Here is a 57,671-nt window from a genome sequence, read left to right as displayed (position 1 = left end):
GCACTAGTTTTTAGTGTGCTATTATCGGTAAGTCAATATATTTTAAATAAAATTTTCACAGAAAAAAAACAATAGTTTATTTGTAAAATTCTGTAAATTAAAAACTTGTATGGGTTGCAAAAATTATATAATTTTGCAACCCATATTTATACTTCAAAAAATCAATAAAAATGAATATTAGAAAAGAACACCTTGACGCACTAAATGCCGTTGTAAAAATTACAATTGGTAAATATGAATATACTGAAAAAATTGAAAACTTTTTAGAATTAAAAAGAAAAACAGCTACTTTACCAGGTTTTAGAAAAGGTAAAACACCAATGGATGTAGTTAGAAAACAGTTTGAAAAACCAGCAATTATTGAAGAAGTTACTGCTTTGGTTAATAAAGGTTTAAAAGATTATATCGCAAAAGAAAAATTAGATTTGTTAGGTAATGCGTTACCTCGTACCAACGAAAACTTCGATTGGAATGCAGACGAATTGGTTTTTGAATACGAATTAGGAATAGCACCAGAATTCTCTGTAGATTTAGCAAGAGCTTCAGGCGTAACGAAATATAAAATTATTGCAGACGAAACCTTATTAAACGAGCAAGTTGAAAGAATTCAAAAGCAATACGGTAAAATTTTAACGGAAACGGAAGTTAAAAAAGGTTTTGAAATAAACGGTACGTTTTCAAACGAAGAAAAAAATATCAGCAACCAAGCTTTAATTAGTTTAGATGTTTTTGCAGATGCTAAAACGGGTAAACAATTTATTGGAAAAAAAGTGGGCGATGTTGTAACGTTAAAAACAAAAGGTTTGTTTAATGACGACCATAAATTAATGGATTATTTAAAAGTGGCTCACGATGACGTTCACGGTTTAGATATCGAAGTTAATTTTACTATTGACGCCATTCAATCTATTGAAAAAGCGGAAATTAATGACGAATTATTTGCGAAATTATTTCCAAACGAAGAAGTAACTACTTTAGAGGGATTAAAAGCAAGAATTAAAGAAGATGCAGAACAACAATTCGTGCAACAAGCGGATCAACAGTTTTTAAATGATGTAACAGAAGCGTTATTAGAAACTACTCAATTTGATTTACCAGAAACTTTCTTAAAAAAATGGATTCAAACTATTGGCGAAACACCTTTAACTCCTGAACAAGCCGAAGCTGAATTTATAAAATCAGAAAGAGGATTGCGTTACCAATTAATTGAATCTAAAATCTTTATTGATAACAATTTACAAGTAAGATTTGATGAATTAAAAGATTTTACTTCAGGATTAATCAGACAACAAATGGCGCAATTTGGTCAAGCCAATGCAACAGATGCAGAAGTAGACGGAATTGTTTCAAGAGTCATGTCAAATCAAGAAGAAATCAAACGTATTTCTGACCAAGTTTTGAGTTTAAAAATGATCGACTTATACAAAACAAGTGTAAAAGCTACTGAAAAAGAAGTAAACTACCAAGATTTTGTTAAAGCTTCGTATGGTGAAATATAATATTCACAAAAATTAGTATATTTGAACGTCAAATCATTTTGGTTTGACGTTTTTTATTAGATAAATAATTTTTTTAAAACATATAGACACATAGAAAATAATATTTAATTAAGTCGCTGGCTTCAAATAGAAATCATTAACAATTAATTTTCTAAATTATTATTTACAGAATTTTAAAAACTATGTTTCTATGTGTTTACAATTTACATAACCTTTTAAATACAATTTAAAATGAACTACGGAAAAGAATTTAAAAAATTTGCCACAAAAAAACACGGTGTAAACAGCTTATATTACGATAAATTAGTAGGCAGTTTAACACCATATATTATTGAAGAACGTCAATTAAACATTTCACAATTAGACGTGTTTTCTCGTTTAATGATGGATAGAATCATCTTTATGGGAACCGGTGTTGACGATTATATGGCAAATATTATACAAGCACAATTATTGTTTTTAGAAAGCGTAGATGCTTCTAAAGACATTCAAATTTATATCAATTCACCAGGTGGAAGTGTCTATGCAGGATTAGGTATTTATGATACTATGCAATACATTAAACCAGATGTAGCGACTATTTGTACAGGAATGGCGGCTTCTATGGGAGCGGTTTTATTGTGTGCAGGTGCAGAAGGAAAACGTTCGGCATTACCACATTCACGTGTGATGATTCACCAACCTTCTGGAGGTGCGTCGGGAGTAGCTACCGATATGGAAATTAACTTAAGAGAAATGTTGAAATTGAAAGACGAGCTATATCAAATTATCTCATCACATTCAAAACAACCTATTGAAAAAGTATTTTTAGATAGCGAACGCGACTATTGGATGATTGCCGATGAAGCAAAAGAATACGGAATGATTGATGAAGTATTGAGAAGATAAATTTGGTCGAAAGTCAAAGGTCATAATGTCAAAAGCACTGCTACGACTTTACGACTTTAGACTTTACGACTTTAGACTAAAAAAAATGGCAAAAGAAGTATTAGAATGTTCGTTTTGTGGTAGAAAAAAGCCAGAAACAAGTTTATTAATTGCAGGTATTGATTCGCATATTTGCGAAAAGTGTATTGAGCAAGCACACGGAATAGTAGTAGAAGAGCTGAAAGGAACATTAGACTCAGAAGCTATTGGCGATTTAGTATTGCGTAAACCAAAAGAAATAAATGCCTTTTTAAACGACTATGTAATTGGTCAAGATCAAACCAAAAAAGTATTAAGCGTAGCCGTTTATAATCACTACAAAAGATTGTCACAAAAAATTTCAGACGACGATATTGAAATTGAAAAGAGTAATATTTTAATTGTAGGGCAAACCGGAACAGGAAAAACATTGGTAGCAAAAACCATTGCAAAAATGTTGAATGTACCTTTAGCGATAGTAGATGCCACTATTTTAACCGAAGCAGGATATGTAGGTGAAGACGTAGAAAGTATTTTAACACGTTTGCTTCAAGCTGCTGATTACGATGTGGCTAAAGCCGAAAGAGGTATTGTTTTTATTGATGAAATTGATAAAATTGCTCGTAAAAGCGATAATCCTTCAATCACTCGTGATGTTTCTGGAGAAGGTGTGCAACAAGCTTTATTAAAATTACTGGAAGGTTCTATAGTAAATGTGCCACCAAAAGGTGGAAGAAAACATCCCGATCAAAAGTTTGTTGAGGTAAATACGCAAAACATATTATTTATTGCTGGTGGTGCTTTTGATGGTATCGAACGTATCATTTCAAAACGTTTGAACCGACAAGCGATGGGATTTAGTGCGTCTAAAGATTTAGATAAAGTAGATGGCGACAATTTAATGCAATATATTATTCCACGTGATGTAAAAGAATTTGGTTTAATACCAGAAATTATTGGTCGTATGCCTGTTTTATCACACATGGATCCGTTGGATGCAAAAACATTACGTGCGATTTTAACAGAACCTAAAAATGCCTTAGTAAAACAATACCAAAAATTATTTGAAATGGATGAAGTTGCCTTTACCATTGATGATGATGCTTTAGATTTTATTGTGGAAAAAGCGTTGGAATATAAATTAGGTGCTCGTGGATTACGTAGTTTATGTGAAGCCATTTTAACCGATGCGATGTACGAATTACCAAGCTCGGAAGACAAACAATTACAAGTTACTAAAACGTATGCTGAAAATACATTAAGCAAAAATTTATTACAACGATTGGAAATTGCTTCGTAAAATAAAGCTAAGTAAAAATAAAGTGCGTGTCCTATAAGTCTACTACTTGTCAAGCTGAATTTATTTCAGCTTCTACAATTTGTTGATGAACCACACATTTTAGATTCCGAAACGAGTTCGGAACGACATAACTTCTATTTTTCGCACTCACTCTTTTCCTTCTGCAAGGTTTCCAAAACCTTGTAGGTCTATTTTACTATCTTTCAAGGTCAGAAAAAGACCTTGCAGGATAGTAAAAATAAATACCTCTTTTATGTTTTTGGGATAGTGTATTTTGTTATGAAAAACAATTACATCTCTTTTAATTCTTCTAAATAATCTCTTAAATTAGATAGTCTTGGAATTTTGTGTTGTCCGCCAAGTTTGTCTTTCTTTTTCAGCCAATCGTAAAATAAATTTTCTCTAGCCACGTTTAATACAAGTGGGTTTAACGTCATGTTGTTAAATCGTTTGGCTTCGTAGTCGGAATTTACTTGTTGCAAATTTTTATCTAAAAGTTCCGAAAATGCAGCGGTACTTGTAGGATGTTTTTTAAATTCAATTAGCCATTCATGCCCCCCTTTTTCTTTTCCTTTCATAAAAATAGGTGCCACGGTATAGTCAACAATTTCGCACTGTAAGGTTTTACATGTTTTTGCTAAAGCCGTATCGGTGTTTTCTACCATTAATTCTTCGCCAAACACGTTAATATGATGCTTGGTTCTGCCTGTAACTTTTATTCTGAACGGATTTATAGAAGTAAATCGTATCGTATCGCCAATTAAATAACGCCACAAACCAGAATTGGATGTAATAACTAATGCGTAATTTTTATTTATTTGAACGTCACTCAATGGAATTACTTTTTGGTTGTCTTTTCCAAACGTATCCATCGGAATAAATTCGTAAAAAATCCCATAATCTAACATTAAAAGTAATTCGTTAGAATTATTTCGGTCTTGCAAAGCAAAAAACCCCTCGGAAGCATTATATATTTCGTAATATTTAAAATCGTCTTTCGGAAACAAGTTTTTATATTGTTCTTTATAAGGTTCAAAACTTACCCCACCATGAAAATAGACTTCCACATTGGGCCAAATTTCTAAAATATTGGTTTTTTTGTTTTCTTCAAGTGTTTTGTTTAATAACACCATCATCCAGCTGGGTACTCCAGCTAAACTGGTTACGTTTTCCAAACTACTTTCCTTAATAATGGCTGGTAATTTCGTTTCCCAATTACTCATTAACGAAGTTTTATTGCTGGGTGTGGAGCTAAATTCCGCCCACATGGGCATATTGTCAATTAAAATTGCAGATAAATCGCCAAAAAAAGTATTGTTGTTTTCATACAATTCTTTACTACCTCCTAAACGTAAACTTTTCCCTGTAAATAATTGCGAATTTTCGTTGTTATTTAAATACATACAAAGCAAATCTTTACTGGCTTTGTAATGATTGTTTTCTAAAGCTTCTGCACTAACGGGTATAAATTTACTCTTTGCATTAGTAGTGCCACTAGATTTTGCAAAATATTTAATTGTAGAATTCCAAAATATATTTTGTGCGCCTTGGCGGGTTTGCTCAATATAAGGTTCTAATTCTTCGTAAGTTGAAACGGGAATTCTTTTATTAAAAGTTTGATAATTTTTGATGGTGCTGTAGTCGTATTTTTTTCCAAGAACGGTATTTTCTGCTGATTTTAATAAACCAAACAACAATTCTTCTTGCACTTCCATAGGATATTTAATAAACAATTCAATTTGATGAATACGTTGTTTTAAAATCCAAGAGGCAATAGAATTTATTATAGTTAATGGCATTTGCGTATCAGTATTTTTATAACTTTACCAAAATTAATAATTTTTACATCAATTGCAATTTTTATGTCAATATTTGAAGGAACATTAACAAAAATGGAAACCGAAATAGGTGCACCAATTCAGTATTATTTAATTTTTGATTCCAATTTCATCAATATGAATCAGTTAATTAATAAAGATATTGAAATTTCGCATATAGGGTATCAATGTTTAAATTGTAAAAAAGCGAAGAAAATTTGGCGTCAAGGTTTTTGTTATGATTGTTTTTCTACAATACCCGCTGCTGCAGATTGGATTATGAAACCGGAACTCAGCACGGCGCATTTAGATATTGAAGATAGAGATTTAGCCTATGAAAAACGGGTGCAATTGCAACCTCATATTGTATATCTAGCATTATCGAGTGAAGTAAAAGTAGGGGTAACCCGAAACACGCAAGTGCCTACTCGATGGATAGACCAAGGCGCGGTTCAGGCGATTCCTGTTTTAGAAACGCCTAACAGATATTTAGCAGGAATTGCTGAAGTGGCATTAAAAAATCATTTTGCAGACAAAACCAATTGGCAAAAAATGTTAAAAAATGAAGTGCCAATTACCAATTTATTTGAAGAAAAAAGCAAGTTAAAACAATGGTTACCAGAGGAAACGAAGCCCTATTTTATTGAAGAAGATAATTTATATCAAATGGATTTTCCAGTAAAAACCTATCCGTTAAAAGTAACCAGTTTGAATTTGGATAAAACCCCAAATTTTTCTGGAAAAGTAGTAGGTATTAAAGGGCAATATCTAATTTTTGAAGACGGGACGGTTTTTAATGTCCGCACTTATGAAGGGTTTGTGGTGAGTTTGAAGTTTTAGATTTCGTCAGTTCGAGTGATTTTTGATTCTCTTATTATTAAAAAATAAGAGAATCAAAAATTGTATCGAGAATCATACATTTTCTTTAAAAACTGTATTCAACGCCAACACTAAGAATTTGTTTTAGTTGCACTCTTGGCCCTTCCGTGATTTGAACACCATTTACTTCTCTTTTGTTTTTTATGTCATTATCATAAATAAGATGACTTCCAACATTGACTTTCACATATTTATTTACAATCATTTCAATGCTAATTTGCCAGTCAATATCAATATTACCAAAATCTTTTAAATAATCGGAATATAAAGTAGCTCTAGTGTCTAAATTAATATTTGTCATAATTTTTCTCTTGTACTGACTAGATAGTAAAGCACCTAATTCCGTTCTGTAACGTTTTCCGTTTTTAAGAATTTGAGTACCTGTTTCATCATAAATGGCTTTTTCTACCCCAAATGCGCCTTCGTTTGCTAATCGGTTATCTAAAACTAAAGTTGTTTTGTTGGTTATTGGAGATAAATATACTGTTAAACCTAAATCTTTTCGGGTGTATTCCGCACCAATTCCTAAGAAAATATAAGCTGGAGCAAAAGGTTTTGAGATGGCTTTGCTTACATTTGGATAACTATATCCGTTAGCAAACTGGGTTAGAAAACTAAATTTTGCACCATAAAACCAGTTGTTAATGGTGTCTTTTCTGTATCCAATTGTGGAGTTTAAATTAATTTGATCGTCTGTTTTCCTAAGATCCTGCGCTTCTTGTTTGTTAATTCCATAACGCACCACAAGTTCATTATTCCATTTCATGTTATCAAGTGTATAATTTCTTATAAAATTTCCTTTTGCCAAACCAGAAATAGAATTATTTCCACCTGCGGACCAATTTACAAAGCTAATTTGTGTAAAATCTAATCCTACTTTATTTTCCTTTTTCCAATTTGAAGTAGAATCTATTTTTTCTGTTCGAACAATTTGTGAAAAAGATTCGGTTGCGAAAAAAAGAAGTGCGATAAAAATTAAGAGTTTTCTAGTCATGATTAATTTCATTAAATAATTGGGTTAAACTTTTTGTATCTAATTTAGTTTGTTCTAATAATTGTTTTACGGTGCCATGTTCAATAAATGCATCAGCTACACCGCAATTTATAATTTTATTTTTAAAATTGTTTTTGGCTGCAAAAGTATTGATGCTACTTCCCAAACCACCATTAATCACACCTTCTTCTACAGTAATAATAATGGTATGTTCTTTAAAAATGCTAAGTAATTTTTCTTCGTCTAAAGGCTTCACCCAACCTACATGAAAATGCGAAAAACCTTCAGAATTTTCAATTACGGCAAGTGCTTTTGAAACGTTATTTCCTATTGTTCCTGTTGATAAAACAGCAATTTTAGTTCCTTTTTTTAAGGTTTCAATTTTTCCTATTTCAATTTTAGAAAAAGGTTGTTTCCAAGCTACAATTTCGCCTTTTCCTCTTGGATATCGAATCGCAATCGGATGATTTAATCCTAACGATGAAGTGTATAAAATATTGCGTAAGTCGATTTCATTCAACGGTGCGTAAATCATTATATTTGGAATGCAATTTAGATATGCTATATCAAATAATCCATGATGTGTTGCGCCATCTTCACCTACAAATCCAGCTCGGTCTAAACAAAAAATTACAGGTAAATTTTGTATCGCTACATCATGAATTACCTGGTCATAAGCCCGTTGTAAAAAAGTAGAATAAATATTGCAAAATACCGTTAAACCTTGTGTTGCCATTCCAGCAGCTAAGGTTACGGCATGTTGTTCGGCAATTCCTACATCAAACGCACGTTCTGGAAACGCATCCATCATATATTTTAAGGAACTTCCAGAAGGCATAGCTGGAGTAATTCCTACAATTTTTTTATTTTCTGTAGCTAATTCCACTAAAGTTAGTCCAAAAACATCTTGAAATTTTGGCGCTAAATTTTCATTTTCAGATTTTATGATTTTACCAGTTAATTTATCAAATTTTCCAGGTGCATGAAATTGCAATTGGTTTTCTTCGGCGTACGATAATCCTTTTCCTTTTGTGGTAATAATATGTAAAAATTTTGGACCTTTAACTTTTTGTAATCGTTTTAATTCTGACAATAATTTTGGTATATCATGACCATCAATAGGTCCTGAATAGTCAAAATTTAACGATTTTATAATGTTGTTATCTTTTGGGTTTTTACCTTCTTTAACAGCGGTTAAGTAATCTTTCAAAGCACCAACGCTTGGGTCAATTCCCATGGCATTGTCATTTAAAATGACTAATAAATTCGCATCGCTAACTCCAGCATGATTTAATCCTTCAAATGCCATTCCGCTGGCTATGGAAGCATCGCCAATAACTGCAATATGTTGTTTTTCGGTATCACCATTAATTTTGGAACCAATAGCCATACCCAAAGCGGCAGAAATAGAAGTAGAGGAGTGTCCTACTCCAAACGTGTCATAATTACTTTCACTTCTTTTTGGAAAACCAGAAATACCATCAATTTCTCTATATTTATGAAAAATTTCGCGTCTTTCCGTTAAAATTTTATGTCCGTACGCTTGATGTCCAACATCCCAAACTAATAAATCGTTAGGTGTGTTAAAAACATAATGTAAGGCTACGGTTAATTCTATGACGCCTAAACTCGCGCCTAAATGACCTTCTTTCTGGGAGACTATATCAATTATAAACTCTCTAAGCTCTGTGGCTACTTGTGGTAATTGATTTTCAGAAAGTTTCCTCAAATCGTTTGGTGTCGTAATATGTGAAAGTAAATTTTTCATTTGTACTGCAAAAATACAATAATGTTTGTAAATTTGATTAATATATAATTGTAAGAAACTTGGAAACTATTTTTACCGACGAATATTTTATGAAAAAAGCGCTTCAGGAAGCTGAAATTGCTTTTGAAAAAGACGAAATTCCTGTGGGCGCTGTTATTGTGGTTAACAATACAATAATTGCCAGAACACATAATTTAACAGAACTTTTACACGACGTAACGGCTCATGCCGAAATGCAAGCCATTACGAGTGCGGCAAATTTTTTAGGTGGAAAATATTTAAAAGGATGCACGCTATATGTTACTTTAGAACCTTGTCAGATGTGTGCCGGTGCCTTATATTGGAGTCAGATTTCTAAAATTGTATTCGGTGCTACAGATGTAAAAAGAGGTTATCAAACATTAGGCACACAAATTCATCCAAAAACAGAAGTGATTTCTGGAATTTTAGAAAAGGAATGTGCAGCATTAATGACTAGTTTTTTCCAGAAAAAGAGATAAATCTTGGCATATTGTTTGATATATGTTTTAAAATAAAATAACCAAATCAACCTTAAAAAAAATACTATGGAAATTACAGACAAAATGAAATCTTCGGCAATTATTGGAATTGCTATTGTTGCAACAGCATTTATATTAGGCACCGCTTTTAAAAAACGAAACGAAAATTTAGATTCGATTTCCGTTATTGGTTTGGGTACGAAAGATTTTGTGTCTGATGAAATTTTGTGGAGTGGAAGTTTTACTACAAGAAGTTATGATATTAAAGAAGCCTACAATAAAATGATTGCAGACCAGAAAATTGTGTCTAATTTCTTTTTAGGGAAAGGTTTTAAATCCGCTGAATTTATTTTTGGTGCGGTTCAATTCAATAAAAAATTTAGAGAAGTACGTATAGAAAATGCCGAAAACCAATACAATACCAAATACGAACAAGTTTTTGACGGCTATGAAGCTTCACAGACGATTACATTTTCGGCAAAGAAAAACCTTGATTTAATGACACGAATTGAAGCTGTTTCTAGTAAAACATCGGAATTAATTAATTCTGGAATTGAGTTGTCTTCAAATTCCATTCAATATACGTACTCAGATTTACCAAGTTTAAAACATCAACTTATCGAAAAAGCCTCAAAAGATGCTTACGAACGTGCAGAAAAAATTGTAAAAACCGCTGATGGCGATTTAGGAAAACTAAAAACCGCAAGTATGGGAGTTTTCCAAATTACAGGACAAGGTTCTACTGAAGAAGATAGTTATGGTGGAAACAATGACACATTTAGCAAAAACAAAACCGCAAGAATTACGGTTAGGTTGGAATATGAGTTGGAATAGGTATAGTAATCAGTGTTCAGTGTTCAGTGTTCAGTTTTAGTAATCAGTTTTAAAATAAATGAAAAAAATAGTTATTTTTATTTTAGTTTTATCAAGTTTGTTTTTTTATGCTTGTTCACCAAAAATAATTCAAAATAAAGATGATAATCCAAATGAACCTATTGAAAATTCAGATTTGGTTCAATTTATTGAAAATACTAGGTTCCATCAGAAGATAAATATTGATAGTTTGTTGAATTCATACAAACCAAAAATTTCAAATTTAGGCAAAGATGAACTTATTTTCCTTTAGATTCTGTTATTGATTCAGATTCTAGTAGAGTTATAGTAATTGGAGAGTTTATTAATAAAAACAATATTTTTGCTTTAAATATATATGGTACTTGTGATAAACAGCATATTTATTTTTATAAATATGAAAATGAAAAATGGCAGAAACTAAAATCGGATGCTTTTGATAGCGATATTTTATATTTTGGTTTTAAAAATTTTAATACTGATGAAGATGCTGAAATTTTATTTCTTGGACATCCTAATATGAATGGGAACAGACAACATACCATTTATAAATATGATTCGAAAGAGAATTATTTTGAAAAATCTGGTGAATTTTTCTGTGATGAATTAAGTTACGACACAAGCAAAAGTATATTATACTTTGAGTATGGAGGATCTTGGTATACTCCAAATGAGAAATTTACATATAAGTGGTTAGGTAATAAAATTATTCCAATAAAGAAAGTAAGCCTTGAATTAAAGAAATATAATTATATGAGTTTTAAACAATGGATTAGTTATTACGAAAATCCAACTCAGGACAAAAACACTTTAGTTTTAAAGTATAAGAAAACATACAACGAGAAAAATCAAAAACTCTATGATTTATGGAAGAATTTTTTCGATAAAAAATAAAAAAACCGCTATTCTTAAGATTAGCGGTTTAGTTTGTTAACTTATTTTAGTTAAAATAAGTTTTTTAGTGTTTTTGTTAAGTTCAATTTCGTTGGCAAGCTTGTCAAAATTCGAAATACTTTCTCGTACTTCATTAAAAATAGCATCATAATTATTTACACTAAAATGAGTAGCTAATTCTTGTAAATTTTTATAGCCTGGGTTTTGATATTCATTTGCAATTGAAGTGCTATGCATTCCATTTGAAGAATTAGAAAATGTTAAATCATAAGCTGGTGAAAACTTCCATTTGCCAGAATCGTCCATTAAAAAAGAAAAATTTTTGCTGTGATCATCACGGTTATGAGCTAAAACGTTAAAAGTAGCTAATCGTAAAATTTTTTCATAAGCCGAAAAATCTTTTTCTAGTTGATACGTGCAATCCATTATATGTCCGTAATCTAAAACACTAAATCTAAAATTATCGTGTAATAATCCAGCAACACTGTGCAAATGTGTTTTTTTATTTTCTTCTCTATCAAATCTTTTTGCACCAAAAAAATATTGATTTTTAGAATTTTTAAACAATTTAAATTCATTAACTTCAATACCTGCATTTTTTGCCATTTGATTATAAGTAAATTCAATTTTTGCAATATCTAATAAATCATTGCTGTTTGGAAATTTTAGTATCCAATGTTCAAAACCCTCAGGTAATATTTCACTACCATATATAATTTCATCTGTATTTTTGTTATACCCAATGTAAACTTTTGGTCTAGCGCCTCCAGAAGAACCCCCATAAGTAAGTAATTCATCTATAATATTTTCTGAATTGCCTTTTGTTATAGTTTCAATTTCTGTGGCAAGTTTGTCTAAATTAAAAATAAACTTATTTTCTTGAAAATCTGTTGTTGGCATATATGATAATGAACCTGCATTGTTTTTATGTAATAAAGTTAATCGGTCCAAAGCATAAACTTCACTTGGATTGATGCCTTGCTTAATTAAATGTCTGTCTTGAAGAAGTTTCCCCCAACCATCTGGTAAAGAATCTGAAAAAACACCAAATAAACCTTCAAAATAATTAACATTACAAGTTTGAATTTCATTATTAAAATCTAGTTTTAAAGGCGAAATATTAATATTCAGTTCTAAAAAATCTGTATTGTATTTAAAATAAATTTGATTGTTTGAATGGATTAATTGGCCTACTTGTACTTTATCGGCTAAATCAATAAAAACATTTAATTTTTCTGTTTTTTTCATATGTCAAATAGTTTTTCAATACTTTTTATATCTGTTTTTGTTTCCAAAATAGCGTCTAAATCCGAAATTCTACCCAAAGAAAAAAGTACCATTAAAAAAGCCTCAAAAGCAATTTGACCAGTTTGCTCAAATCTTTTGATGCTTCCATATGAAACACCAGACATTTTTGCTAATTGTTGTTGTGATATTTTTTTTTGTTTTCTGATTTTTATTACTTTTTCAGAAATTTCAAAAAGATAATCTTTTGGTAGTTTATTTATGGAAAATTTTTTCATATAGATAAAATAATATCCAAATATACAAAAATAAAATAAAATAGATAATATTTTATCTATTTTAATCGTGAAAAACAAATAAAAAAACCGCTATTCTTTCGAGTAGCGGTTTAGTTTTTTATAAAATTTCTTTTCCTTGGTTATCAAAGAAATGATATTCTAAGTACGTGTAAGCGTCACGAGGTATTATTTTCACCCATTTCTTATGTTCAAAAAACCATTTTGAACGTAAGGATGGAAAACCTTTTGTAAGGTATGCGGCCACAAAGGGGTGCACATTAAGTACTACTTTTTTATGGTCTTTAATAATGCTTTCAAGGTTATCTTCTATTTTGTCAATAATTAAAATGGCTGCTTCAACCTGTCCGTTTTCGTTCGGGTTTTCTTCATTCGTTTCAATATTTACTTCAGGTCTAACTCTTTGTCTAGTAATTTGAACCAATCCAAATTTACTAGGAGGCAAGATTTTATGCTTCGCCTTATCGTCATTCATTTCTTCTCGTAAGAAATCGAATAATACTTTTCTATTGTCTGGATTTTGCATATCTATAAAATCGACAACAATAATTCCTCCCATATCTCTTAGTCGTAATTGACGTGCAATTTCAGCTGCAGCAATCATATTTACTTCCATGGCAGTATCTTCTTGGTTGGTGGCTTTATTTGATCTATTGCCAGAATTTACATCAATAACGTGTAACGCTTCTGTATGTTCAATAATTAAATATGCCCCTTTACTCATAGAAACTGATTTTCCAAAAGAGGTTTTTATTTGTCTTTCTATATTATACTTCTCAAATAGAGGTAAATCTTTCGACTGATAGTGTTTTACGATAGACGCTTTATCCGGAGCTATTTCTTGCAAATACTCCTTCGTTTTTAAATACAAATCTTCATCATCAACTTGAATACTTGTAAAAGTATCGTTAAAAATATCTCTAAGCATAGAAGAAGATTTTGTTAATTCTCCTAATACTTTTGAGGGATGATGGGCGGTTTGTAGTTTTTTACACATTGTAGTCCAACGGTCTAGCAATGTTTCTACATCTTTTTCAATCTCAGTTGTTTTTCTGCCTTCGGCTACTGTTCTCACAATAACACCAAATCCCTTTGGTTTTATAGATTGTAGTAATTTTTTTAAACGATCTTTTTCTGATCGGTCTCCAATTTTTTGCGAAATGGATACACGGTCTGAAAAAGGAACTAAAACTACATATCTTCCTGCTAAAGAAATCTCAGAACTAATTCTAGGTCCTTTTGTTGAGATAGGTTCTTTAACTACTTGAACTAAAATCGATTGATTGGCGCTTAATGTGTTCATTATAGTGCCATCTTTGCTAATTTCTGGTTCGAAAGGGAAATTTTTGAGTGAATAATCTTTTATTTTACCTGCGCTTACAAGTTTAATAAATTTCATCAAAGAACCTAAGTTTGGACCTAAATCATGATAATGCAAAAACGCATCTTTTTCATGACCTAAATGCACAAATGCGGCGTTTAGTCCAGCAACAGGTTTTCTTATTTTTGCAATAAAAATATCGCCAACCTGAAACTGATTGCTTTCGCCAGCCTCTTTTTCTTTGTGTAATTCAATTAGTTTTCCATCTTTTAATAAGGCAAAATCTACTGCGTCTGAACCAGATCTAATGATTAATTCTTTGTTCATGCTGTATCTTTTTTATCCGAACATTTTGTTGTCGGTTGTTGATTGTTTATACCAAAGGTACGAAACAACTAGCAACTAGCAACTTATTGCTAGGATGGATTAAACAATTTAGGTAAAATACCCAATAAAACTATGATATAATTGAAAACTTCAATATATATAATAATTTAAAATTCAATGAACGTAACTTGTTTTTTAAAACAAAGAAAAGTAGTTATTAGACTACTTTTTCTTTTTGTGACGGTTAGCTCTCGCTCTTTTTTTACGCTTGTGAGTAGCTACTTTATGTCTTTTTCTTTTTTTACCACTTGGCATAATGTGTAGTTTTTATGATTAATAAATAATATTATACAGTTACTTCTGTCTTTTCTTTAACGCTTTCAACAAAAATTTTAGCCGGCTTAAAAGCTGGAATGTTGTGAGCTGGTATTTTAATTGTGGTATTCTTAGAAATGTTTCTTCCTGTTTTTTCAGCTCTTGTTTTAACAATAAAACTACCGAATCCTCTTAAGTAAACATTATCACCAGTTTCTAATGAATTTTTTACTTCTTCCATGAATGATTCTACAGTAGCTTGAACGTCACCTTTTTCAAGACCTAATCTTTCTGAAATTTTTGCTACGATATCTGCTTTCGTCATTTTCTTGCGTGTTAAATTTTATGTGTATTTTTTTGAGTGTGCAAATATACGAATTAAAAAAATACAAATTCAAACATAATGAATTAAAATTTAACCAGATAAATGATTTATTTTTACAACTTTAATTATTACTATGAATTTTTCAACTAAAATTATCAGTTGGTACCAACAAAATAAAAGAGATTTACCATGGCGTACTACCAATGATGCCTACAAAATATGGCTTTCGGAAATTATTTTACAGCAAACAAGAGTAAGTCAAGGATTACCATATTATATAAATTTTGTTACAGCTTTTCCTACCGTACATGATTTAGCAAATGCCGATGAACAACAAGTTTTGAAGCTTTGGCAAGGACTTGGATATTATTCTCGTGCCAGAAATTTACATTTTACTGCTAAATTTGTAGTAGAAAACCATCAAGGAGTTTTTCCATCATCTTACAATGAATTATTAAAGTTAAAAGGAATTGGCACTTATACCGCTGCTGCAATAGCATCTTTCTCTATAAACGAAGCGGTTGCGGTTGTAGATGGGAATGTTTTTAGAGTATTGTCAAGGGTTTTTAATGTTAATTATGACATTTCTTTAAATACAACTAAAAAATATTTTATTGAATTGGCTCAAAAATTACTTTCTACAACACAACCAAATTTTCATAATCAGGCCATAATGGAATTTGGAGCGTTACAATGTGTGCCAAAAAACCCAAATTGTTTAGATTGTGTTTTTAATGATAGTTGTGAAGCTTACAAACTTAAAATTGTTTCGGAATTACCTGTAAAACTCAAAAAAAATAAAATTACAAAGCGATTTTTGAATTACGTTTTAATTCACGATACCTTTGGTAATTATATAATGAATAAGCGAACTGAAAAAGGAATTTGGAAAAATTTATACGAATTTCCGTGTGTGGAATCAGAAAATGAATTGGATGAACAGAATTTGTTTCTTCAATTAAAAGAATCATATAACATAAAAAAATTTCAGTATTATGATACTTTTGATGTGTTGCATAAATTATCGCATCAGCATTTAAACATTAAATTTTACAGGATAGAAACCGAAGAAACATTGAAAAACAGCTATACTTTTTCAGAAGTAAAACAATTACCTGTTCCGATTGTATTGCATAATTTTATTGAAAAAATTGGTATATAAATAATATTTAGTATTTTTGGTAAAAACATATAAGCCATGAACGGTACTTTAAACAAGGTTATTCTAATCGGGCACTTAGGTGACGAGGTAAAAATGCATTATTTTGATGCGCAAAGTTGTATTGGAAGATTTCCTTTGGCAACAAATGAAGTGTATATTAACAAATCTACAGGAGAAAAAATCACTTCTACAGAATGGCATAATATAGTAGTGCGAAATAAAGCCGCTGAATTATGTGAAAAATATCTTTCAAAAGGAGATAAAATTTATATCGAAGGTAGAATAAAATCACGTCAATGGACTGCTGAAGATGGTACAACTAAATATACTACCGAAATTCAAGTTACAGAATTCACCTTCTTAAACACGAAAAAAGATTCAGATTTATCTAAAGCACCAACTTCAAATCCGCCAAGTTCAAAAGATGTCGATTTTGATTCGTTAGATTAATTTTTGATTTAGATTACAGAGAATAGAAAATAGATTGTACTTTTCTTAAACACACAAAAATGAAAACCCGCCTTATTTTTAGCCTATTTTGCCTTTCTTTACTTTCCTGTGGAGATGATAAAATGCCAAAGCCTACAGGGCAATTAAGTTTAGAATATCCACCAGCAAAATATATGAAATTTTCCAATTCTTGTGGTTTTGATTTCGATAAAAACGAATTGGCAGAAGTAAAAGCTTCCTCAAATTGCGGATTGGAAATTCATTACCCAAAAATGAAAGCCACGGTGTATTTAACATACAAACCTGTTCAAAATAATTTAGAAAAATTACTAACTGATGCTCAAAAATTAACGTACGAACACGCCATAAAAGCAAACGATATTGCAGAGCAACCCTACATAAACCAAGATAGTAAAGTGTACGGAATGTTTTATCAAGTTGGTGGGAATGCGGCTACAAATGCTCAATTTTACGCCACAGATAGCACTAAAAACTTCGTTACCGCTAGTATGTATTTTTACTCCAAGCCAAATTTTGATTCTATACTTCCAGCAGCGGATTATATTAAAAATGACATGAAAAAAATTATAGAATCTATTAAATGGAAATAGATTTTATTTTTTGTAAAAATTCATATCAAAAATCTTTTCAATTTATTATATTTGGGACAACTTAACTTAATAATTATCCCTTTGAAAAAGATTTTATTTTTACTTACATTTTTATCCCTTTCTACATTTGCACAAGAAAAAAAATACCAAAGTTTATTTTGGGAAATTTCGGGTAAAGGATTAACCAAAAAATCCTATATGTACGGAACCATGCATGTTTCCGACAAGGTTTCTTTTCATTTGTCTGATTCGTTTTTTGAAAAATTAATGGCTTCAGATTTTATTGCTAACGAAAGCGAACCAAATACTTGGACAGAATTGTACGATTTGTATGGATTTTATCAATCTACTCAAACAAGAAGAAATTTCTACACTAATTTCTATACTTCACCAATAGAAAAAGACTATTTATATTCTCTTTTTAGAGGTTCAAATTACAATTTAATTGGATTGTTATCTCGAACCAATCAAGCCAATCAAGAATTTCAGGAGGAAACCTATTTAGATATGTTCATTTATAGGACGGGAAGAAAATATGGTAAAAAGACATTGGGGTTAGAAAACGTTAAATCTACTACATTAAATATCGAAAAAGCCGAGGCGGAAATGGATAGAAGCGAAGTGGATGAAAATAAACAAGCTATTTTAAAACTATTAAAAAAACGTTCCTATGTAGAAGTTTTAAGAGACGCATATCGTGAAAAAGATTTAGATTTATTGGATACGCTAAACATGCTTTCATCCCCAAAATTATACAATAAAGCCATGCTTTTTGATAGAAATGAAATTATGTCTAAAAGCATGGATTCTATTATGAAAACAGGAAGTTTATTTGCAGCAGTTGGTGCCGCACATTTACCAGGAAAAAATGGAATGATTGAGATTTTACGAAGAAAAGGATATACCGTAACACCCATATTTTCTGATTATACTGAAAAAGGAAAAAAAATAAAGAAACAAATTGAAGAGTATTTTGTAAAGCCGGTTTTTGAAATAAACACAACAGCGGATGAAATGATTTCTTTGCCTTTGTTTCCTTTGGTTTTGAAAAATGGCGAAAATTTAGAGTCTCCAGATTTAGGAAATGGGGGCTATATTAATGTAAAACGAATGTTGCTGAAGGATTTTATCAGTAAAAAAGACGAAAAATTCAATCATAAAACACTTGATAGTTTGTTTTTCGAAAACATCCCAGGTGAAATTTTAGAAAAAAAATCTTACCAAGAAAAAAATAATTTTGTTTATGATATCAAAAGCAAAACTAAAACAGGGAAAAACGAACGATATAGATATTATACAACACCACTTGAAATAATTGCTGTAATTATGAGTGGAGAAGGAGATTATGTTAGAAAATATGAAGATGAGGTGTATAATAATATTAAAATTAAATCGTACAAACAAGAATCGATAACAGTGGTTCCAAACAAGCAAAATTTCAAAGTTACAGTACCGGCTTACTACTCATTTGTTGGTAATAAAAAAGACAATAAAAGACTAGAAGATACAGAAATTTACGCGTTTGACGAACAAGAAAACGCACATTATTTTGTTATAGAAAGTACCATAATGGATTATGAAAATTTAGAGGATTCTGAATATGAATTAAAAAGAATGCATTACGAATTTTATGCGGCTCACGAATTGGAATCTATGCAAACTAGCTTTGATAAAAATAAATTTGAATGTAGATCGCAATCTAAATTGAAAGAAAAAAACATTTACTTGAAATCCGCATTAAAAGGAAATAAATATTATTTATTAGGAACTGTAAATGCTTCTAAAAATAAGGTTGATGCTTTTTTTAATTCATTCGAAATTACAAAAGCAAAAGAAGATATTGTTTATAAAACGTTTAAAGATTCTGCAGCCCATTTTTCTGTAGAAATTCCGAAACAAGAAAACGAATATTTAGACTTTAAATTTGAAAGAAAAGACAGTTATAAAGAAGATGATAAAACCAACCATTTTGAAGTAAAATTTAAATCTTTTGATATTTTTTCACCAAACAAAAGCAATATTCAAATTACCTATTCGCAACCACATAGGTACGAAAGTTACGCGGTTTTAGACACACTTTTTAATCAAATTAAGAAAAACATTTCAGTAGATTTTGAATTTAAAAATTATACTGACAATAATGAATTTAATTATTCTGACAGTGTAGTTGTAGTCGATTCTGTAGCAACAGAAGCTGTTAATTTTAATTCCGTAGCAAACAGTATTGACACAAATGAAAAGGATAAATTTAATCCGTTAGATTATAAATCAACCACTTGGGATAAAACATTGGCTTTAACATCAAACCAAAAGTTAGATTTAGTTAATGAAAAATTTAATAAAGATCCAGTTAATGATTTTTATGTGTACGAAGTTTTGGCTACAAAACCTAAAAGCACACAAGGTATTAAGTATAAAATTGTGCTCAAAAAAGGCGAATATTATACCCTCACAACTTTAGTTGATAAAAATTACAATAACGACAATCCTTTTATTGAAAAGGTTTTTAATTCATTTAAAGTAGATGATGCTTCTATAACTTCAAGAACTTTTTTTGAAAATAAATTCAGCATTTTTGAAGAAGATTTAAATAGCGAACACGACAGTATACGCTATTCGGCAATAAAATCATTTAATAATTTAACTATTGAAGAATCGGATTTTTCAAAAATTAAAAACCTGTTGGAAAATTTCGAATTTAGAAAAGAAGAAATGGACTTTAAAGGTGAATTATTTGAAAGCATTGGATCTTTAAAATCTCCAGAAGTTCTTCCGTTTTTAGAACAAGCGTATAAAAAACAAGACGTTTCAACACAAACTCAGTTTTCAATTTTACGTGCTTTGGCTTTACAAAAAAGCAAAGTGGCTTATAAAAAAATTGCCGAATTATTAGATTATGATTTACCAATTTCGGAAAATTATGTAATTTCTGGTTTGTTTAATTTATTTATGGCAGACCTTGAAAATGCTCAAGTTTTATACCCAAATATTTTAGAATATTATAGTATTAATGAGTTTCACGAGCCAATAGTTGAGTTTGTTCAAGTACTATTAAATTCTGAAAAAGTATCATCAAAAAAACTGAAATCATACAAAAAAATGTTGCTTACCAATGCGAAATTAGAATACAAACGATTGGTAAGTTGGAAATTTGAAGATGAAGCCAGCGATGATGATGAATATAATTATGATGACGAAAATGTCGCACCTGTGGAAGCTTTAAATAGTTATTTATCTATTTTATATTCATACAAAAACGAAAAAGATATGCGTCAATTGTATGAGAAAGCAGAAAAATTAAATATTGACGATTTAAATGTAGCTATTGCTAATCGTGAATTGGCAAGAAATAAAAAATTAGATAAACGTGTATTAGATAAATTAACTAGCAACCCAAAAACAAAATACACGGCGTTGCAAATGTTGTATCACAACAAACAAACCGAAGAATTAGCTGCATTTAGTAAAGATAGTATTGTGATGAATGCCATACATTATTATGAAGATTTTGATAAAAAAAATGATTCAATTGTGTTGTTGGATGAAAAAATAGTTACACATAATGATAAAAAAATAGCTTATTTCTTTTATAAGAAAATTAATATAGAAGCTGATTCGTATGGTAAAAACACTGAAAAGTTAACCGCTATTGCTTTTGTTTATGATGAAAAAAATCAACTAAACCTGAAAGCTTTTAGAAGGTTTGACGCTGAAAAAATTATTGATGATAAAGAAATTGATCAGAAAATAAAAACTATGATTAATGAATCGCTAAATGACAATCATTTGCGAGTAAATTTTTCTAGTAAAACAGTCGAAGAAAATTATGAAGAAGAATATTACGAAGAATAAATGTTAAAAACCAAAAAGGAAATAGTTTATGTTGTGTTGGCTGGTATTTTTATTACCAATGCCATTACCGCCGAACTTATTGGAGGAAAATTAATTCAAATTGGTCCTTTTGTTTTAAGTATGGGTATTCTGCCTTGGCCAATTGTGTTTATTACTACCGATTTAATTAATGAATATTTCGGAAAACAAGGTGTAAAAAGACTGAGTTATATTACCGCAGGTTTAATAGCCTACTGTTTTGTAATTTTGTTTTTTTCGATGAAAATTCCCGAAGCCAAAGGAATTAGTCCAGTTAGTAACGAACAATTTATTGCTGTTTTCGGACAAAGTAATTTAATTATTGTAGGTTCGATTCTGGCATTTTTAGTGGCACAGTTTTTAGATGTTACGCTTTTTAGTTATTTTAAAAAGAAAACAGGAGAAAAAATGATTTGGTTACGAAGCACAGGTTCTACTGTGATTTCTCAATTAATTGATTCTTTTATTGTAGGAGGAATTGCCTTTTATTTACCCGGAATTTGGAATACCAAACAATATGTAGAATATTCTTTAACTGGATATTCTTTTAAATTAATCATTGCAATTTGCTTAACACCGCTAATTTATCTGGGTCATTTTTTAATTGAAACTTACATTCATAACAACGAAAAACCAATAGTAAATGACTAAGAAACGTTGTGCTTGGTGCGAAAAAACCGATTTATACAAAGAATATCACGATAACGAATGGGGAAAACCTGTTTATGATGATGCCACTTTATTTGAATTTCTAATTTTAGAAACGTTTCAGGCGGGTTTAAGTTGGTATACCGTTTTAGTAAAACGAGATAATTTTAGAAAAGCATTTGCAGGTTTTGATGTGCAAAAAGTAGCTAAATTTACCGATGCAAAATTACAAGTCTTAGTGGACGATGTAGGAATAATAAGAAACAAATTAAAAATAAAAGCGACAGTAACAAATGCACAAGCTTTCATAAAAGTACAAGAAGAATTTGGAAGTTTTTCTAAATATATTTGGGCTTTTGTAGATGGAAAACCAATTGACAACAAACCAAAAACATTAAGTGAAGTAACAGCAACATCAGAAATTTCGGATAAGTTAAGCAAAAACTTAAAAAAACGCGGTTTCAAATTTGTAGGTTCAACAGTAGTATATGCACACATGCAAGCCACAGGAATGGTTAATGATCATGTGGAAGATTGTTGGTTGAGAAATCAGTCTATTTCAGTCTAAAAATCTAATATTCTAAAAATCTAAATATAAAATGGATCCACTTCACGGCATAACCTTAAAAGCCATACTCGAAAAATTAGTTGAGTTTTATGGTTTTGATACGCTTGGCGAATTGATAAAAATCAAATGTTTTAATGAAAATCCTTCTATAAAGTCGAGTTTAACTTTTTTACGAAAGACAGAATGGGCACGTAAAAAAGTAGAAGAATTATATGTAAGAAGTTTAAAAAAATTTGACGCAAGATAAATCTGTGAGAATCTGTGTTCAAAACAAATAAACTTTTGCGATTCTTTGTGTTTCTTAGCGCATCTCTGTGTAACAACTAACTTTTCAAAATCGCTAAAAATTCTTCTCTTTCAATTTCAACACAACCTAAACTTTCTAAATGATTATTATGTACTTGGCAATCTAAAAGTTTATAGTTAGCCAATTCTAATTGTTTTGCTAAATGAATAAACGCAACTTTACTGGCATTTGGCACTTTTGAAAACATACTTTCACCACAAAACACATCGCCTAAATCTATTCCGTATAAGCCGCCTACTAATTCGTTATTCTGCCAAACTTCAACACTTTTGGCATAACCTAATTCATTTAGTTTGCAATATGCTTCTACAATTTCATTAGAAATCCAAGTGCCGTCTTGGTTCTTTCTTGGAGATTTTTGACAGTTAGAAATCACTGTTCTAAAATTTGTATTAAAAGTGATTTGAAATTCGTTTCTAAGAAGTACTTTTTTCATACTTTTCGTAATTCGTAAATTTTCGAAAAACAACACCATTCTTTCGTTTGGGCACCACCAAAGTTTTGGTTCGTCAGCATCATACCAGGGAAAAATTCCATTTTGATAGGCTAAAAGTAATCTTTCTGGAGATAAATCACCGCCAACAGCGATAATCCCTTCAGGAGATATTTCTGAATAAGGCGGAAAATAAAGTTCAGATGTTAAAAAATACATAATAAGAAATTCCAATTTTTTAAATTTCAAAATCCAATAAAAATTCCAAATTCCAAAATGAAAACAATTGGAATTTGGAATTTAAATATTTGGAATTTACCTTTGGTTTAAAAAGGTAAATCGTCGTGTTCTTGTTCTTTAAAGTCGGTTGCTGGTGCAAAAGCTTCTGCAGCTGGAACTGGAGGCATTTCTGGTGAGCTTGTTGGAGCAGCATTTGCTAATCTTTCAATTCTCCAACCTGTGATGGTGTTAAAATGTTTTACTTCTCCTTGTGGAGACGTCCATTCTCTACCTCTTAAATTGATAGATACTTTTACTTGTTCACCCGCTTGGTAGGAATTTAAATCATCTACTTTTGCTTGTTGAAATTCAATTGAAATATGTTGTGGATACTGCTCTTCAGTGGTAACAACTATTTCTCTCTTTTTAAATGAAGCACTAACGTCTTGTGTAGCTCCAATAATTTTAATTCTTCCAATAACTTCCATAACTCTTTTAATTTATTTTTGTGCTAATAACAATTTCCAAGCGTTTAAAACTTGATTATCATCTATATATTCTTTTGCTTTTTTAAATTTCGTGTCAAAATCGTCTGAACTTAAAACGGCTTTTACCTCAAAATTTTCTTTTACAAATATAGTAATTTCTTCTTCATTTGGAATAGTTTCTATATTTCCTAATTTTCCTAAATCATTTCCATTAAAATAACCACTTTCTTTTATAAAATTTGGAATCATATCTACACCAATTCCTAATGTAGTTAATGGTTTTTCCACTTCAAACAAACCTTCATTTGCACGGCTATACCAATTGCTTCCTAAACGAGAAACCACATCAATTTTATGTTGATCAATCATTTGGTTTTCGTCTAAAATACTTTCGTGAATGTGAATTTTTACTACTTCACAAATGACTAAATTTCCTGCGCCACCTTCAGTCCCTAATGCGATAATATCGTTAATTTTACATTCAAATTGCACTGGACTTTCTGCCACTCTAAATGGTGCTACAATATCTGATGGTAGCATAGTAAATCCAGCTTTTTCAAATTCGTTAATACCATCTGGATATTCGGTACTCGACAAACTCATTTGTTGCACCATATCGTAATTTACAATATTAATCACAACTTCACGAGTGTCATGTGCGTTAATCAAAGTATGTTTTATAGTATTGTTTCGAACCCGTCTTGCAGGAGAAAAAATTAAGATTGGAGGATTGCTACTAAACACATTAAAAAAACTAAAAGGCGATAAATTAGGATTTCCATCAACGTCAATTGTACTTGCGAAAGCAATCGGTCTGGGTGACACAGCTGTTTGCAAATAGCTTTGTAATTTTACTGGCGATATTTCTTTTGGATTAATGCTTAACATAAATTGTATTTTTTACAAATATACTAGAATTTCCTTTTAATTTTTTACTTTTTACTTTGTTCTTAATTCTAAAAATTCCCTATTTTTACTCAAAATACATTTTATGCTGTTTTCTGAAAAAAGAAATCTTACACGTTGGATCATTATTATTTCATCGTTTTTAATTGCTTCCTTAATTTTATGGAATACCTATGTTTTTTTTCAAACCTTTAAAGAAGAAGAACGCAATAAAATGGAACTTTGGGCAACAGCTCAAAAGACTTTAATGAATTCAGATGTTGATACTGAAATTGAATTACCTACTTTTATTATTGAAAACAATAAAAATATTCCACTAATACTTACTGATAAGAAAGGAAAATTTTTAAGTAATTTAAACCTTGGAGAAATAGAAAATGATAGTGTTAAAGTCAAAGAATTTTTAAATAAAATAAAAAGTCAAAATGCACCAATAAAAGTCCAATTCGCAGCAAATGACTATCATTTGGTATATTATGGTGATTCTCCAATTTTAAATAAGCTAAAATATTATCCAATTGCCTTGTTATTAGTGGCGTTCTTGTTTGGCGGCGTGGTGTATAATTTTTATCGAGCAACAAAAATGGCAACTCAAAATAAGCTTTGGGCAGGAATGGCTAAAGAAACCGCACATCAAATAGGCACGCCATTATCCTCATTAATAGGTTGGTTGGAGTTATTGAAATTAGAAAATGTTGATGGAACTACAATAGAAGAAATCCAAAAAGATATAAATAGGTTACAAACAATAACAGATAGATTTTCAAAAATTGGTAGTGAACCTGTTTTAGAAAAAAGAGATATAATCGAGGAAACCAAATCATCATTTGAATATTTGCAATCTCGCGTTTCCAAACAAGTTATTTTTGATTTCCGAGCACCAGAAAAACCGCTTTTTGTCTCATTAAATCCGATTTTACACAGCTGGACAATTGAAAATTTAGTAAAAAACGCCATTGATGCGATGAAAGGTAAAGGAAACTTATCCATCGAAATTGTAGAAGGTGACACCTTTGTTTACATAACGGTTACTGATACAGGAAATGGTATTGCTAAAAATAAATTCAAAACTATTTTTGAACCCGGTTATACGTCTAAAAAAAGAGGGTGGGGATTGGGATTGTCTTTAACCAAACGTATTGTTCAAGAATATCACAAAGGAAAAATTAGAGTGGTGCAATCTGAAATTGGCAAAGGCACTACGATGCAAATGAGTTTTAGAAAAGAGGGTTAAAAAAAATCCACAAACTCAATTAAAAAATTTGTGGAAATAGTTTTTATAAATTTTCAGCAATTTCTTGTGCTAATTTTGAAAATTCTTCGGGATTTAATGTTGTTTTTCTTTGAAAACGCATATCGTCCATATCTTGTAACGGGATCAAATGAACGTGTGTGTGCGGTACTTCTAAACCTACAACAGCCATTCCAATTCGCTTACAAGGCACTGTTTTTTCTAAAGCAATAGCTACTTTTCTTGAAAACGCCATTAATCTTAGATATAAATCTTCATTCATATCGAAAATTTTATTTATTTCTTGTTTCGGCACACATAACGTATGTCCTTTAGCATTCGGATTTACATCTAAAAAAGCAATAAAATCTTCGTTTTCTGTAATTTTATAACAAGGAATTTCTCCGTTTATTATTTTGGTAAAAATAGAACTCATAATTTTAATTAGATAATTAGATAATTAGTCAATTTTTTGGCACATTGACCAATTGACTAATCGACACATTAAATTAGTCACGTGTAATTTCTAAAACTTCAAATTTTAAAATCCCATTTGGCACATTAATTTCTGCAATTTCACCTACTTTTTTTCCTAATAATCCTTTTCCAATAGGAGAAGTTACTGATATTTTTCCTGTTTTTAAATCCGCTTCACTTTCTGCAACTAATTTATATTGCAGTTCCATTCCGTTAGATTGATTTTTGATTTTTACATTAGATAATACCAAAGCTTTCGACACATCTAAAGTAGATTCGTCAATAATTCTCGCGTTTGACACGACTTCTTCCATTTTAGAAATACGCATTTCTAACAAACCTTGTGCTTCTTTAGCCGCATCATATTCTGCGTTTTCAGACAAATCTCCTTTGTCTCTTGCTTCTGCGATGGCTTGTGACGCTTTTGGGCGCTCTATAGATTTAAGTTGGTCTAACTCGTCTTTTAAATGTTTTAATCCTTCTGCTGTGTAATAAGATACTGTGCTCATAACTTCATTAATTTATAAAATAGAAAAAATCCCACAACTATGGGATTCCCTTTTTGCAAAGATATAATTTATTTAACTATTTTTTGTTTACTATATTAGTTTGTCAAATATAAATAAATTAATTTTGATAAATCAAATAAATATAAAAAATGAAAAGAATTTTTTACTTCCTTATTTTGTTTACGGTCTTTTTTTCCTGTGATAGAGATACACAGATCAATAATAACAATCCGTATTTGCCAAATTATTCATTTGAAGTGATACTAAATACGAGTTTTCCACAATATTCAAGTTTAGCATTTCCGTCTAATGCGGTTTATGTAAATTCTGCTGGTGCAGGGATAAGAGGTTTGATTGTTTTTAATGCAGGGAGCGGCAATTTCTTGGCTTATGACGCGGCTTGCCCAAATCAAGCTTTAGCAGATTGCTCTACGATGACAATTAATTCAATTAATGCTAAATGTCCATGTGACGATGCCGAATATAGTTTGTTTACTGGATTGGCAGCCGGAAAACAATACCCAATGAAAGCGTATCGAGTACAAATGATAGATGCCACAACCATAAAAGTGTATAATTAATGTTACAATCCATATTTTCTTTTTTTAAAAAAGATACAAAAACCTATCCAAAAGGCTCTATTCACTCATTTATAGTAACTGATTTAAGAGGGAATCCATTTGATTTTTCCTCCTTAAAAGGAAAAAAAATAATGGTTGTGAATACCGCATCAAAATGTGGCTTAACGCCTCAGTACGAAAAATTACAGAAGATTTACGAAAAATATAAAAATCAAAACTTTGAAATTATCGGTTTTCCAGCCAATAATTTTTTATGGCAAGAACCTGGAAATGCTTCTGATATTGAAAATTTTTGCACTGTAAATTATGGTGTAACGTTTCCAATGATGGAGAAAATTTCTGTAAAAGGAAGTTCTATGCATCCTATTTATGAATTCTTAACTAAGAAATCGAAAAATGGTGTAAAAGATTCATCTGTCAAATGGAATTTTCAAAAGTATTTACTAAATGAAAATGGCGAATTAGAAAAAGTCATTTCACCAAATACCCAACCAGACGACAGAAGTATTACGGCTTGGATAGAAAAATAGGTACACAGATTAAACGGATTTTTTAAATTTTTTTAATCTGTAAAAATCTGTAAAATCTGTGTTCCCAAAAAATTAAAACTTCAAATTCATTCCAATTAAGAAATTAATTCCCGCTTGTGGGTAAAATCCAACGCCTTCAATCGTATCAATAGCTGGAGGATTACTAAAATCATCATTATACGTGTAAAAATAGCCGTTTGATTCATACGTTCTATCAAAAATATTATTAATTAAACCTGAAAACACAATCGATTTGATGCCGTTGTTGATTTTCCATTCGTAGTTAATATTCAAATCAGATATGGTATAATCGGGTAAAATAGATTTTTCAGCATCAATATTTCCCATATATTGTTTACCAACATATTTGGTTAAAAAAGAAATTTGTAACGCGTTTATGGGCGAAAATGTTACTGCATTTCCTATTACCATATTTGGTGAATAGGCAATATTGGTATTTCCTAAATTGGTTAAAATGCCGTTTCTTTCAAAATAAAAATCTTCATTTTTATTGGTACTTAATGTAATATTTGGTTGTAACGTTACTTTCTGGATTATTTTAATAGCTCCTTCAATTTCTAAACCTGCTCGATAACTTTTTCCACTATTTTCAAAAATTGGACTTCCCACATCATTTAAAGCGCCAGTAGCAACTAATTGATTTTGATATTTCATATAGAAAGCATTAATATTTAGAGCTGCTTTGTTGTTTTTGAATTTATAACCTAATTCAAAATCTTGTAAACGTTCTGGTTTGGCACTTCCACTTTCGTAATCATCACGTCTTGGTTCTTTATTTGCAATTCCGAAATAACCATAAATAGAACTTGCTGTATTTAATGTGTATGTAATTCCCGCTTTTGGATTGAAGAAACGAAACGTATCATTCACATCATTAAATTTGATGCTATTTGCTTGATAGAAGACCATTCGGTATTGTAAATCTGCAAAAACATTGAATTTTCCTATTTGTTGCGATGCTTTCGAGTAGAAATTCACATCGTTTTTATTCCCGAAATTATCATAATATTTGTTGGTGTTTGGCATGTAAAATTGCGTCCAAACTACTTCTCCAAAATGTTTTCCTTCATATTTGTTTGCCGCACCACCAATAATAACATCTGTTTTTTCGGTTTTATAGTTTAAAGAGAAAGTAGTTCCGAAAAAATCATTATCCAACCAACGTTTTCTAACTAAATCTGTAACGCTATTTCCATTAAAGTCAGCTAACAGATAATCTGAAAACAATTCATCTTCTCTATATTGTTCAAAATAGCCTTTTCCTGTAGTATAATGAAAAGCAAGGTTCGATTGCCATTTTGAAGTTAGGTTTTCATTCCAATGCAATTGAAAATGATTTTGTAGATAATTATCTGTTTCATTATCATAAAATTGGGTATTCCCAAATTCATCTGTGTACTGTCCAGCCGAATTATATGTTCTATCATTTTTTAGTTTTTCTTCATCTTCCAAACCATTCCAAGCTTGATACGTTTTTTCTTTTCCGCCAAAAGCAATTGCTTTAATAATCGTGTTTTTTGTAATATAATTTGCATCGAAATAATATCCAAATAAATCAGATGAAGCTCGATCTATAAAACCATCCGATTTTATTTTAGAAATTCGAGCGTTCATTTCGAAATTATTATGTAATCCTGTTCCGAAAGCTAATGTGTGTTTACGGGTTCCGAAACTTCCAATAGAATTGGCTATTTCTGCATAACTTTTTTGTTGTGCAGCTTTGGTTTGTAAATTTAAACTTGCGCCGAATGCACCAGCACCACTTGTTGAGGTTCCAACACCACGTTGTAATTGAATGCTTTCCAATGAAGAAGCAAAATCAGGTAAGTTAACAAAATACGTACCTTGACTTTCACTATCGTTAAAAGGCACCCCATTTAAAGTCACGTTAATACGAGAACCATCGGATCCACGAACACGCATATAGGTATAGCCAATTCCTGCTCCGGCATCTGTTGTAGTAACGACAGATGGCAAATAATTTAATAAAATTGGAATGTCTTGCCCTAAATTTCTGGGCGCAATTTGTGCTTTAGAAACATTTGTAAATGTAATTGGGTTTTTGTCTTTTGCTCGAACTCCAGAAATTAAGACTTCTTCAATTGATTTTACAGAATCTTTTGGTTGTTCTTGAGCGTTTAAGGCAAAAGGTAAAAGGAACAAGGAAAAAGCAAATAATTTTTTTCGACTTTCGACTTTCGACTTTCGACTTTTTAATAATAAATTCATACTTCGTAAATTAATACGAATAAAAGGGGTAATTACTCTTTGTTAAAAATAATTAATAAATAATTTTGAGAATTTCGAATCTGAAACTAATTCAGAAACACAGATAGTTCTCGTTTTTCCTTGGCAGCATTACCCGCCCAGGTTCTATGGGTATAATCTCAGCCTGAAAAACAAGCACCCCTTTGAGATGTTGCAAATATAGTAATACAATTTTGATTTGGAACACAGATTAGAGAAATTATTAAAATTTCATTAATCTGTGTTGTTTGAATCTGTTAAATCCATTTAAATCTGCGTCCCCATCTAAATTAGAAATCTAATTTTTTTCTTCCCGCTTTAATTTCACCTGCTTTTTTCTTTTCTTGAATACGCTTTTCATTGGCGCCTTTTGAAATTTTAGTTGCTTTTCGTATTTTAGGTTTTACTAAAGCTTTTTCTAACATTTCAAAAAAACGTTTGATGATGATTTTTTTGTTTTTGAATTGACTTCGATCTTCATCGCACGTTAAAATCAGTAAATTTTCTTGTGAAATTTTTGTTTTTAATTTTGTTTGAAGTAGTAATTTTTCTTCCTCATCTATGGCTTGTGAAGTTGCCACATCAAAAATCAATACTATTTTAGAAGACACTTTATTTACATTTTGTCCGCCAGCACCACTGCTTCTTACGGCTTTAAAATTTAGTTCAGATGTAATAATTTCTACGTTCATTACAAAACAGAATTGCTATCTAAATTATTTGGTTGATGTGCGGGTTTTAATAAATCGGTTACTTTTTTAACAGGATTAAATGTTTCAATTGGAACTTCTACAAAAATAGTGCTCCATTCTGCCATAGCACCATTCCATAAACCGGGCAATTCAAATGCTTTTATTTTTTTTTCGTTTTTCGTTTTTTCAGTAATGAATGCTGATTTAGAATCAATAAATTGATTTAAGTCAAATTTGTTTCCTTCAAAATCTTTTATGCTGCAAACTATATCAACAGGATTAAAATGTGTAGAATTTTTAAAAATAGCGTGTTGATTTTCGCTGTTTAGATCAATTTGCGACAACTCTACTATTTGTAAATTATGACGTCCTTTTTCATCTTGAACCCAAAATGGGCCGCCGCCCGGTTCTCCCTCGTTTTTTACCATCCCACAAACACGAATAGGTCTGTTTAAAATTTTAATTAAATACTGTTTTTGATAGTCAAATTGAAACATTTTAAATTCTTCAGGCAATGGAATTGACATTTTTGTTTCAATAAAATGAATAATTTCTTTAATATTATTTTCGTTGATTTCGTTTTTTTGAAACTTTTTTAATGCAGCATCTACTTCTTGTTTTGTAAATAATAGAAGACCGCCTAATAATTTTTTATAAGTTAAAATAACTTCTCGATTATTTTGAGAAACATTATCTATATTTTTTATAAAAACAATATCGGATTGCAATTGGTTTAAATTTTCAATTAATGCACCGTGTCCACCAGGTCTAAAAAATAATTCGTTTTCCGGAGTTCTAAATGGTTTATTATTTTCATTGACGGCAATAGTATCCGATGTTTCGCTTTGATAAGAAAATGTGATTTCTAAATCAGTATATTTAGTTGTAATTTTTAAAAAATCGGTTTGAAATTCTTTTGAAATCGTAAAATGAATTTTTGCTTTTTGGTTCGGCTTTCTATAAAAATCGGTTTCAAAAGCGTGTTCGTCAATTGGTGTTAAAATTGTATCGTTTTCAATATGAAACGGTAAAATTCCTTTTGGTTTATTGGCAAAATTTAATCCTTTTTCAGTTAATAAAGTTTTTACAATTGCATATACTTTTTGATCCGTATTGTAATTAGGATAATCTGTATAAATTGTTTTGGTTTTTTCTTTTAATTCGTTATAAAACGGAAAGCTTCTTAATCCCACAATAAATAAGGATACATCTCTTTCTTTATTTAAGTTTACATAGGAATTTACGGTGTCTTTTTCAGGATTAAATTTTGTTAAAAATTCATTTAACGATTTAAACATTCTTGTAGCGGCACCACTTGCGGGTACAAATTTTTCAATTGAATAATTATCTTTTTGTGCCTCAAAATAATGACAAAAATCAGCTACTTCTTCTTTTGAAAATTGAAAAATTCCATCATTAATAGATGCTATTTTTAGTAAGTTAATAGTTGGAATACCATTTTTAAAATAATGCAATTGCTGCATAATTTTTTCTAAAGAATTTCCTCTTTTAACTATTTGTTGTAAATCTATTTCGCTAAATATTTTTTCCATTCTATATACGCTGAGATGGCTAAAATAGTAAAAATTATGTATTGTATGGCTATAATATAAAGTTGTCTGTCAAAAAATATATAAACGGCAATTGTATTGCCAACAATCCAAAGTGTCCAATTTTCAATTTTTTTCTTAGCCATATACCACATGGCTGTGAAAAATAATGAAGTTGTAAAAACATCTAAATAATTGTTTAACTGCAACTTATAACTAAAAAGTGTGTAAATAAAAATACAAATTATAGCTGTAAGTGTAAAAAGAATTATTCCAATAATTTTTTCTTTCATACTAGTTCTAGAGATAGAAAGTACTTCGCCGTTTGTGATTTTTTTCCACTGAAACCAACCATAAATGCTCATAATGGAGTAGTAGATGTTAATGCTCATATCTGCATAATAATTTGCATGAAACATTATGTATACTGTTAAAATTGTGCAAATCATTCCAGTAGGGTACACTAAAATATTTTCTTTTTTGGCTAAATATACACTTAAAACACCGAAAATAAAAGTGATTATTTCAATACCAATTTGCCAATTTGGAATACTTTTATACTGATTTATGATAGTTTCGAACATTTTTTAATTCTTTAAAGCACAAACAAATGCATACTCTTCAATTATATTAAACTGAAATTGAAATTCTTCGGTATTGTTGTTAAAGATTAATTGTGCGGTTCCTTTTTTGTCTTCTAATTGAAAAGGTGTTTCGAAAATATGGTTTGGAAAACTAATGCCTTTTTCATTTTTTAATTTAAAAATACTTTCTTTAATACCCCATATTACGGTTGCTTTTGTGATTTTATCGTGTACGGACAAGTTTTCAATATGTGAAACATCCATATATTTTGATGTAATTTTTAATGTTTTTTCTTTACACTTTTCAATATCAATTCCTACAGGAGTATTGCTAATACAAATACACGAAAATACATGCGAGTGCGAAATTGAAATGTGTTTTTGTTTAAAATTTATATTATTAATTTCTTGACTTTTAACATTTGACATTAGACTTTCGACTTTCAGGTATGGTTTCCCGAATGCATCATAAAACAAATCAAAATCGGTTAAATCAATATATTGAAGCAACATTCTAACTGCCAAAAAACCTTTTTGATGCGAAACAGACTGCATGGTTTGTAGTCTTAATTTTGAATTATCATTCAACACTGCCTTTTCATTGAACCATGAAATATCCTCGGTAATTTTCCAAAAATAGGCAACAGTGTGTTCGTTTATTTTGATTTCTTTATAAAAAGGCATGCTTTATTTTAAATTAAAAGGTTTTATTTTATTGTTATTCAGTTGTTTAAAGGTTTCAACAAAACTTAAATAGTTAAAATTAATTTCTAATTTAAAACTAATATTGTACCTTTGCACTCGTAAATAAAAAATAAATATACAAATATAATGAGTACAAAAACAATTCCTTACGTACCATACAAAGTTAAAGATATTTCTTTAGCAGCATGGGGAAGAAAAGAAATTTTATTAGCAGAAGCTGAAATGCCAGGTTTAATGGCGCTTAGAGAAGAGTTTGGTGCAAGTCAACCTTTAAAAGGGGCTCGTATTGCAGGATGTCTACATATGACTATCCAAACAGCTGTTTTAATTGAAACCTTAGTGGCTTTAGGAGCAGATGTAACTTGGTCTTCTTGTAATATTTTCTCTACTCAAGATCATGCTGCTGCTGCAATTGCTGCCGCTGGAATTCAGGTTTACGCTTGGAAAGGTATGAATGAAGAAGAATTTGATTGGTGTATTGAGCAAACGTTATTCTTTGGTGAAGAACGTGCACCTTTAAATATGATTTTAGATGATGGTGGAGATTTAACAAATTTAGTATTTGACAAATTCACCGAATTAGTTAGAGGAATTAAAGGTTTATCTGAAGAAACTACAACTGGCGTTCACCGTTTATACGAAAGAATGAAAGCAGGAACTTTATATATGCCAGCTATCAACGTAAACGATTCAGTTACTAAATCTAAATTTGATAACAAATATGGTTGTAAAGAATCTGCAGTAGATGCAGTTCGTAGAGCAACAGATACTATGTTAGCAGGTAAAAGAGTAGTAGTTTGTGGTTATGGAGATGTTGGTAAAGGTACTGCAGCTTCTTTCCGTGGCGCGGGTTCTATTGTAACGGTTACTGAAATTGATCCAATTTGTGCTTTACAAGCTGCAATGGACGGTTTTGAAGTTAAAAAATTAGATACAGTGGTTGCTACTGCAGATATTGTAATTACTACAACCGGAAATAAAGACATTGTTCAAAGTCGTCATTTTGAAGCTATGAAAGATAAAGCTATCGTTTGTAACATTGGACATTTCGATAATGAAATTGATATGGCTTGGTTAAACGGAAATTTTGGTCACACTAAAAACGAAGTAAAACCACAAGTTGATATTTATACCGTTAATGGTAAAGAAATTATCATTTTAGCAGAAGGACGTTTAGTAAACTTAGGTTGCGCTACAGGTCACCCAAGTTTTGTAATGAGTAACTCATTTACTAACCAAACGTTAGCACAATTAGAGTTATGGGAAAATAGCGCTAACTACAAAAATGAAGTGTATATGTTGCCAAAACATTTAGATGAAAAAGTAGCGGCTTTACACCTTTCAAGATTAGGAGTAGAATTAGAAACGTTACGTCAAGATCAGGCAGAATATATTGGTGTTGGGGTTCAAGGACCATTTAAACCAGAATATTACAGATACTAATCTAGACTTCTTAGAAAGTTAGATTTTTAGATAATTAGAAAAACCCTTGCTGAAAAGTGAGGGTTTTTTTTGTTAATTTTTTGTTAATTTTTAGCTCTACATTTGTAGAGTTGTAAAATTGCTCTATGTTTGTAGAGTTAATTCTAAATTTGTAGAAAAATGACGTTATCAAACACAGAAGAACAATTAATGGAGCATCTATGGAAGCTTGAAAAAGCTTTTATGAAAGACTTATTAGAAGTTTATCCAGAACCAAAACCTGCAACTACAACCGTTGCTACTCTTTTAAAACGAATGATTGATAAAAAATTCGTGGCGTATAAAGAGTATGGAAATTCAAGAGAATATTATCCATTGGTAAAAAAAACAGATTATTTTTCGAAACATGTCAATGGACTAATTAAAAATTTTTTCAATGATTCTTCTTCACAATTTGCTTCTTTTTTTACAAGGGAAACCAATTTAACAGCTTCTGAATTGGAAGAATTGAAAAAAATAATAGATGTTGAACTACAAAAAAAGAAAAAATGATAGACTTCTTATTAAAATCTGCTATTAGTTTAATTGTATTTCTTGGGTTTTATTATTTGATATTAGAACGAGAAAAAATCCATAAGTTTAATAGATTTTATCTTTTAATATCTATTTTAATTTCTTTGATAATTCCATTTGTCACTTTTGAATTCATCGAATTTGTTGAAACTGCTCCAGTCATTCAATATGATGAACCAATAAATATTGAGAAAGCAAAGGTAGTTTTAAATCAAAACCCGACAATCGAGAAAGTAATTATTGTTCAGGAATCTATAAATTATTTACCCTATGTGTTTTGGAGTATTTATGTATTAATAAGCTTCATTTTTTTATTTCGATTTGGTAAAAATTATTTCAAACTAATTGTAAAATCAAAAATTAATCCAAGTGTAAAATATAAAAATGCGAATTTGATTTTGTTACACGAAAAAATACTTCCTCACACATTTTTGAATTTTATATTTGTCAATTCCGAAGATTTTAAAAATAAAAATATTGAAGATGAATTATTTGCTCACGAAATGGTTCATGTAAACCAAAAACATACTTTAGATATTTTATTTATTGAGTTTTTGAAAGCCCTATTTTGGTTTCATCCACTTTTCTATTTATATAAAAAAGCCATTCAACTCAACCATGAATTTCTTGCCGATGAAGAAATCGTGAACACTTATAATAATGTGCCCTATTATCAGAATTTATTATTACATAAAAGCAACGGCAATACAACAATTTACTTAGCAAGCAATTTAAATTACTTAATCACTAAAAAACGGTTACTTATGATGACAAAAAACACTTCAAAAAAAATAGCGCTACTTAAAAAAGTAGCAGCTATTCCAATCTTAGCAGGCTTAATTTATTTTTTCTGTATAGAAATTATAGCGCAAGAGAAGCCTAAAGTATTAAATTTAGATACAGAAAAAACAATTCCAACGGATAAAGATAAGATTAGAGACGCCTATTATAGTGGAGTTTATGTAAAAATATGTGATGAAAAAACGAATAGAAAAAGTGTAACCTTATACGAAAAGCTATCTTTAGAAGATAAAAGAAAATATTTGGATTATATTCCAGAAATTATGATTGAGAAAGAAATTCCAGCTCCTTTATTTGAAAAAATGAAAACTAAAGATTTAGCAGTTTGGATTAATGGTAACGTAAAAACTAAAGAGGAAATTAAGAAATATAAACGAACTGATTTTAGTTATTATTCTTGTAGTTTTATTCACAAAAACGCACGCTCAAAGCGCTTTCCACAATCTTATCAGTATACACTTTTTACCAAAGAGTATTTTAATGAGAATTTAAAAAAGAGCCATACTCATTTTAGTGGCGATACAATTAAAATAGTTTTAGCTTCGTATAAAACTGCAATGAAAGATGAAACAGCAAAATATATAAAAGCAGACACATTAGTTTGGTTTACTGAAGGCAAGGAGGATTATAATTTGTTTATTAATGATATAAAAAACAAAAAAATTGATAATGTCACAGGAAATTTTCAAGCAAAAAAACCAGGGCAAAAGGTAATCGTTATTGACGCGGGTCATGGAGGAAAAGATCTGGGTGCGAAAATTGATGAAGAACTTGAAAGTAAAATTGTAGAAAGTATTGCAAAAAAAATTAAAGCATTAAATGGTAGCGAAGATTTAAAAATTATTTTGCTTCGTGAAGATGATAATTTTGTCAGTTTAAGCGATAGAGTAAATAAAATAAATCAAATTAAACCGGACATACTAATTTCATTACATTTAAACGCTTCAAAAAACCCTAATGAGAAAGGGGTAAATGCCTTTATTTCTAGTCAAAATGGGTTTTATGATAAATCATTAGAAAAAGCAAATCAATTAATTGAAAATCTTTCAAATAATAATTTAGCCAAAGGCGGAGTTAAAGATGCTAATCTTTATATCATTAAAAATTCAAAATGTCCAGCTGTTTTGTTAGAAGTCGGCTATTTATCAAATGAAAATGATAAGGCTTACATTACAAGTGAAAGCGGAAAAGATGAAATCGCAAAAAACATTTTAGCATTATTTAGAGAATAGTCCTTTGTAAAATGAAAAATTTAAATTAGTTATATCTAACAAAAATCCCCAATCATTCGGTTGGGGATTTTTTATAGATATTACATTTCACAAAAAAATCCCAAAAACCATATTGGAATTTGGGATTTTATATTTGTGTTTGGTTTATTATGCTTCGAATGGAAGTATAGAAACCCAAGATTTGTTCTCACCTTTTTTCTGGAATTTTACAACTCCATCTACTTTAGCATGTAAAGTATGGTCTTTCCCCATGTAAACATTTTCACCTGGGTTGTGTTTTGAACCTCTTTGTCTAACAATGATATTTCCTGCAATAGCAGCTTGACCACCATAAATCTTAACGCCTAAACGTTTTGATTCTGATTCTCTACCATTCTTCGAACTACCGACACCTTTTTTATGAGCCATGACGTTATATTTTAAATGTTATTCTTCAGTTTTTGGTTTTTTTGCTCTTGTAGCTTTTGGCTTTACTTCTTCAGTAGCCGTTTCTACTTCAACATCAGCTTTCTTTGTTGCTTTAGGAGCTGCTTCTTTTTTACTAGTTCCAGATGCAACTATGTTCTCAATTATAATTTGAGTAAATGATTGTCTGTGACCGTTTTTCTTTTTGTAACCTTTTCTTCTTTTCTTTTTGAAGACAATTACTTTATCACCTTTAAGGTGTTTTAATACTTTGGCTTCAACAGAAGCTCCTTCTATAGCTGGGGCGCCTAATGTTAATGCTCCGCCGTTGTCAATTAATAAGACTTTGTCAAAAGAAACTTTTGCGTCTACATCATTTGCTAAACGGTGAACAAATAACCTTTGGTCTTTGCTTACTTTAAATTGTTGCCCTGCTATCTCTACGATTGCGTACATAACAATGTGTTTAAATTATTATTTTTTCAGTTTGCAAATATATAACTATTTATTAAACCTGCAACATTACTTTTTCTTTTTTATTCGAAAAAATAAAATTTGTAATATTTTTTATTTTCTGTGTAACAATTCATATCTTTCGCCTACCAATACTTATCATTTATTATTAAAGATTAATTATGAAAAAAACATTAATGGCTTTAGGAACAATAGCAATGTTAGGAAGCACAGCAAATGCTCAGAAGGTAGCATTTGAAGAATTTGATTTAGATAACGGTTTGCACGTGGTTCTTCATCAAGATAATTCGGCACCAGTTATTATTACATCGGTAATGTATCATGTAGGTGCAAAAGATGAACAACCTAATCGTACTGGCTTTGCTCACTTTTTTGAACATTTGTTGTTTGAAGGTACTAAAAACATCGAAAGAGGGGAATGGTTTAAAATTGTTACCGCTAATGGTGGACAAAATAATGCCAATACATCGGACGATAGAACGTATTATTATGAAGTGTTTCCGTCTAATAATTTAGAGTTAGCCATTTGGATGGAATCGGAAAGATTGATGCATCCTGTAATTAATCAAATTGGTGTGGATACCCAAAATGAAGTAGTTAAAGAAGAAAAACGTTTACGAATTGACAACCAACCTTACGGAAATATTTTTAAAGCGATTAAACAAAATCTATTTAAAAACCACCCTTACAGATGGACTACAATTGGTGAAATGGAACATTTGGATTCGGCTACTTTAGAAGAATTTCAAGCGTTTAACAAAAAGTTTTATGTGCCAAATAACGCCGTTTTAGTTGTTGCAGGTCAGTTTGATGCTACACAAGCGAAAGAATGGATTAAAAAATATTTCGGAGCTATTCCAAAAGGTGCACCTGTTGCAAGACAAAAATTTGAAGAAACTCCAATTACTACAACTATTAACGCTACTTGGGAAGATCCAAATGTTCAATTACCAATGACTTTAGCAGCGTATAGAACACCTTCAATGAAAACGAAAGATGCGCGTGTTTTAGATATGATTTCTACTTATTTATCGGATGGTAAAAGTTCTAAATTATACAAAAAAATGGTAGATGAGAAGAAAGTCGCACTTCAAGTTGGAGCGTTTAGTAATTCGCAAGAAGATTACGGACAATACATTATTTACAGTTTACCGTTAGGTGATGTTTCTTCAGAAAGTTTATTAAAAGAAATTGATGAAGAAATTGTAAACATGCAAACTAATTTAATTTCTGAAAACGATTTTCAAAAGCTTCAAAATAAATTTGAAAACAATTATGTAAGTTCAAATGCAACTGTAGAAGGTATTGCAGAAAATTTAGCTTCATACTATTTATTATATGGTGATATTAATTTGGTAAACACTGAAATTGAAATTTACCGTTCTATCACAAGAGAAGATATTAAAGAAGTTGCAAAAAAATATTTAAATCCAAACCAACGTTTGGTTTTAAACTATGGTCCTGCAAAAGAAAAAACAGCTAAATAATTTTACCATGAAAAAGTATTTATACATCGCAGCCAGTTTATTAGGAACAATAACTATGCAAGCACAAGACAGACCAATGCCTAAGCAAGGGCCAGCACCGTCAATTAATATTAAAAAACCAGTAACATTTGTGTTAGAAAATGGTTTGAAAGTATTAGTTGTTGAAAATAATAAATTACCAAGAGTTTCTTATAATTTAACTTTAGACAATACTCCTTTTGCGGAAGGAAGCAAAAAAGGAGTTACAGATTTAGTAAGTTCGATGATTGGAAATGCTACAGAATCTATTTCTAAAGACAAATTTAATGAAGAAATTGACTTCTTAGGGGCTAGTATTAATTTTTACGAATCAGGTGCATCTGCTAATGGTTTGTCAAGATATTCGGCTAGAATTTTAGAATTATTAGCAGATGGTGCTTTAAATCCGTTATTTACTCAAGAAGATTTTGATGCCGAAAGAGCTAAATTAATTGAAGGTTTAAAAGCAGATGAAAAAAGCGCTTCTGCAATTGCAGGTCGTGTTCAAAATGTTTTAACGTACGGAAAAGAACATTATAATGGTGAATTTACTTCGGAAGAAACATTAAAAAATGTAACGTTACAAGATGTAATCAATCATTATAACACGTATTTCGTTCCAGCAAATGCGTATTTAGTAGTAATTGGTGACGTAAAAACTAAAGACGTTAAGAAAAAAGTACAACAATTATTTGGAGCAGATGTTTGGAAAACAGCTTCAGCACCAAATTTAACGTACAACGACCCAACGGATTTACAATATTCTCAAATTAATTTTGTAGATGTGCCAAATGCAGTTCAATCTGAAATTGCAATGATCAACTTATCAAAATTAAAAATGACAGATAAAGATTATTTCGCTGCTATTTTAGCCAACCAAATTCTTGGTGGTGGTGGAGAAGGTCGTTTGTTCTTAAACTTAAGAGAAAAACACGGTTGGACGTATGGTTCGTATTCTAATTTAGGAGCGAGTAAATATATTTCTAAATTTTCTTCTACTGCTTCAGTTAGAAATGCTGTAACAGATAGTGCAGTTGTAGAAATTTTTAATGAATTGAGAAAAATTAGAACCGACTTAGTATCTGAAGAAGATTTGAAAAATGCTAAAGCAAAATACATTGGAAACTTTGTAATGCAAATTGAAAAACCAGCTACAATCGCTCGTTATGCTTTAAACATTAGAACATTAGGTTTACCAGAAGATTTTTACGAAAATTATGTAAAAAATATCAATGCTGTAACTCCAGTAGATGTTAGAAACGCAGCTAAAAAATATTTCTTAGAAGATAACACAAGAGTAGTAATTGTAGGAAAAGCGGCAGATGTATTACCAGGTTTAGACGCTATGAGTGCCAAAGAAAAAATGCCAATTTTCTATTTTGATAAATACGGAAGTAAAGTAGACAAACCAGTGGTGAAGAAAGATATTCCTGCGGGCGTTACGGCTCAATCAGTTGTTAAAAACTATATTGATGCTGTTGGTGGTGAAAAAGCTTTAAAAGCTGTTAAAACGATTTTAGTTACATCTAAAGGAACCATTCAAGGACAATCTTTAGATATGGTTTCCAAAATCTCTAACAAAGGAATGTTAACTTCTAATATTACCATGGGTGGAATGTCTATGATGAAACAAGTTATTGGAGACAAATCAGGATATCAAACTGTACAAGGTCAGAAAAAAGCTATTGAAGGTGAAGAATTAGTAAAAGAGAAAAAAGACGCGGTTCCTTTTGTGGAATTAAGCTTTTTATCAGATAAAACAATTGTTTTAAGCGGAATAGAATCTCTTAATGGTCAAGATGCTTATGCGGTTCAAGTGGGTACAGCCAAATATTTTTACGATGTAAAAACAGGATTAAGAGTAGCTTCTGAAAACGAAACCGGTGAAGGTGCTCAAAAACGTAAGACAATGACTTATTATGCTGATTATGTTGAGGTTAAAGGAGTGAAATTCCCATACAAAACTACTATGGACGTTGGAATCCCTTTAGAATTCATTACACAAGATGTAAAAATTAATGAAGGTGTTACAGATAAAGATTTCGAATAAATTTTTATTTTGAAAATGAAAAAGGATTGCGAAAGCAATCCTTTTTTTATGCGTTAAATTTTATTTTCTATTCGTTATATAAACCCCAAATAAAATAATAATAGTCCCTAAAACTTGTAATAAAGTTACCCCTTCGTTAAAAATGATACTCCAAACAGTGGCTACAACAGGTATTAAATACGTTACATTAGAAGCAAAAATAGGTGACGCCATTTGTATAAGTTTGTAAAAATAAATATTTGCTAACCCAGTACCAATAATTCCTAAAATCGCTACATAAATTAAAGGATGAATAGTATCAGTCATACCAATACCTTCTGCGGTGTTTTGAATAGTATGAAAATCAGAACCCGTAAAAGATAAAATTAACAAAGCAGGAATAAGTAGAAAAGCAAAATTTCCAACAGTAATGCCAATTGGCGATACGTCAAATAAATATTTTTTCACCATATTAATGTTAGCAGCATAACACCAAGAAGCAATAATTACCAATAATGCAAACCAATAATTTTTTGAAGGATTTCCTGAAGCTCCTGCGTAAACTAATATCAAACAACCAATAATTCCTATAAGTAACCCGTAAATTTGTTTTCTTTTAAATGTGAGTCCGAAAAATACACTTCCAATAATTAATGTATTTAATGGTGTAAACGAGTTTAAAGTCGAACTAATAGAACTACTTATTTGCGTTTGTGCTAAGGAAAAAAGAAAAATAGGGAAGAAGTTGCCTAATAGTCCGGCTATAATAATGTACTTCATTTTCTTTTTTTCTATTTTAAATAGTTCTTTTCCTGCTATAATTAGTAAAAATACGGAAGTAAACAAAATTCGATACGCTCCTAATTGATACGGATTCATTCCGCCATCTAATCCTTTTTTCATTAGAATAAATGAACTTCCCCAAACTAATGCTAATAGTAAAAAAATAATCCATTTTGAATTTTTATTTTCCATAAATAGGTGTAAAAAAAATAAGGCTGCCAAATTTGACAGCCTTAAAGGTATGCGTTTTTTTATTATAAAGTCAATGATAATAATTTAATAAACAAACACTCAGTTTGTAAGTCTTTCATCTATTATCTATATTCTTTTGTCTTTTTTTAATATTATCCTAAAGCAGCTCTTTTGAAACCAGTTACTTTTAAATCTGCGTTTACAGATTTAATATAAGCAGCAACACTCATTGAACTATCTTTGATATAATCTTGATTTACTAAAGTATTATCTTTAAAGAAACGTCCTAATTTTCCTTTAGCGATGTTTTCAATCATTGCTTCTGGTTTACCTTCTTGACGTAACATATCTTTAGCAATTTCTATTTCTTTAGCAATTGTATCCGCATCAACACCTGCTTCGTCTAAAGCGATTGGTGCCATTGCAGCAGCTTGCATAGCAATGTTTCTTGCAGCTTCAGCACCACCATCAACATTTGCAGATAAAGCTACTAAAGTAGCAATTCCGTTTCCAGCGTGAATGTATGAATTGATAAATGCACCTTCTAATCTTTCGAAAGCACCAATTTCAATTTTTTCACCAATTACACCTGTTTGCTCAATTAATTTTTCAGCAACAGTAATTCCACCAAAATCAGAAGCTAAGAAAGCGTCTTTATCAGTAAAATTTAAAGCTAAGTTTGCAAAATCATTTGCTAATTTTACGAAACCTTCATTTTTTCCTACGAAGTCTGTTTCACAATTTAAAGAAATCACAACACCAGCAGTATTATCGCTATTTACAACAGCAATAACAGCACCTTCTGTAGATTCTCTATCCGAACGGTTTGCCGCAACTTTTTGACCTTTTTTTCTTAAAATTTCAATAGCTAATTCAAAATTACCTTCAGCTTCAACTAAAGCTTTTTTGCAATCCATCATACCAGCACCGGTTGTAGTTCTTAATTTGTTAACTTCAGCAGCAGTTATATTTGACATTTTATTTTATTTTAGATTAGTAATGTAAATGAAGAAATTCCAATTGTAAATTTCCAAATTCCAGGTTTATAAAATTTATAACAAATAGTTAATAAATTAATTTGGAATTTGGAATTTTACTTTCGGAATTTATATTTTTTATGCTTCAGTTGAAGTTTCTTCATCCTGAATTTCAGCTACTGTAGCTGTTTCAGTTGAAGTTTCTTCAGCTATAACTTCTTTAGCTTTAACTTCCTCAGTTGTAGTTTCTTCAGTTGAAGTTTCATCTTTGTCTGATTTTCTTTCAGATAAACCTTCTGTAATTGAAGCAGTTACTAAAGATAAAATTTTATCGATTGATTTAGAAGCGTCATCGTTAGCAGGAATAACATACTCAACCAAACGAGGGTCAGAGTTTGTATCAACCATTGCAAAAACTGGAATGTTTAACTTTTTTGCTTCTTTAACCGCGATATGTTCCGCTTTAATATCTACTACAAATAATGCAGCAGGAATTCTTGACATGTCAGCAATTGAACCTAAGTTCTTGTCTAATTTTGCTCTTAAACGATCTACTTGTAAACGCTCCTTTTTTGAAAGTGTCATGAAAGTACCATCTTTTTTCATTCTATCAATAGAAGCCATTTTTTTAATCGCTTTTCTGATAGTGATAAAGTTGGTTAACATTCCACCAGGCCATCTTTCAGTGATGTAAGGCATGTTACAAGCAGCTGCTTTTTCAGCAACAATATCTTTTGCTTGTTTTTTGGTAGCTACGAAAAGTATTTTTCTACCAGATGCTGCAATGCTTTTTAAAGCTTCATTAGCTTCTTCAATTTTTGCAGCAGTTTTATATAGGTTAATGATATGTATACCATTACGTTCCATATATATGTAAGGAGCCATGTTTGGATCCCATTTACGAGTCATGTGTCCGAAATGTACACCAGCCTCTAATAATTCTTTAACGTCAATTTTGTTTGCCATTTTGTAATAGTTTACGTTCCGTGTTCTAGCAATGTTCCGTTTTAATTTTAAGATTTAATCTTTCAATCTTTCAATTTTTTCTCGGCTTCATTTAGATGCTAAACTAATTTCTTTTTCAATAAAAAGAAATATCGACAACTTGATTTTTAATTTCTAATTTAATTGTAAAAAGGGTTCTGAAAATATATTCTGATAATACCGAATATTAACGTTTCGAGAATTGGAATCTCTTACGTGCTTTTTTCTGACCGAATTTTTTACGTTCTACCATTCTTGGATCTCTTGTTAGTAATCCTTCTGGTTTTAATACTAATCTGTTTTCAGCTTCTACTTCGCACATTGCTCTTGCAATTGCCATTCTTACAGCTTCCGCCTGACCAGTTGCTCCACCACCATATACATTAATTTTAACATCAAAATTATTTTCGTTGTTAGTTAATGTTAAGGCTTGTTTTACTTTGTACTGCAATGTAGCAGTTGGAAAGTATACAGCAAATTCTCTTTTGTTAACTGTAATGTTTCCAGTTCCTTCTGAAACATAAACACGTGCTACTGCACATTTTCTTCTTCCGATTTTGTGAATTACTCCCATTACTTAAGATCGTTTAGGTTAACAGCTTTAGGAGTTTGTGCAGCATGTATGTGTGCATCTCCTACGTTAACATTTAAATTACGGAATAATTGCGCTCCTAATTTGTTTTTAGGCAACATTCCTTTAACTGCTTTTTCTACTAATAATGCAGGATTTTTTTGTTGCATTACTTTTGCAGTTAGACTTCTTTGTCCTCCTGGATAACCTGTGTGACGGATGTACGTTTTTTCATCCAATTTGTTTCCAGTAAGATTGATTTTTTCTGCGTTAATAACAATTACGTTATCTCCACAGTCAACATGCGGCGTATAACTTGGCTTGTACTTACCTCTTAATAGCATAGCTACTTTAGAAGCAAAACGACCTAAGTTATGACCTTCAGCATCTACAACAACCCACTGCTTGTCTGCAGTAGCTTTGTTTGCCGAAATTGTCTTGTAGCTTAATGTGTTCACAATACTAATTTTTAATTAAACATTCCATTCCTATTCCCAAACTTAGGGATTAGGGGTGCAAAAGTACAATTATTTATTAAAATTACAAACTCTAAACTAAAATTCTTTTCTATTGATTTTGAACTCATTATTAGGGGTCATAAAATATATTCATTTTATAAGGTTCTTTTCGCTGATTTTTTATATTTTTGAATTTGAAATAGTATATAAAATGAAATCCAAAGCCACATTAAAAGAATTAGCTAAAGAATTAGGAGTTTCTACCTCCACAGTATCTAAGGCATTAAGTAACAGCCCAGAAATTAGTGAGCTAACTAAAATAAAAATTAAAGAATTTGCGCAGCTTAAAAATTATAAGCCAAATAGTATTGCTAAAAATCTGAAAAATCAGCGTTCTTATACTATAGGTGTAATTTTACCAAATATTTTAAATCCTTTTTTTGCAAAAGTATTTTCTGGAATTGAATTATATGCTAACGAAAAAGGATATAATTTAATAACTTGTACGTCCAATGAATCTATAGAAAAAGAGAAACAGATGTTAGAAATGTTGGATAATGGTGCCATTGACGGATTTATTTTAGCATTAGCAGAGGAAACACAAAAAGAAAATAACTTTACACATATATATAATGTATTGCGCGATGGAACTCCAATTGTTCTTTTTGATAGAATTGCTCCAGAACTAAAATGCGATAAAGTTATTGTTGATGATTTTGATTCAGCAGTAGATGCGACGCAATATTTAATTGATACCAATTGTAAAAAAATCGCACTATTTTCTTCAATTAATAATCTGAGTGTTGGTAAATTAAGAGAAATTGGATACAAAGAAGCGTTGAAAAATAATAACATTGCTTTTGATTCTTCTATTTCGTTGCTAATGGATGCCGATTTTGGATTTGATGAAAAAATGGGTCAACTTATTTTAGATAAAAAACCAGATGCGATTTTTGCAGTTGATGAATATGCTGCGGTTACTGCAATGAAATTTTGTTTAAAAAACAGATTTCACGTGCCAAATGATATATCAATTATTGGTTTTGCAGATGGTTTATGGTCAAGAAGAATGACGCCAAGCTTATCTACAGTTAGTCAACATGCGCCAGAAATTGGTCAAAAAACAGCTGAATTAATCATCAAACGAATTGAAGAAATTCAAGATTATGAATCTGAAAAAATATTCGAAACAGTTGTTATTAAAACAGAATTAAGAAAAAGAGATTCGGTTAGAAAAATTTCTTAATCCTATAGAATCGTAGAAATTTTTTAGTAAACTTGTTTAAAGACTATAAATTCCAACTATTTAATTGCTGCATCGCGTGATAAGCAGTCAAATCAAAATGAACGGGAACTATAGAAATATAATCATTAGCTAACGCCCATTCATCTGTATCTTCGCCGTTATCATGGTTGACAAATTTCCCAGTTAACCAATAATATTCTTTGCCCATTGGGTTGGTACGCTTGTCAAATTCTTCTTCCCAAGCCGCTTTCGCTTGACGACAAATTTTTATTCCTTTAATTTGGTCTGTTTTTGGAAAGTTTACATTTAAAACCACACCTTCAGGTAAGCCGTTTTCTAAAACTTCTAAAACTATTTTTTTAATGAATGGTTTGATGTATTCAAAATTCGCATCCCAACTGTAATCGCACAAAGAAAATCCGATAGACGGAATACCTTCAATACCTCCTTCTACCGCAGCACTCATCGTACCAGAATAAATTACATTTATAGAGGAATTAGACCCATGATTGACACCGGAAACGCATAAATCAGGTTTGCTTTTCATTACTTCGTGAACACCCATTTTCACACAATCTACGGGTGTTCCAGAACAACTATAAGCGTTATTTGTACCTAAAAAATTAGGAATATGTTTCAATTCTAAAGTGCTATTTATGGTAATGGCGTGACCCATGCCGCTTTGAGCGCTGTCTGGAGCAATAATGTAAATTTCACCTAATTCATGCATGACTTCTGTTAAAGATTTTATACCTGGAGCAGCAATTCCGTCGTCATTCGTAACTAGAATTTTTTTCATTTTACATTTGTGTTAAATTAATTGCTAATTTATTATATTTTATGATTTATTTGCGGATTAATATATTAAATTTGTTTTCTTGTTTTTTTACAAGCAATGCATAATCTATTTGGCACGATTTTAGAAGTTAAAAATGAAAAAAAGTATAGAATTTATGAATAGAAATTATAAGGTTTTATTGGTTGTAGGGATATTAGCTGCGGGATTATGGAGCTTTATTCCTTCAAAAAAACTAATTGGCGACGATAAAGATAAAATGTTAATTGAACTGTTATCTTTTGTTTTAGAAAAAGGCCATTTTTCTCCTATTGAAATAAATGATGAATTTTCTAAAAAAGCGTATGCTTCCTATATTGAATCACTAGATCCTACCAAACGATTTTTCATTCAATCGGATATTGCCGAATTTCAAAAATATGAATTGGCTATTGATGATATGATTCGTAGCAAAGATTTGACATTTTTTGATTTAACATATAAAAGATTAATGCTAAGAATGAAAGAATCGAAAGTAATTTACACTGACATTCTTTCAAAACCATTAGATTTAAATGATAATGAAACCATCAATGTAGATTATGAAAAACTACCGTATGCTGCAAGTATGATCGACTTAGATCAGCGCTGGAGAAAGCAATTAGAACTTGCCGTCTTAAGTGATATTACAGATAAAGAAGACATTCAAAATGCTATAAAATCTGGATTTTTAGACGAAACGAATGTTGCTAAAGAGGAAAAACCAGTAGAAAAAACTGAACCAAAATCTTTTGAAGAATTAGAACAAACAGCCAGAAAAACTACAGAAAGTAATTTAAATAATAATTTTAGTTTTATTGCAGAATTAACCCGTGAAGACTGGTTTACCGTTTACTTAAACGCAATTGTTACGCAATATGATCCACATACGTATTATTTTTCTCCTGAAGATAAAGAAAAATTTGATGTAAGTATGAGTGGAAAATTTGAAGGAATTGGCGCTCGTTTACAAAAGAAAAATGAAGGTATTGAAGTGTCAGAATTAATTAGTGGAGGACCAGCTTGGCGTGGTAAATTATTAGAACAAGGTGATGTCATTATTAAAGTGGCACAAGCTAATGAGCAACCAATTGATATTGCTGGAATGCGCTTAGATGATGTTATTAAAAAAATAAAAGGACCAAAAGGAACCTTGGTAAAATTAACTGTAAAAAAAGTAGATGGTTCTGTAAAAGTGATACCTATTGTAAGAGATGAAGTTGAAACTGAAGAAACGTTTGCTAAATCTACCGTGGTTGAAAAAGATGGGAAGTTATTTGGTGTAATTTATTTGCCAAAATTTTACCAATCTTTTGATAACAAATCTAACCGAGACGCCTTTAAAGATGTAGCTATTGAAGTCGAAAGATTAAAAGCTATGAATGTGGAAGGAATTGTAATGGATTTACGTGACAATGGAGGAGGTTCATTAGAAACTGTAGTGAAAATGACGGGTTTGTTTATTGATAAAGGTCCAGTAGTTCAAGTAAAACCAGCAGGAGGAAAAGCTCAAGTTTTAACAGATTCAGATCCTAAAGTACAATGGAATGGCCCATTAGTAGTTATGATTAATAATTATTCGGCATCGGCATCTGAGATTTTTGCGGCGGCTATTCAAGATTATAATAGAGGAATTATTATTGGAAGCAAACAATCCTACGGAAAAGGAACCGTTCAAAATCTTTTTGATTTAAATGAGTTTGTTCGCGGTAATGAATTTGGCGAATTTGGTGCATTAAAAACAACTACTCAGAAATTTTATAGGGTTAACGGTGGCTCAACTCAATTAGAAGGTGTAAAAAGCGATATTGTCATGCCAGATCGTTTTAGTTTCATGCAAACCGGTGAAAAAGATGAAAAAAGCGCTTTACCGTGGGACAAAATTGAAGCTGCAAACTACACGCCTTTACAAGTAAATTATGAAAAAGTAATAACTAATAGTAAAAAAAGAATTGCTACTAATGCTAACTTTAATTTAATTTCTGAAAACGCAAAATGGATCAATGATAGAAAAGAAGATAATACTATAAGTATAAATTATGCATCGTATAAAAAAGAAATTGCTGATATTGAATTGCAAACTAAAAAATTTAAAACCATTGAAAAATTTAAAAACAACCTAAATTTTACTTCTTTACCTTACGAATTAGATTTAATGGCAACTGACGAGTTACTAAAAGAAAAACGTGAAAGATGGCATGCGGAATTAGTTAAAGATGTTTATATGACAGAAACATTAAATGTATTAACTGATTTAACTTCCGATGATATAAAAGCAACTTTAGTTAAAACAAAAAAGACTAAGAAAGGTAAAGAAAAATTAGCTTCAAAATAAATTAAACGGAAATATTTAAAAAGCCATTCATTTGAATGGTTTTTTAATGTTTTAAATAAAGTTTTACCACTCATTAACTTTATTTGCATCCAGCTTAATAAAGATAAAAAGCATAATAGTAAACGCCCACAAACTAGAACCACCATAGGAAAAAAAGGGAAGTGGTACTCCAATAGTTGGGAACAAACGTATTAGCATAGCAATATTTACAAAAAAGTGCGTAAATAAATAGGTGGCTACACAATAGCCATATACCCTACTAAATCGTGTTTTTTGCCTTTCTGCTAAGTATAAAATTCTAATAAATAAGCTTACAAATAATCCAATAACCAACAAATTTCCAATAAATCCCCATTCTTCACCTACTGTAGTAAAAATATAATCGGTATGTTGTTCTGGTACGAAACCACCTTTTGTTTGTGTACCTTCTAAATAACCTTTTCCAAATAAACCGCCTGAACCAATGGCTATCATAGATTGATCTAAATTGTATCCTTCGGCTTTCATATTTACATCTTTTCCTAAAAGCACATTAATACGATCTTTTTGGTGGGGTTCTAAAACTTTATCATATACATAACTAACCGAAAACGAAAAAAGTGAAATTGCGATAAAAATCAACCCATACACAATTGGATTCCGAGAAATCAGTCGATTAAATATAAAATGAATTACCATAAATATTCCAATAAATGAAATCAAGTAAATAGGTTTTATAATAAGTGCTAAAAGGAAAGTAGCAATGGAAATGGCTCCAGTCCACAAATACCAACCAGGTAATCCTTCTCTGAATAGAACAAAAATTAAAGATAAAAAAATCATAGCACTACCGGTGTCTGGTTGCAATAAAATAAGCAAAACTGGGAATCCTATAATTGCAAACGCTATATATTGAAAATTCTTTTTGGCTAAGTTTACTTGTGCATCACTTAAATATTTAGATAAAAGCAAGGCTACAGCAGTTTTTACAAATTCTGAGGGTTGAAATCCAAATCCTCCAAATTGGTACCAGTTAGTTTGTCCTTTTTTGCTAACTCCAAAAACAAATAATCCCAAAAGTAAGGCAATTCCAATTCCGTAAAAAACAGAAGAAAATCGCTCAAAAATTTTTGAATCTATAAATAAAATCGAAAATATTATTGGTATTGTAATCAACATGAAAATCATTTGTCTGCCATAATTCAAGCTGAAATCAAATGTGTATTCTTGATTAGCAGGTACCGTTACGGAATATATCGTCATCCATCCAAATACTACTAGGATGAAGTATAACAAAATAGTTATCCAATCAATGGAATTACTTATATCTTGGTTTTTCATTTGTGTTTATTTTCCGATTTGTTTTGGAAATTTTTAGGATGTTGAAAAATATAATTATTTTTGTTCTACGTCATTTTTTTCTTTTCTTCCTTTTTCTTGTCTTTTTCTACTTCTTTTTTAGATTTTAATTTCATTCGAAGCGAATCTGCTTTATCTAACTTAGGTTTGTGAATGGAATCTTTATTAGGATATAACTTTCTATATTGCCAATTTAAGTTTCCTTCTAACATTCGCTTTTCTAAATCTGTACGAGTAATTTTCTTATTTAAATATTTTTCAATCATCAGCGTAGCAATCGGTCCAGCCCAAGTATTTCCAAAATGCCCATTTTCTACAATCACTGCAATGGCAATTTTCGGACGAATTCTTGGTGCAAAAGCTACAAATTCAGAATGGTCTTCAAGCTGAACGCGTTTTCCATTTATTTTGGCAAAATTTTCAGCAGTACCTGTTTTCCCGCAAATTTCCATACCTTCTACTCCTAAACCAAAAGCAGTTCCGCGGTTATAAACGTCAAATAAACCATTTACTACTGGATCAAAATGTCTTCTGTCAATAGTTGTAATATGTTTTGTGGTATATTTTGAATCTATTTTTTTACCTTTTATATTTTTAATAATATGAGGGGTGTAATAGTAGCCCCTATTTGCAATAGTAGCCATCATATTTGCCAATTGAATAGGTGTCATAGAAACTTCACCTTGACCAATTGAATTTGAAATAATGGTAGTAGAACGCCATCCGCCATTGGGATAAAAATGCTCATAAAATTTAGAAGTTGGAATATGTCCTTTTCTACCTGGAGGTAAATCGTATCCCATAAATTTTCCTAAACCAAAACTTTTAAGGTGATTGGCCCAGGCATCAACACCGTCTTTTGGTCTTTTGTATTTTTCAATGGTACGTTTATATACATTTGCAAAATACGTGTTACAAGATTTATATATTCCAAAATTTAATTGTATCACACCACCCGGACAGTGGCAACGCATAAATGCACCACGTCCATAGGAAAATCCATGATTACAAACAAAAGACGTTTGGGTATCAATTACACCTTCTTGCAAACCAACTAAACCGGTAAGAATTTTAAAAGGAGATCCTGGAGGAAATTCACCCAATAAACCCCTATCAAATAAAGGTTTTGCAATGGAATCATTGTATAATTTTGTATAATTTTTTGAGCGTTGTCTACCAACTAATAAAGCTGGATCATACGATGGCGCAGTTATTAAAGCTAAAATTTCACCTGTACTCGGTTCAATTGCTACAATTCCGCCACGCTTGTTTACCATCAATTCTTCACCATATTTTTGTAATTCTCCATCTATAGATAAAGTTACATCGCTACCTTGTTTAGCGATGGTGTCAAATTTTCCCTCTTTATAAGAACCAATTTCTTTATTATGTTTGTCTTTTAGAATGTATTTTACCCCTTTTACACCCCGTAACATTTCTTCATAAGCTTCTTCAACACCCTGCCTACCTATTAAATCGCCGCTTTTATAATAAGGATTATCTTTTATAATGGCATCATTTACTTGTGTGATAAATCCGAAAATATTTGCGCCATGTTTTGTTTGATATTCTCTTAAGGAACGTTTTTGAATATAAAACCCAGTGTATTTTCTGATTTTTTCTTGAAAACCAGCAAATTCTAGTTTATTTAATTGCGTTAGAAAAAGCGAAGGTAATCTTGGGCTATAAATTTTTGCTTTTCCTATTTTTTCTAAAAAATCTTCTTTTGTAATTTGAAGAATTCTACAAAATTCAAGTGTGTCAATTTCTTTTACTTCATTAGGAACAACCATTATATCATATGATGGCTGATTGGCGACTAATAGCTTTCCGTTTCTATCGTAAATATAACCGCGTTCTGGAAAATCGAATTTTATTTTTATGGCATTATTTTCCGATTTTATTTTTAGAGTATCATCAATAATTTGTAAATAAAAAAGACGAACCAATAACAGGATAGCGGATATAATGATAAGGGTTGGTAATAAAGTCTTTCTCATCGTTTATTTGGTTTAATCAAGTAAATACTAATAATACAAATTGCAAATGTGAAAAGGGTACTTAGAAGTGTTCTCGTGATGATTTCAAAAAATAAATCGAACCGATATAATTCTAAACTAAAAAGTATCAAATGATGAAATACGATGGCAGACATAATAAATGTAAACCGGTCTACAGATAATTTATCAGCTATTCTAATGGTTTGGTATTCGTAACTTAAACCGAAAGCAAACTTTAAGAAAAAAGGTCTAAAATAGGCTAAAAGTAAAGAAGCAGTTGCGTGAACGCCGCCACTATCGCAAAATAAATCCATAAGTAAACCCAAACAAAAACTTGCAGCTATAAAACCAGATTTATTAGAGTTTATTGGATATAAAATAATAAAAAGCACATACAAATAAGGATTTATCCAACCGCCTAACTTTACCTGTTCAAGCACAACAATTTGTATTGTTAGCAAAACAATAAAACGTATTAAATTAAATAGAAAGTTACTATTCATTATTGCTTTGTTGGGTCTTTTTTTGTTTCTGCTTCGAGTGTTTCTTTTTCTTTTTTCTTTTTATTTTCAATAACATATACATAACCAAGTGATGTCATATCGTTGAAAAGTCTTACATTGATAACAAACTTGTTACTTGTTTTTTCAGCAAAAATTTGTTCGATTTTTCCAATTGGAATGTTTTCAGGGAATATGGCAGATTGTGCTCCAGTAACAATAGTATCGCCTTTTTTTAATGTGGCTAATTTCGGCACATCAATAAGTTGCACATAACCTGCATTTTTTCCATCCCAAGTTATTGAACCAAAATGATCTGAATTTTTTATTTTTCCGTTTAATGGATTCTTCGTGTGCAGAATGCTAATTACTGTAGCGTAATTTTTGGATGTTTTTTCTATAATTCCCACCACGCCTTTATCGCTAATTACAGCCATATCGGTTTTCAGACCTTCAAACGAACCTTTGCTTAATGTTAAAAAATTTTCTTGTTTTGTGTAAGAATTTTTTATCACTTTTGCTTGTCTCACTACAAAATCCGATAAAATATTTGGCACTACAATTTTACTTTCTAAAACAGTGTCTTTTTTATTGAATAAAATTTCTTTTAAACGTGCGTTTTCTCTCGCTAAATCTTCATTTTTTTGTTGCAGGACAAAATATTCTTTAACGCTATTAATTTGGCTATACGTGTAACCTGAAAACGCATTTGAAGAATTAATATACTGGCTTCTATGATAAGAATGTGATTTAATTGTAAGCGTTAATGAAATACCCAAAAGCAGCAAAAACAGCAATTTATAGCTGTTTTTTATAAGAAAAATTATAATTTGCTGCATGTATTACGAGCTTATTTAATTAAAATATTTTTGTACTTAGCTAAGTTTTTAAGTGTCATTCCAGTTCCTCTTACTACCGCTCTTAAAGGGTCTTCGGCGATATAAACTGGTAAATCTGTTTTTAATGAAATTCGTTTATCTAAACCTCTTAACATAGAACCTCCACCGGCTAAATAGATACCTGTATTGTAAATATCTGCTGCTAATTCTGGTGGTGTTTGAGATAACGTTTCCATAATAGCATCTTCAATTCTTTGAATGGATTTATCTAATGCTTTAGCAATTTCTCTATAAGAAACATCAACTTGTTTTGGTTTTCCAGTTAACAAATCACGCCCTTGAACCGACATATCTTCAGGAGGACTTTCTAAGTCTTCAATAGCTGCACCAATTTGTATTTTAATTTTTTCTGCAGTAGTTTCACCCACAAATAAATTGTGTTGTGTTCTCATGTAGTAAATAATATCGTTGGTGAATACGTCTCCAGCAATTTTAACAGATTTATCACAAACAATTCCCGCTAAAGCAATAACGGCAATTTCTGTAGTTCCACCACCGATATCAACAATCATATTTCCTTTCGGTTGCATGATATCAATTCCAATACCAATTGCAGCTGCCATTGGTTCGTGAATTAAATATACTTCTTTTCCGTTAACACGTTCTGCAGATTCTTTCACCGCACGCATTTCTACTTCTGTAATTCCAGAAGGAATACAAATTACTAAACGTAATGCTGGTGTAAAAAGTTTTTTCTTTAATGCAGGAATACTTTTAATTAACATTTGAAGCATTTTTTCAGAGGCATCAAAATCGGCAATTACGCCATCTTTTAGTGGACGAATTGTCTTTATGTTTTCGTGGGTTTTCCCTTGCATCATGTTGGCTTCTTTACCAACAGCAATAATTTTCCCAGTGATTCGGTCTCTAGCAACAATTGAAGGACAGTCTATTACGACTTTATCGTTGTGTATTATTAATGTATTTGCAGTACCAAGGTCAATTGCAATGTCCTCAGTCATAAAGTCAAAAAATCCCATATTTATTGAAGGGTTTAGTATTTTGTGTAAATCTATTCAACTAACAAAAGTATAAAAATAAATTGGAATTATTTAAAATAAAAACGCATTAAAAAAATATTTTTTAATGCGTTTTAAAATGCCAGTATTTTTATACTGTTTTTAATGTTTAAAATGACGCACACCAGTCATCACCATCGCCACATTATTAGCGTTACAATAATCAATACTTAACTCGTCTTTTATGGATCCACCTGGTTGAATAATAGCAGTAATTCCTGCTTTATTTGCAATTTCTACACAATCAGGAAATGGGAAAAAAGCATCACTTGCCATGACTGCTCCAGTTAAATCGAAATCAAATGTTTTGGCTTTTTCAATGGCTTGATTTAAGGCATCAACTCTTGAGGTTTGTCCAGTTCCAGATGCACAAAGTTGGCGATTTTTAGCAAATACTATGGAGTTCGATTTAGTGTGTTTGCATATTTTTGATGCGAATAATAAATCTTCAATTTCTTCTGCTGTAGGAGCTGTTTTTGTAGCTATTTTTAATAATTCAGCTGAATCGGTTATGTTGTCTTTATCTTGAACTAATATTCCGTTTAAGCACGTGCGAATTTTTTTTGCAGGTAACGCAACATCGTTTATTACCAATATGATACGGTTCTTTTTTTCTTCTAAAATATCAATAGCTTCTTGGTCATAAGAAGGTGCGATAACTACTTCGCAAAATAGCTTATTAATTTCTTCAGCTGTTGCGACATCAATGTTTCCATTTGCAATTAGCACGCCACCAAAAGCAGAAGTAGGATCGCCAGCTAAAGCATCTAAATAAGCTTCTTTCATTGTAGGTCTAGTAGCTAAACCACAAGCGTTATTGTGTTTTAAAATAGCAAAAGTTGGATCGTTATACTTAAATTCGTTAATTAAATTTACAGAAGCATCAACATCTAATAAATTATTATAAGACAATTCTTTGCCGTGTAATTTCGTAAACATTTTATCGAAATCTCCAAAGAAAAACCCTTTTTGATGGGGGTTTTCACCATAACGTAAAATTTGTCCTTTTTCTTCGCTAATTTTTAAATACGTATCTTCAGTATTGAAATAATTAAAAATGGCCGTATCGTAATTTGATGAGGTATGA

Annotated in this window: 57 protein-coding genes (2 of these 57 cut by a window edge); 26 read left to right on the top strand and 31 right to left on the bottom strand. The window is 30.7% G+C overall.

The window, feature by feature from the left end; all coding sequences use genetic code 11:
- From ABWP78_RS04420 to clpX, 4 genes are all read left to right on the top strand, one after another.
- A protein-coding gene (locus ABWP78_RS04420; protein ID WP_353169518.1) for a phage holin family protein crosses the window boundary here: on the top strand, positions 1-75 show its end. It extends 270 nt beyond the left edge of the window; 75 of the gene's 345 nt are visible here — the last part of the coding sequence; its start codon lies off the left edge, out of view; it ends in the stop codon at positions 73-75.
- A 95-nt stretch (positions 76-170) separates the two neighbouring features.
- Positions 171-1,499: a trigger factor gene (locus ABWP78_RS04415; RefSeq protein ID WP_353169516.1), complete on the top strand. Its 1,329-nt coding sequence runs from the start codon at positions 171-173 to the stop codon at positions 1,497-1,499.
- A gap of 231 nt (positions 1,500-1,730) precedes the next feature.
- Complete coding sequence (clpP, locus tag ABWP78_RS04410) at positions 1,731-2,387, top strand: ATP-dependent Clp endopeptidase proteolytic subunit ClpP (protein WP_353169514.1); 657 nt, start codon at positions 1,731-1,733, stop codon at positions 2,385-2,387.
- Positions 2,388-2,472: 85 nt separating this feature from the next.
- Positions 2,473-3,705, top strand: coding sequence for an ATP-dependent Clp protease ATP-binding subunit ClpX (clpX, locus tag ABWP78_RS04405; protein WP_353169511.1), 1,233 nt, complete (start codon positions 2,473-2,475; stop codon positions 3,703-3,705).
- A gap of 290 nt (positions 3,706-3,995) precedes the next feature.
- On the opposite strand, the gene ABWP78_RS04400 is transcribed toward clpX, so the two are convergent.
- Positions 3,996-5,504, bottom strand: coding sequence for a GH3 auxin-responsive promoter family protein (locus tag ABWP78_RS04400; RefSeq protein WP_353169509.1), 1,509 nt, complete (start codon positions 5,502-5,504; stop codon positions 3,996-3,998).
- Positions 5,505-5,567: 63 nt separating this feature from the next.
- Here ABWP78_RS04400 and ABWP78_RS04395 point away from each other — a divergent pair, with 63 nt between their 5' ends.
- Positions 5,568-6,362, top strand: a complete 795-nt coding sequence (locus ABWP78_RS04395) for a DUF2797 domain-containing protein (RefSeq protein WP_353169507.1) — start codon at positions 5,568-5,570, stop codon at positions 6,360-6,362.
- Between the two features lie 85 nt (positions 6,363-6,447).
- Here ABWP78_RS04395 and ABWP78_RS04390 read toward each other — a convergent pair whose 3' ends face one another.
- Together ABWP78_RS04390 and ABWP78_RS04385 are read right to left on the bottom strand one after the other, a co-directional pair.
- Positions 6,448-7,395: a DUF3078 domain-containing protein gene (locus ABWP78_RS04390; protein ID WP_353169506.1), complete on the bottom strand. Its 948-nt coding sequence runs from the start codon at positions 7,393-7,395 to the stop codon at positions 6,448-6,450.
- Entirely contained in the window at positions 7,388-9,163 is a 1,776-nt protein-coding gene (locus ABWP78_RS04385) for a 1-deoxy-D-xylulose-5-phosphate synthase (RefSeq protein WP_353169503.1), read from the bottom strand. The genes ABWP78_RS04390 and ABWP78_RS04385 overlap by 8 nt, the downstream gene beginning before the upstream one ends.
- A 59-nt stretch (positions 9,164-9,222) precedes the next feature.
- On the opposite strand from ABWP78_RS04385, the gene ABWP78_RS04380 reads away from it, so the two are divergent.
- The 4 genes from ABWP78_RS04380 to ABWP78_RS04365 all read left to right on the top strand — a co-directional run bounded on the left by ABWP78_RS04380 (position 9,223) and on the right by ABWP78_RS04365 (position 11,409).
- Entirely contained in the window at positions 9,223-9,663 is a 441-nt protein-coding gene (locus tag ABWP78_RS04380) for a nucleoside deaminase (RefSeq protein ID WP_353169502.1), read from the top strand.
- Positions 9,664-9,729: 66 nt separating this feature from the next.
- Positions 9,730-10,497 carry an SIMPL domain-containing protein gene (locus ABWP78_RS04375; protein WP_353169500.1) on the top strand — a complete coding sequence of 256 codons (768 nt, stop codon included), beginning with the start codon at positions 9,730-9,732 and terminating at the stop codon, positions 10,495-10,497.
- A 58-nt stretch (positions 10,498-10,555) separates the two neighbouring features.
- Complete coding sequence (locus ABWP78_RS04370; protein WP_353169497.1) at positions 10,556-10,789, top strand: hypothetical protein; 234 nt, start codon at positions 10,556-10,558, stop codon at positions 10,787-10,789.
- Positions 10,790-11,034: 245 nt separating this feature from the next.
- Complete coding sequence (locus tag ABWP78_RS04365; protein WP_353169494.1) at positions 11,035-11,409, top strand: hypothetical protein; 375 nt, start codon at positions 11,035-11,037, stop codon at positions 11,407-11,409.
- 36 nt (positions 11,410-11,445) lie between these two features.
- On the opposite strand, the gene ABWP78_RS04360 is transcribed toward ABWP78_RS04365, so the two are convergent.
- The 4 genes from ABWP78_RS04360 to ABWP78_RS04345 all read right to left on the bottom strand — a co-directional run bounded on the left by ABWP78_RS04360 (position 11,446) and on the right by ABWP78_RS04345 (position 15,238).
- Entirely contained in the window at positions 11,446-12,657 is a 1,212-nt protein-coding gene (locus ABWP78_RS04360; protein WP_353169491.1) for a type II toxin-antitoxin system HipA family toxin, read from the bottom strand.
- Positions 12,654-12,932: a helix-turn-helix domain-containing protein gene (locus ABWP78_RS04355; protein ID WP_353169489.1), complete on the bottom strand. Its 279-nt coding sequence runs from the start codon at positions 12,930-12,932 to the stop codon at positions 12,654-12,656. Before ABWP78_RS04355 ends, ABWP78_RS04360 begins: the two co-directional genes overlap by 4 nt.
- Positions 12,933-13,050: 118 nt before the next feature.
- Complete coding sequence (locus ABWP78_RS04350) at positions 13,051-14,598, bottom strand: Rne/Rng family ribonuclease (protein ID WP_353169487.1); 1,548 nt, start codon at positions 14,596-14,598, stop codon at positions 13,051-13,053.
- 346 nt (positions 14,599-14,944) lie between these two features.
- Entirely contained in the window at positions 14,945-15,238 is a 294-nt protein-coding gene (locus ABWP78_RS04345) for an HU family DNA-binding protein (RefSeq protein WP_353076789.1), read from the bottom strand.
- A 133-nt stretch (positions 15,239-15,371) separates the two neighbouring features.
- Here ABWP78_RS04345 and mutY point away from each other — a divergent pair, with 133 nt between their 5' ends.
- The 7 genes from mutY to ABWP78_RS04310 all read left to right on the top strand — a co-directional run bounded on the left by mutY (position 15,372) and on the right by ABWP78_RS04310 (position 22,794).
- A complete protein-coding gene (gene mutY, locus ABWP78_RS04340; RefSeq protein ID WP_353169486.1) occupies positions 15,372-16,400 on the top strand; it encodes an A/G-specific adenine glycosylase in 1,029 nt (342 codons plus the stop codon).
- A 36-nt stretch (positions 16,401-16,436) separates the two neighbouring features.
- The gene (locus ABWP78_RS04335) at positions 16,437-16,850 is read left to right on the top strand and encodes a single-stranded DNA-binding protein (RefSeq protein ID WP_291242426.1); all 414 of its coding nucleotides are present in this window, start codon (positions 16,437-16,439) and stop codon (positions 16,848-16,850) included.
- 59 nt (positions 16,851-16,909) lie between these two features.
- Positions 16,910-17,461 carry a gliding motility lipoprotein GldD gene (gene gldD / locus ABWP78_RS04330; protein ID WP_353169483.1) on the top strand — a complete coding sequence of 184 codons (552 nt, stop codon included), beginning with the start codon at positions 16,910-16,912 and terminating at the stop codon, positions 17,459-17,461.
- An 81-nt stretch (positions 17,462-17,542) separates the two neighbouring features.
- Positions 17,543-21,313: a TraB/GumN family protein gene (locus tag ABWP78_RS04325; RefSeq protein ID WP_353169482.1), complete on the top strand. Its 3,771-nt coding sequence runs from the start codon at positions 17,543-17,545 to the stop codon at positions 21,311-21,313.
- On the top strand, positions 21,314-21,982 hold the full coding sequence (locus ABWP78_RS04320) for a queuosine precursor transporter (protein ID WP_353169479.1): 669 nt from the start codon (positions 21,314-21,316) through the stop codon (positions 21,980-21,982).
- Positions 21,975-22,547: a DNA-3-methyladenine glycosylase I gene (locus ABWP78_RS04315; RefSeq protein WP_353169478.1), complete on the top strand. Its 573-nt coding sequence runs from the start codon at positions 21,975-21,977 to the stop codon at positions 22,545-22,547. The genes ABWP78_RS04320 and ABWP78_RS04315 overlap by 8 nt, the downstream gene beginning before the upstream one ends.
- 31 nt (positions 22,548-22,578) lie before the next feature.
- Positions 22,579-22,794 carry a VF530 family protein gene (locus ABWP78_RS04310; RefSeq protein WP_353169476.1) on the top strand — a complete coding sequence of 72 codons (216 nt, stop codon included), beginning with the start codon at positions 22,579-22,581 and terminating at the stop codon, positions 22,792-22,794.
- 76 nt (positions 22,795-22,870) lie between these two features.
- Here ABWP78_RS04310 and aat read toward each other — a convergent pair whose 3' ends face one another.
- The 3 genes from aat to ABWP78_RS04295 form a co-directional block, all read right to left on the bottom strand.
- Positions 22,871-23,506: a leucyl/phenylalanyl-tRNA--protein transferase gene (gene aat, locus ABWP78_RS04305; RefSeq protein ID WP_353169474.1), complete on the bottom strand. Its 636-nt coding sequence runs from the start codon at positions 23,504-23,506 to the stop codon at positions 22,871-22,873.
- A 107-nt stretch (positions 23,507-23,613) separates the two neighbouring features.
- Positions 23,614-23,994, bottom strand: a complete 381-nt coding sequence (locus ABWP78_RS04300; protein ID WP_353169473.1) for a DUF3127 domain-containing protein — start codon at positions 23,992-23,994, stop codon at positions 23,614-23,616.
- 12 nt (positions 23,995-24,006) lie between these two features.
- On the bottom strand, positions 24,007-24,882 hold the full coding sequence (locus ABWP78_RS04295; protein WP_353169471.1) for a flavin reductase family protein: 876 nt from the start codon (positions 24,880-24,882) through the stop codon (positions 24,007-24,009).
- A gap of 103 nt (positions 24,883-24,985) precedes the next feature.
- Here ABWP78_RS04295 and ABWP78_RS04290 point away from each other — a divergent pair, with 103 nt between their 5' ends.
- Positions 24,986-26,134: a sensor histidine kinase gene (locus tag ABWP78_RS04290; RefSeq protein ID WP_353169468.1), complete on the top strand. Its 1,149-nt coding sequence runs from the start codon at positions 24,986-24,988 to the stop codon at positions 26,132-26,134.
- A gap of 43 nt (positions 26,135-26,177) precedes the next feature.
- Here ABWP78_RS04290 and ABWP78_RS04285 read toward each other — a convergent pair whose 3' ends face one another.
- Together ABWP78_RS04285 and greA are read right to left on the bottom strand one after the other, a co-directional pair.
- The gene (locus tag ABWP78_RS04285) at positions 26,178-26,567 is read right to left on the bottom strand and encodes an HIT family protein (protein WP_353169465.1); all 390 of its coding nucleotides are present in this window, start codon (positions 26,565-26,567) and stop codon (positions 26,178-26,180) included.
- Positions 26,568-26,640: 73 nt separating this feature from the next.
- Positions 26,641-27,117 (bottom strand): transcription elongation factor GreA, encoded by a 477-nt coding sequence (greA, locus tag ABWP78_RS04280; protein ID WP_353169463.1) that lies wholly within the window; start codon positions 27,115-27,117, stop codon positions 26,641-26,643.
- A gap of 149 nt (positions 27,118-27,266) precedes the next feature.
- Between greA and ABWP78_RS04275 the strand changes: the two genes are divergently transcribed.
- Together ABWP78_RS04275 and ABWP78_RS04270 are read left to right on the top strand one after the other, a co-directional pair.
- Entirely contained in the window at positions 27,267-27,698 is a 432-nt protein-coding gene (locus ABWP78_RS04275; protein WP_353169461.1) for a Rieske (2Fe-2S) protein, read from the top strand.
- A complete protein-coding gene (locus ABWP78_RS04270) occupies positions 27,698-28,228 on the top strand; it encodes a glutathione peroxidase (protein WP_353169458.1) in 531 nt (176 codons plus the stop codon). The genes ABWP78_RS04275 and ABWP78_RS04270 overlap by 1 nt, the downstream gene beginning before the upstream one ends.
- 72 nt (positions 28,229-28,300) lie before the next feature.
- On the opposite strand, the gene ABWP78_RS04265 is transcribed toward ABWP78_RS04270, so the two are convergent.
- From ABWP78_RS04265 to ABWP78_RS04245, 5 genes are all read right to left on the bottom strand, one after another.
- Positions 28,301-30,478, bottom strand: a complete 2,178-nt coding sequence (locus tag ABWP78_RS04265; protein WP_353169455.1) for a TonB-dependent receptor — start codon at positions 30,476-30,478, stop codon at positions 28,301-28,303.
- Positions 30,479-30,786: 308 nt separating this feature from the next.
- Positions 30,787-31,188 carry an alternative ribosome rescue aminoacyl-tRNA hydrolase ArfB gene (arfB, locus tag ABWP78_RS04260; protein ID WP_353169453.1) on the bottom strand — a complete coding sequence of 134 codons (402 nt, stop codon included), beginning with the start codon at positions 31,186-31,188 and terminating at the stop codon, positions 30,787-30,789.
- Positions 31,188-32,741, bottom strand: a complete 1,554-nt coding sequence (locus ABWP78_RS04255; RefSeq protein WP_353169450.1) for a DUF4301 family protein — start codon at positions 32,739-32,741, stop codon at positions 31,188-31,190. Before ABWP78_RS04255 ends, arfB begins: the two co-directional genes overlap by 1 nt.
- Positions 32,717-33,322, bottom strand: a complete 606-nt coding sequence (gene pnuC / locus ABWP78_RS04250) for a nicotinamide riboside transporter PnuC (RefSeq protein ID WP_353169448.1) — start codon at positions 33,320-33,322, stop codon at positions 32,717-32,719. Before pnuC ends, ABWP78_RS04255 begins: the two co-directional genes overlap by 25 nt.
- Positions 33,323-33,325: 3 nt before the next feature.
- Positions 33,326-34,006 (bottom strand): 4'-phosphopantetheinyl transferase family protein, encoded by a 681-nt coding sequence (locus ABWP78_RS04245; RefSeq protein WP_353169445.1) that lies wholly within the window; start codon positions 34,004-34,006, stop codon positions 33,326-33,328.
- Between the two features lie 147 nt (positions 34,007-34,153).
- Here ABWP78_RS04245 and ahcY point away from each other — a divergent pair, with 147 nt between their 5' ends.
- From ahcY to ABWP78_RS04230, 3 genes are all read left to right on the top strand, one after another.
- Complete coding sequence (gene ahcY / locus ABWP78_RS04240; RefSeq protein ID WP_353169442.1) at positions 34,154-35,470, top strand: adenosylhomocysteinase; 1,317 nt, start codon at positions 34,154-34,156, stop codon at positions 35,468-35,470.
- Positions 35,471-35,629: 159 nt separating this feature from the next.
- Positions 35,630-36,001, top strand: coding sequence for a BlaI/MecI/CopY family transcriptional regulator (locus ABWP78_RS04235; RefSeq protein WP_353078116.1), 372 nt, complete (start codon positions 35,630-35,632; stop codon positions 35,999-36,001).
- Entirely contained in the window at positions 35,998-38,055 is a 2,058-nt protein-coding gene (locus ABWP78_RS04230; RefSeq protein WP_353169439.1) for an N-acetylmuramoyl-L-alanine amidase, read from the top strand. The genes ABWP78_RS04235 and ABWP78_RS04230 overlap by 4 nt, the downstream gene beginning before the upstream one ends.
- 147 nt (positions 38,056-38,202) lie before the next feature.
- Here the strand turns inward: ABWP78_RS04230 and rpmA are convergent, their stop codons facing one another.
- Together rpmA and rplU are read right to left on the bottom strand one after the other, a co-directional pair.
- Entirely contained in the window at positions 38,203-38,463 is a 261-nt protein-coding gene (rpmA, locus tag ABWP78_RS04225; protein WP_291242975.1) for a 50S ribosomal protein L27, read from the bottom strand.
- Positions 38,464-38,481: 18 nt separating this feature from the next.
- Positions 38,482-38,916 (bottom strand): 50S ribosomal protein L21, encoded by a 435-nt coding sequence (gene rplU, locus ABWP78_RS04220; RefSeq protein ID WP_353169436.1) that lies wholly within the window; start codon positions 38,914-38,916, stop codon positions 38,482-38,484.
- 179 nt (positions 38,917-39,095) lie between these two features.
- Here rplU and ABWP78_RS04215 point away from each other — a divergent pair, with 179 nt between their 5' ends.
- Positions 39,096-40,421, top strand: a complete 1,326-nt coding sequence (locus ABWP78_RS04215) for a M16 family metallopeptidase (RefSeq protein WP_353169433.1) — start codon at positions 39,096-39,098, stop codon at positions 40,419-40,421.
- Between the two features lie 7 nt (positions 40,422-40,428).
- Positions 40,429-42,489, top strand: a complete 2,061-nt coding sequence (locus ABWP78_RS04210; RefSeq protein WP_353169430.1) for a M16 family metallopeptidase — start codon at positions 40,429-40,431, stop codon at positions 42,487-42,489.
- Between the two features lie 60 nt (positions 42,490-42,549).
- Here the strand turns inward: ABWP78_RS04210 and ABWP78_RS04205 are convergent, their stop codons facing one another.
- From ABWP78_RS04205 to rplM, 5 genes are all read right to left on the bottom strand, one after another.
- On the bottom strand, positions 42,550-43,443 hold the full coding sequence (locus tag ABWP78_RS04205) for a DMT family transporter (RefSeq protein ID WP_353169428.1): 894 nt from the start codon (positions 43,441-43,443) through the stop codon (positions 42,550-42,552).
- A gap of 152 nt (positions 43,444-43,595) precedes the next feature.
- Positions 43,596-44,420 carry a translation elongation factor Ts gene (gene tsf / locus ABWP78_RS04200; RefSeq protein WP_353169425.1) on the bottom strand — a complete coding sequence of 275 codons (825 nt, stop codon included), beginning with the start codon at positions 44,418-44,420 and terminating at the stop codon, positions 43,596-43,598.
- 138 nt (positions 44,421-44,558) lie between these two features.
- Positions 44,559-45,386: a 30S ribosomal protein S2 gene (gene rpsB / locus ABWP78_RS04195; protein WP_353169423.1), complete on the bottom strand. Its 828-nt coding sequence runs from the start codon at positions 45,384-45,386 to the stop codon at positions 44,559-44,561.
- A gap of 205 nt (positions 45,387-45,591) precedes the next feature.
- Positions 45,592-45,978 carry a 30S ribosomal protein S9 gene (rpsI, locus tag ABWP78_RS04190; RefSeq protein WP_091310242.1) on the bottom strand — a complete coding sequence of 129 codons (387 nt, stop codon included), beginning with the start codon at positions 45,976-45,978 and terminating at the stop codon, positions 45,592-45,594.
- On the bottom strand, positions 45,978-46,433 hold the full coding sequence (rplM, locus tag ABWP78_RS04185; RefSeq protein ID WP_353169420.1) for a 50S ribosomal protein L13: 456 nt from the start codon (positions 46,431-46,433) through the stop codon (positions 45,978-45,980). Before rplM ends, rpsI begins: the two co-directional genes overlap by 1 nt.
- A gap of 211 nt (positions 46,434-46,644) precedes the next feature.
- Between rplM and ABWP78_RS04180 the strand changes: the two genes are divergently transcribed.
- On the top strand, positions 46,645-47,679 hold the full coding sequence (locus ABWP78_RS04180) for a LacI family DNA-binding transcriptional regulator (protein ID WP_353169417.1): 1,035 nt from the start codon (positions 46,645-46,647) through the stop codon (positions 47,677-47,679).
- Between the two features lie 43 nt (positions 47,680-47,722).
- Here ABWP78_RS04180 and surE read toward each other — a convergent pair whose 3' ends face one another.
- Complete coding sequence (surE, locus tag ABWP78_RS04175) at positions 47,723-48,478, bottom strand: 5'/3'-nucleotidase SurE (RefSeq protein WP_353169416.1); 756 nt, start codon at positions 48,476-48,478, stop codon at positions 47,723-47,725.
- Positions 48,479-48,611: 133 nt separating this feature from the next.
- On the opposite strand from surE, the gene ABWP78_RS04170 reads away from it, so the two are divergent.
- Positions 48,612-50,828, top strand: coding sequence for a carboxy terminal-processing peptidase (locus ABWP78_RS04170; RefSeq protein ID WP_353169414.1), 2,217 nt, complete (start codon positions 48,612-48,614; stop codon positions 50,826-50,828).
- A gap of 63 nt (positions 50,829-50,891) precedes the next feature.
- Here ABWP78_RS04170 and rodA read toward each other — a convergent pair whose 3' ends face one another.
- The 6 genes from rodA to purH form a co-directional block, all read right to left on the bottom strand.
- Positions 50,892-52,148 (bottom strand): rod shape-determining protein RodA, encoded by a 1,257-nt coding sequence (rodA, locus tag ABWP78_RS04165; RefSeq protein WP_353169411.1) that lies wholly within the window; start codon positions 52,146-52,148, stop codon positions 50,892-50,894.
- A gap of 65 nt (positions 52,149-52,213) precedes the next feature.
- A complete protein-coding gene (locus ABWP78_RS04160) occupies positions 52,214-54,166 on the bottom strand; it encodes a peptidoglycan D,D-transpeptidase FtsI family protein (protein WP_353169408.1) in 1,953 nt (650 codons plus the stop codon).
- Complete coding sequence (locus ABWP78_RS04155) at positions 54,163-54,606, bottom strand: rod shape-determining protein MreD (protein WP_353169407.1); 444 nt, start codon at positions 54,604-54,606, stop codon at positions 54,163-54,165. The genes ABWP78_RS04160 and ABWP78_RS04155 overlap by 4 nt, the downstream gene beginning before the upstream one ends.
- Positions 54,607-54,668: 62 nt before the next feature.
- On the bottom strand, positions 54,669-55,505 hold the full coding sequence (mreC, locus tag ABWP78_RS04150; RefSeq protein ID WP_353169404.1) for a rod shape-determining protein MreC: 837 nt from the start codon (positions 55,503-55,505) through the stop codon (positions 54,669-54,671).
- A gap of 11 nt (positions 55,506-55,516) precedes the next feature.
- Positions 55,517-56,545 carry a rod shape-determining protein gene (locus tag ABWP78_RS04145; protein WP_291240904.1) on the bottom strand — a complete coding sequence of 343 codons (1,029 nt, stop codon included), beginning with the start codon at positions 56,543-56,545 and terminating at the stop codon, positions 55,517-55,519.
- A gap of 141 nt (positions 56,546-56,686) precedes the next feature.
- Positions 56,687-57,671: the 3' portion of a bifunctional phosphoribosylaminoimidazolecarboxamide formyltransferase/IMP cyclohydrolase gene (gene purH / locus ABWP78_RS04140; protein WP_353169402.1), read on the bottom strand. 542 nt of this gene lie beyond the right edge of the window; the window shows 985 of its 1,527 coding nt (coding positions 543-1,527); its start codon lies beyond the right edge, outside the window; it ends in the stop codon at positions 56,687-56,689.

This window comes from Flavobacterium sp., from assembly GCF_040402955.1.
GTDB lineage: Bacteria > Bacteroidota > Bacteroidia > Flavobacteriales > Flavobacteriaceae > Flavobacterium.
The sequence above is the reverse complement of the archived record's forward strand: the minus strand, read 5'-3'. Positions and strand labels throughout refer to the sequence as shown.

Bases quoted from the DNA above. Each gene is read 5' to 3' on its own strand.
- ABWP78_RS04415 (WP_353169516.1), top strand. From the start codon at position 171: ATGAATATTAGAAAAGAACACCTTGACGCACTAAATGCCGTTGTAAAA.
- clpP (WP_353169514.1), top strand. From the start codon at position 1,731: ATGAACTACGGAAAAGAATTTAAAAAATTTGCCACAAAAAAACACGGT.
- clpX (WP_353169511.1), top strand. From the start codon at position 2,473: ATGGCAAAAGAAGTATTAGAATGTTCGTTTTGTGGTAGAAAAAAGCCA.
- ABWP78_RS04400 (WP_353169509.1), bottom strand. From the start codon at position 5,504: ATGCCATTAACTATAATAAATTCTATTGCCTCTTGGATTTTAAAACAA.
- ABWP78_RS04395 (WP_353169507.1), top strand. From the start codon at position 5,568: ATGTCAATATTTGAAGGAACATTAACAAAAATGGAAACCGAAATAGGT.
- ABWP78_RS04390 (WP_353169506.1), bottom strand. From the start codon at position 7,395: ATGACTAGAAAACTCTTAATTTTTATCGCACTTCTTTTTTTCGCAACC.
- ABWP78_RS04385 (WP_353169503.1), bottom strand. From the start codon at position 9,163: ATGAAAAATTTACTTTCACATATTACGACACCAAACGATTTGAGGAAA.
- ABWP78_RS04375 (WP_353169500.1), top strand. From the start codon at position 9,730: ATGGAAATTACAGACAAAATGAAATCTTCGGCAATTATTGGAATTGCT.
- ABWP78_RS04370 (WP_353169497.1), top strand. From the start codon at position 10,556: ATGAAAAAAATAGTTATTTTTATTTTAGTTTTATCAAGTTTGTTTTTT.
- ABWP78_RS04365 (WP_353169494.1), top strand. From the start codon at position 11,035: ATGAATGGGAACAGACAACATACCATTTATAAATATGATTCGAAAGAG.
- ABWP78_RS04360 (WP_353169491.1), bottom strand. From the start codon at position 12,657: ATGAAAAAAACAGAAAAATTAAATGTTTTTATTGATTTAGCCGATAAA.
- ABWP78_RS04355 (WP_353169489.1), bottom strand. From the start codon at position 12,932: ATGAAAAAATTTTCCATAAATAAACTACCAAAAGATTATCTTTTTGAA.
- ABWP78_RS04350 (WP_353169487.1), bottom strand. From the start codon at position 14,598: ATGAACAAAGAATTAATCATTAGATCTGGTTCAGACGCAGTAGATTTT.
- ABWP78_RS04345 (WP_353076789.1), bottom strand. From the start codon at position 15,238: ATGACGAAAGCAGATATCGTAGCAAAAATTTCAGAAAGATTAGGTCTT.
- mutY (WP_353169486.1), top strand. From the start codon at position 15,372: ATGAATTTTTCAACTAAAATTATCAGTTGGTACCAACAAAATAAAAGA.
- ABWP78_RS04335 (WP_291242426.1), top strand. From the start codon at position 16,437: ATGAACGGTACTTTAAACAAGGTTATTCTAATCGGGCACTTAGGTGAC.
- gldD (WP_353169483.1), top strand. From the start codon at position 16,910: ATGAAAACCCGCCTTATTTTTAGCCTATTTTGCCTTTCTTTACTTTCC.
- ABWP78_RS04320 (WP_353169479.1), top strand. From the start codon at position 21,314: ATGTTAAAAACCAAAAAGGAAATAGTTTATGTTGTGTTGGCTGGTATT.
- ABWP78_RS04315 (WP_353169478.1), top strand. From the start codon at position 21,975: ATGACTAAGAAACGTTGTGCTTGGTGCGAAAAAACCGATTTATACAAA.
- ABWP78_RS04310 (WP_353169476.1), top strand. From the start codon at position 22,579: ATGGATCCACTTCACGGCATAACCTTAAAAGCCATACTCGAAAAATTA.
- aat (WP_353169474.1), bottom strand. From the start codon at position 23,506: ATGTATTTTTTAACATCTGAACTTTATTTTCCGCCTTATTCAGAAATA.
- ABWP78_RS04300 (WP_353169473.1), bottom strand. From the start codon at position 23,994: ATGGAAGTTATTGGAAGAATTAAAATTATTGGAGCTACACAAGACGTT.
- ABWP78_RS04295 (WP_353169471.1), bottom strand. From the start codon at position 24,882: ATGTTAAGCATTAATCCAAAAGAAATATCGCCAGTAAAATTACAAAGC.
- ABWP78_RS04290 (WP_353169468.1), top strand. From the start codon at position 24,986: ATGCTGTTTTCTGAAAAAAGAAATCTTACACGTTGGATCATTATTATT.
- ABWP78_RS04285 (WP_353169465.1), bottom strand. From the start codon at position 26,567: ATGAGTTCTATTTTTACCAAAATAATAAACGGAGAAATTCCTTGTTAT.
- greA (WP_353169463.1), bottom strand. From the start codon at position 27,117: ATGAGCACAGTATCTTATTACACAGCAGAAGGATTAAAACATTTAAAA.
- ABWP78_RS04275 (WP_353169461.1), top strand. From the start codon at position 27,267: ATGAAAAGAATTTTTTACTTCCTTATTTTGTTTACGGTCTTTTTTTCC.
- ABWP78_RS04270 (WP_353169458.1), top strand. From the start codon at position 27,698: ATGTTACAATCCATATTTTCTTTTTTTAAAAAAGATACAAAAACCTAT.
- ABWP78_RS04265 (WP_353169455.1), bottom strand. From the start codon at position 30,478: ATGAATTTATTATTAAAAAGTCGAAAGTCGAAAGTCGAAAGTCGAAAA.
- arfB (WP_353169453.1), bottom strand. From the start codon at position 31,188: ATGAACGTAGAAATTATTACATCTGAACTAAATTTTAAAGCCGTAAGA.
- ABWP78_RS04255 (WP_353169450.1), bottom strand. From the start codon at position 32,741: ATGGAAAAAATATTTAGCGAAATAGATTTACAACAAATAGTTAAAAGA.
- pnuC (WP_353169448.1), bottom strand. From the start codon at position 33,322: ATGTTCGAAACTATCATAAATCAGTATAAAAGTATTCCAAATTGGCAA.
- ABWP78_RS04245 (WP_353169445.1), bottom strand. From the start codon at position 34,006: ATGCCTTTTTATAAAGAAATCAAAATAAACGAACACACTGTTGCCTAT.
- ahcY (WP_353169442.1), top strand. From the start codon at position 34,154: ATGAGTACAAAAACAATTCCTTACGTACCATACAAAGTTAAAGATATT.
- ABWP78_RS04235 (WP_353078116.1), top strand. From the start codon at position 35,630: ATGACGTTATCAAACACAGAAGAACAATTAATGGAGCATCTATGGAAG.
- ABWP78_RS04230 (WP_353169439.1), top strand. From the start codon at position 35,998: ATGATAGACTTCTTATTAAAATCTGCTATTAGTTTAATTGTATTTCTT.
- rpmA (WP_291242975.1), bottom strand. From the start codon at position 38,463: ATGGCTCATAAAAAAGGTGTCGGTAGTTCGAAGAATGGTAGAGAATCA.
- rplU (WP_353169436.1), bottom strand. From the start codon at position 38,916: ATGTACGCAATCGTAGAGATAGCAGGGCAACAATTTAAAGTAAGCAAA.
- ABWP78_RS04215 (WP_353169433.1), top strand. From the start codon at position 39,096: ATGAAAAAAACATTAATGGCTTTAGGAACAATAGCAATGTTAGGAAGC.
- ABWP78_RS04210 (WP_353169430.1), top strand. From the start codon at position 40,429: ATGAAAAAGTATTTATACATCGCAGCCAGTTTATTAGGAACAATAACT.
- ABWP78_RS04205 (WP_353169428.1), bottom strand. From the start codon at position 43,443: ATGGAAAATAAAAATTCAAAATGGATTATTTTTTTACTATTAGCATTA.
- tsf (WP_353169425.1), bottom strand. From the start codon at position 44,420: ATGTCAAATATAACTGCTGCTGAAGTTAACAAATTAAGAACTACAACC.
- rpsB (WP_353169423.1), bottom strand. From the start codon at position 45,386: ATGGCAAACAAAATTGACGTTAAAGAATTATTAGAGGCTGGTGTACAT.
- rpsI (WP_091310242.1), bottom strand. From the start codon at position 45,978: ATGGGAGTAATTCACAAAATCGGAAGAAGAAAATGTGCAGTAGCACGT.
- ABWP78_RS04180 (WP_353169417.1), top strand. From the start codon at position 46,645: ATGAAATCCAAAGCCACATTAAAAGAATTAGCTAAAGAATTAGGAGTT.
- surE (WP_353169416.1), bottom strand. From the start codon at position 48,478: ATGAAAAAAATTCTAGTTACGAATGACGACGGAATTGCTGCTCCAGGT.
- ABWP78_RS04170 (WP_353169414.1), top strand. From the start codon at position 48,612: ATGAAAAAAAGTATAGAATTTATGAATAGAAATTATAAGGTTTTATTG.
- rodA (WP_353169411.1), bottom strand. From the start codon at position 52,148: ATGAAAAACCAAGATATAAGTAATTCCATTGATTGGATAACTATTTTG.
- ABWP78_RS04160 (WP_353169408.1), bottom strand. From the start codon at position 54,166: ATGAGAAAGACTTTATTACCAACCCTTATCATTATATCCGCTATCCTG.
- mreC (WP_353169404.1), bottom strand. From the start codon at position 55,505: ATGCAGCAAATTATAATTTTTCTTATAAAAAACAGCTATAAATTGCTG.
- ABWP78_RS04145 (WP_291240904.1), bottom strand. From the start codon at position 56,545: ATGGGATTTTTTGACTTTATGACTGAGGACATTGCAATTGACCTTGGT.